This window comes from Yokenella regensburgei ATCC 49455 (genome assembly GCF_000735455.1).
Lineage (GTDB): Bacteria > Pseudomonadota > Gammaproteobacteria > Enterobacterales > Enterobacteriaceae > Yokenella > Yokenella regensburgei.
The window spans coordinates 1-56533 of the sequence record NZ_JMPS01000039.1 but is presented as its reverse complement, the minus strand read 5'-3'; the positions used below and the strand labels follow the sequence as shown (position 1 = coordinate 56533).

General features: G+C 50.9%; 60 protein-coding genes and 1 pseudogene. 27 read left to right on the top strand and 34 right to left on the bottom strand.

Annotated features, from left to right (window positions below):
• Positions 1–182 precede the first annotated feature (182 nt).
• On the top strand, positions 183–593 hold the full coding sequence (locus GYRE_RS11890; RefSeq protein WP_038255450.1) for a hypothetical protein: 411 nt from the start codon (positions 183–185) through the stop codon (positions 591–593).
• 6 nt (positions 594–599) lie between these two features.
• Here the strand turns inward: GYRE_RS11890 and GYRE_RS23235 are convergent, their stop codons facing one another.
• The 21 genes and pseudogenes from GYRE_RS23235 to GYRE_RS11790 form a co-directional block, all read right to left on the bottom strand.
• Positions 600–1754: a hypothetical protein gene (locus GYRE_RS23235; RefSeq protein WP_051860954.1), complete on the bottom strand. Its 1155-nt coding sequence runs from the start codon at positions 1752–1754 to the stop codon at positions 600–602.
• Between the two features lie 70 nt (positions 1755–1824).
• Positions 1825–2523, bottom strand: a complete 699-nt coding sequence (locus tag GYRE_RS23230) for an Imm52 family immunity protein (RefSeq protein WP_025203235.1) — start codon at positions 2521–2523, stop codon at positions 1825–1827.
• A gap of 13 nt (positions 2524–2536) precedes the next feature.
• The gene (locus GYRE_RS11875) at positions 2537–3148 is read right to left on the bottom strand and encodes a Tox-REase-5 domain-containing protein (protein ID WP_038255448.1); all 612 of its coding nucleotides are present in this window, start codon (positions 3146–3148) and stop codon (positions 2537–2539) included.
• 21 nt (positions 3149–3169) lie between these two features.
• A complete protein-coding gene (locus GYRE_RS23225) occupies positions 3170–3874 on the bottom strand; it encodes an Imm52 family immunity protein (protein ID WP_051860953.1) in 705 nt (234 codons plus the stop codon).
• 115 nt (positions 3875–3989) lie between these two features.
• Positions 3990–4145, bottom strand: a pseudogene (locus GYRE_RS25295) (Tox-REase-5 domain-containing protein); the annotation flags it as partial.
• Between the two features lie 92 nt (positions 4146–4237).
• A complete protein-coding gene (locus GYRE_RS11865; protein WP_038255446.1) occupies positions 4238–4645 on the bottom strand; it encodes a hypothetical protein in 408 nt (135 codons plus the stop codon).
• The gene (locus GYRE_RS11860) at positions 4638–6029 is read right to left on the bottom strand and encodes a PAAR domain-containing protein (protein WP_038255444.1); all 1392 of its coding nucleotides are present in this window, start codon (positions 6027–6029) and stop codon (positions 4638–4640) included. Before GYRE_RS11860 ends, GYRE_RS11865 begins: the two co-directional genes overlap by 8 nt.
• A gap of 70 nt (positions 6030–6099) precedes the next feature.
• Positions 6100–6801, bottom strand: a complete 702-nt coding sequence (locus GYRE_RS11855; protein ID WP_081874651.1) for an Imm52 family immunity protein — start codon at positions 6799–6801, stop codon at positions 6100–6102.
• 8 nt (positions 6802–6809) lie between these two features.
• Positions 6810–7415, bottom strand: a complete 606-nt coding sequence (locus GYRE_RS23220) for a Tox-REase-5 domain-containing protein (protein ID WP_051860952.1) — start codon at positions 7413–7415, stop codon at positions 6810–6812.
• A gap of 21 nt (positions 7416–7436) precedes the next feature.
• Entirely contained in the window at positions 7437–8138 is a 702-nt protein-coding gene (locus GYRE_RS11845) for an Imm52 family immunity protein (RefSeq protein WP_038255440.1), read from the bottom strand.
• A gap of 12 nt (positions 8139–8150) precedes the next feature.
• Positions 8151–8762, bottom strand: coding sequence for a Tox-REase-5 domain-containing protein (locus GYRE_RS23215; RefSeq protein WP_051860951.1), 612 nt, complete (start codon positions 8760–8762; stop codon positions 8151–8153).
• 3 nt (positions 8763–8765) lie between these two features.
• Complete coding sequence (locus tag GYRE_RS11835; protein ID WP_025203231.1) at positions 8766–9101, bottom strand: hypothetical protein; 336 nt, start codon at positions 9099–9101, stop codon at positions 8766–8768.
• The gene (locus GYRE_RS11830; protein WP_131631868.1) at positions 9098–9664 is read right to left on the bottom strand and encodes a DUF4123 domain-containing protein; all 567 of its coding nucleotides are present in this window, start codon (positions 9662–9664) and stop codon (positions 9098–9100) included. Before GYRE_RS11830 ends, GYRE_RS11835 begins: the two co-directional genes overlap by 4 nt.
• Complete coding sequence (locus GYRE_RS11825; RefSeq protein ID WP_025203229.1) at positions 9598–11613, bottom strand: type VI secretion system Vgr family protein; 2016 nt, start codon at positions 11611–11613, stop codon at positions 9598–9600. The genes GYRE_RS11830 and GYRE_RS11825 overlap by 67 nt, the downstream gene beginning before the upstream one ends.
• Before the next feature lie 68 nt (positions 11614–11681).
• Positions 11682–15131, bottom strand: a complete 3450-nt coding sequence (tssM, locus tag GYRE_RS11820) for a type VI secretion system membrane subunit TssM (protein WP_038255465.1) — start codon at positions 15129–15131, stop codon at positions 11682–11684.
• A 29-nt stretch (positions 15132–15160) separates the two neighbouring features.
• Entirely contained in the window at positions 15161–16042 is an 882-nt protein-coding gene (icmH, locus tag GYRE_RS11815; protein ID WP_025203227.1) for a type IVB secretion system protein IcmH/DotU, read from the bottom strand.
• Between the two features lie 906 nt (positions 16043–16948).
• Positions 16949–17500 carry a hypothetical protein gene (locus tag GYRE_RS11810; RefSeq protein WP_025203226.1) on the bottom strand — a complete coding sequence of 184 codons (552 nt, stop codon included), beginning with the start codon at positions 17498–17500 and terminating at the stop codon, positions 16949–16951.
• Between the two features lie 68 nt (positions 17501–17568).
• Positions 17569–17988 carry a putative zinc ribbon protein gene (locus tag GYRE_RS11805; RefSeq protein ID WP_025203225.1) on the bottom strand — a complete coding sequence of 140 codons (420 nt, stop codon included), beginning with the start codon at positions 17986–17988 and terminating at the stop codon, positions 17569–17571.
• Positions 17976–18398 carry a putative zinc ribbon protein gene (locus GYRE_RS11800; RefSeq protein ID WP_025203224.1) on the bottom strand — a complete coding sequence of 141 codons (423 nt, stop codon included), beginning with the start codon at positions 18396–18398 and terminating at the stop codon, positions 17976–17978. The genes GYRE_RS11805 and GYRE_RS11800 overlap by 13 nt, the downstream gene beginning before the upstream one ends.
• 289 nt (positions 18399–18687) lie before the next feature.
• The gene (locus GYRE_RS11795; protein ID WP_025203223.1) at positions 18688–18906 is read right to left on the bottom strand and encodes a helix-turn-helix transcriptional regulator; all 219 of its coding nucleotides are present in this window, start codon (positions 18904–18906) and stop codon (positions 18688–18690) included.
• A gap of 138 nt (positions 18907–19044) precedes the next feature.
• The gene (locus GYRE_RS11790; protein WP_038255438.1) at positions 19045–19674 is read right to left on the bottom strand and encodes an inovirus Gp2 family protein; all 630 of its coding nucleotides are present in this window, start codon (positions 19672–19674) and stop codon (positions 19045–19047) included.
• 1186 nt (positions 19675–20860) lie between these two features.
• Between GYRE_RS11790 and GYRE_RS11785 the strand changes: the two genes are divergently transcribed.
• From GYRE_RS11785 to GYRE_RS11720, 14 genes are all read left to right on the top strand, one after another.
• Positions 20861–21787 carry a hypothetical protein gene (locus GYRE_RS11785; RefSeq protein WP_025203221.1) on the top strand — a complete coding sequence of 309 codons (927 nt, stop codon included), beginning with the start codon at positions 20861–20863 and terminating at the stop codon, positions 21785–21787.
• Positions 21788–22204: 417 nt separating this feature from the next.
• Complete coding sequence (locus GYRE_RS11780) at positions 22205–22669, top strand: hypothetical protein (protein ID WP_025203220.1); 465 nt, start codon at positions 22205–22207, stop codon at positions 22667–22669.
• An 85-nt stretch (positions 22670–22754) separates the two neighbouring features.
• Entirely contained in the window at positions 22755–23117 is a 363-nt protein-coding gene (locus GYRE_RS11775) for a hypothetical protein (protein WP_025203219.1), read from the top strand.
• Between the two features lie 71 nt (positions 23118–23188).
• A complete protein-coding gene (locus GYRE_RS11770; RefSeq protein WP_025203218.1) occupies positions 23189–23410 on the top strand; it encodes a hypothetical protein in 222 nt (73 codons plus the stop codon).
• Positions 23411–23465: 55 nt separating this feature from the next.
• The gene (locus GYRE_RS11765) at positions 23466–23699 is read left to right on the top strand and encodes a DUF905 domain-containing protein (RefSeq protein WP_025203217.1); all 234 of its coding nucleotides are present in this window, start codon (positions 23466–23468) and stop codon (positions 23697–23699) included.
• Between the two features lie 105 nt (positions 23700–23804).
• A complete protein-coding gene (locus GYRE_RS11760) occupies positions 23805–24623 on the top strand; it encodes a DUF932 domain-containing protein (RefSeq protein ID WP_038255436.1) in 819 nt (272 codons plus the stop codon).
• Positions 24624–24892: 269 nt separating this feature from the next.
• On the top strand, positions 24893–25378 hold the full coding sequence (locus tag GYRE_RS11755; protein ID WP_038255434.1) for an antirestriction protein: 486 nt from the start codon (positions 24893–24895) through the stop codon (positions 25376–25378).
• An 11-nt stretch (positions 25379–25389) separates the two neighbouring features.
• On the top strand, positions 25390–25869 hold the full coding sequence (radC, locus tag GYRE_RS11750) for a RadC family protein (RefSeq protein WP_038255432.1): 480 nt from the start codon (positions 25390–25392) through the stop codon (positions 25867–25869).
• A 20-nt stretch (positions 25870–25889) separates the two neighbouring features.
• Positions 25890–26111: a DUF987 domain-containing protein gene (locus GYRE_RS11745; RefSeq protein ID WP_025203213.1), complete on the top strand. Its 222-nt coding sequence runs from the start codon at positions 25890–25892 to the stop codon at positions 26109–26111.
• A 23-nt stretch (positions 26112–26134) separates the two neighbouring features.
• Complete coding sequence (locus GYRE_RS11740; RefSeq protein WP_038255427.1) at positions 26135–26494, top strand: type IV toxin-antitoxin system YeeU family antitoxin; 360 nt, start codon at positions 26135–26137, stop codon at positions 26492–26494.
• A 51-nt stretch (positions 26495–26545) separates the two neighbouring features.
• Positions 26546–26908 (top strand): TA system toxin CbtA family protein, encoded by a 363-nt coding sequence (locus GYRE_RS11735; protein ID WP_038255425.1) that lies wholly within the window; start codon positions 26546–26548, stop codon positions 26906–26908.
• Between the two features lie 112 nt (positions 26909–27020).
• A complete protein-coding gene (locus GYRE_RS11730) occupies positions 27021–27398 on the top strand; it encodes a TA system toxin CbtA family protein (RefSeq protein WP_038255424.1) in 378 nt (125 codons plus the stop codon).
• The gene (locus GYRE_RS11725; RefSeq protein WP_038255422.1) at positions 27395–27886 is read left to right on the top strand and encodes a DUF5983 family protein; all 492 of its coding nucleotides are present in this window, start codon (positions 27395–27397) and stop codon (positions 27884–27886) included. Before GYRE_RS11730 ends, GYRE_RS11725 begins: the two co-directional genes overlap by 4 nt.
• A 29-nt stretch (positions 27887–27915) precedes the next feature.
• The gene (locus GYRE_RS11720; RefSeq protein WP_038255419.1) at positions 27916–28119 is read left to right on the top strand and encodes a DUF957 domain-containing protein; all 204 of its coding nucleotides are present in this window, start codon (positions 27916–27918) and stop codon (positions 28117–28119) included.
• A 152-nt stretch (positions 28120–28271) separates the two neighbouring features.
• Here GYRE_RS11720 and GYRE_RS11715 read toward each other — a convergent pair whose 3' ends face one another.
• Positions 28272–29243, bottom strand: coding sequence for a glycosyltransferase (locus GYRE_RS11715; RefSeq protein WP_038255418.1), 972 nt, complete (start codon positions 29241–29243; stop codon positions 28272–28274).
• Positions 29244–29709: 466 nt separating this feature from the next.
• Between GYRE_RS11715 and GYRE_RS11710 the strand changes: the two genes are divergently transcribed.
• Positions 29710–30543 carry a DUF4942 domain-containing protein gene (locus tag GYRE_RS11710; RefSeq protein WP_038255417.1) on the top strand — a complete coding sequence of 278 codons (834 nt, stop codon included), beginning with the start codon at positions 29710–29712 and terminating at the stop codon, positions 30541–30543.
• Between the two features lie 189 nt (positions 30544–30732).
• On the opposite strand, the gene GYRE_RS11705 is transcribed toward GYRE_RS11710, so the two are convergent.
• The 4 genes from GYRE_RS11705 to GYRE_RS11690 all read right to left on the bottom strand — a co-directional run bounded on the left by GYRE_RS11705 (position 30733) and on the right by GYRE_RS11690 (position 33201).
• Positions 30733–31116, bottom strand: a complete 384-nt coding sequence (locus tag GYRE_RS11705) for a DUF4354 family protein (RefSeq protein WP_038255415.1) — start codon at positions 31114–31116, stop codon at positions 30733–30735.
• 60 nt (positions 31117–31176) lie between these two features.
• On the bottom strand, positions 31177–31830 hold the full coding sequence (locus tag GYRE_RS11700) for a deoxynucleoside kinase (protein WP_006818421.1): 654 nt from the start codon (positions 31828–31830) through the stop codon (positions 31177–31179).
• Between the two features lie 203 nt (positions 31831–32033).
• Positions 32034–32549, bottom strand: coding sequence for a ClbS/DfsB family four-helix bundle protein (locus GYRE_RS11695; protein ID WP_038255413.1), 516 nt, complete (start codon positions 32547–32549; stop codon positions 32034–32036).
• A gap of 115 nt (positions 32550–32664) precedes the next feature.
• Positions 32665–33201 (bottom strand): tetratricopeptide repeat protein, encoded by a 537-nt coding sequence (locus GYRE_RS11690; protein ID WP_038255411.1) that lies wholly within the window; start codon positions 33199–33201, stop codon positions 32665–32667.
• Positions 33202–33365: 164 nt separating this feature from the next.
• On the opposite strand from GYRE_RS11690, the gene GYRE_RS11685 reads away from it, so the two are divergent.
• The 5 genes from GYRE_RS11685 (at position 33366) to dtpD (ending at position 41193) form a co-directional block, all read left to right on the top strand.
• Positions 33366–33992 (top strand): CatB-related O-acetyltransferase, encoded by a 627-nt coding sequence (locus tag GYRE_RS11685; RefSeq protein WP_038255410.1) that lies wholly within the window; start codon positions 33366–33368, stop codon positions 33990–33992.
• A gap of 176 nt (positions 33993–34168) precedes the next feature.
• Positions 34169–35716 carry a lysine decarboxylation/transport transcriptional activator CadC gene (gene cadC / locus GYRE_RS11680; RefSeq protein WP_038255408.1) on the top strand — a complete coding sequence of 516 codons (1548 nt, stop codon included), beginning with the start codon at positions 34169–34171 and terminating at the stop codon, positions 35714–35716.
• Between the two features lie 365 nt (positions 35717–36081).
• Positions 36082–37419 (top strand): cadaverine/lysine antiporter, encoded by a 1338-nt coding sequence (cadB, locus tag GYRE_RS11675; RefSeq protein WP_006818426.1) that lies wholly within the window; start codon positions 36082–36084, stop codon positions 37417–37419.
• Positions 37420–37504: 85 nt separating this feature from the next.
• Positions 37505–39649, top strand: a complete 2145-nt coding sequence (cadA, locus tag GYRE_RS11670) for a lysine decarboxylase CadA (protein ID WP_006818427.1) — start codon at positions 37505–37507, stop codon at positions 39647–39649.
• Positions 39650–39711: 62 nt separating this feature from the next.
• A complete protein-coding gene (dtpD, locus tag GYRE_RS11665; protein ID WP_006818428.1) occupies positions 39712–41193 on the top strand; it encodes a dipeptide permease DtpD in 1482 nt (493 codons plus the stop codon).
• Positions 41194–41234: 41 nt separating this feature from the next.
• Here the strand turns inward: dtpD and GYRE_RS11660 are convergent, their stop codons facing one another.
• The 5 genes from GYRE_RS11660 to GYRE_RS11640 all read right to left on the bottom strand — a co-directional run bounded on the left by GYRE_RS11660 (position 41235) and on the right by GYRE_RS11640 (position 46945).
• Positions 41235–41969: an EAL domain-containing protein gene (locus GYRE_RS11660; RefSeq protein ID WP_006818429.1), complete on the bottom strand. Its 735-nt coding sequence runs from the start codon at positions 41967–41969 to the stop codon at positions 41235–41237.
• A 22-nt stretch (positions 41970–41991) separates the two neighbouring features.
• Entirely contained in the window at positions 41992–43032 is a 1041-nt protein-coding gene (locus GYRE_RS11655) for a fimbrial protein (RefSeq protein WP_006818430.1), read from the bottom strand.
• A 12-nt stretch (positions 43033–43044) separates the two neighbouring features.
• Positions 43045–45570, bottom strand: coding sequence for a fimbria/pilus outer membrane usher protein (locus tag GYRE_RS11650; RefSeq protein WP_081874653.1), 2526 nt, complete (start codon positions 45568–45570; stop codon positions 43045–43047).
• Positions 45571–45669: 99 nt separating this feature from the next.
• Complete coding sequence (locus GYRE_RS11645; RefSeq protein WP_006818432.1) at positions 45670–46356, bottom strand: fimbrial biogenesis chaperone; 687 nt, start codon at positions 46354–46356, stop codon at positions 45670–45672.
• A gap of 58 nt (positions 46357–46414) precedes the next feature.
• Positions 46415–46945: a fimbrial protein gene (locus GYRE_RS11640; protein WP_006818433.1), complete on the bottom strand. Its 531-nt coding sequence runs from the start codon at positions 46943–46945 to the stop codon at positions 46415–46417.
• An 815-nt stretch (positions 46946–47760) separates the two neighbouring features.
• On the opposite strand from GYRE_RS11640, the gene GYRE_RS11635 reads away from it, so the two are divergent.
• Both GYRE_RS11635 and GYRE_RS11630 read left to right on the top strand, forming a co-directional pair.
• Positions 47761–48462, top strand: a complete 702-nt coding sequence (locus tag GYRE_RS11635) for a flagellar brake protein (protein ID WP_006818435.1) — start codon at positions 47761–47763, stop codon at positions 48460–48462.
• Between the two features lie 41 nt (positions 48463–48503).
• Entirely contained in the window at positions 48504–49109 is a 606-nt protein-coding gene (locus GYRE_RS11630; RefSeq protein WP_038255405.1) for a helix-turn-helix transcriptional regulator, read from the top strand.
• A gap of 1 nt (position 49110) precedes the next feature.
• Here the strand turns inward: GYRE_RS11630 and GYRE_RS11625 are convergent, their stop codons facing one another.
• From GYRE_RS11625 to GYRE_RS11615, 3 genes are all read right to left on the bottom strand, one after another.
• Entirely contained in the window at positions 49111–49977 is an 867-nt protein-coding gene (locus GYRE_RS11625; protein ID WP_038255403.1) for an aldo/keto reductase family oxidoreductase, read from the bottom strand.
• 109 nt (positions 49978–50086) lie between these two features.
• A complete protein-coding gene (locus GYRE_RS11620; RefSeq protein WP_006818438.1) occupies positions 50087–51316 on the bottom strand; it encodes an amino acid permease in 1230 nt (409 codons plus the stop codon).
• A gap of 144 nt (positions 51317–51460) precedes the next feature.
• Positions 51461–51922, bottom strand: a complete 462-nt coding sequence (locus GYRE_RS11615; protein ID WP_038255401.1) for a multidrug/biocide efflux PACE transporter — start codon at positions 51920–51922, stop codon at positions 51461–51463.
• A gap of 106 nt (positions 51923–52028) precedes the next feature.
• On the opposite strand from GYRE_RS11615, the gene GYRE_RS11610 reads away from it, so the two are divergent.
• From GYRE_RS11610 to kduD, 4 genes are all read left to right on the top strand, one after another.
• Positions 52029–52913 carry a LysR family transcriptional regulator gene (locus GYRE_RS11610; protein WP_006818440.1) on the top strand — a complete coding sequence of 295 codons (885 nt, stop codon included), beginning with the start codon at positions 52029–52031 and terminating at the stop codon, positions 52911–52913.
• Positions 52914–53012: 99 nt separating this feature from the next.
• Positions 53013–54182, top strand: a complete 1170-nt coding sequence (locus GYRE_RS11605; RefSeq protein ID WP_038255399.1) for an acetyl-CoA C-acetyltransferase — start codon at positions 53013–53015, stop codon at positions 54180–54182.
• Positions 54183–54404: 222 nt separating this feature from the next.
• Positions 54405–55241, top strand: a complete 837-nt coding sequence (kduI, locus tag GYRE_RS11600; RefSeq protein WP_038255397.1) for a 5-dehydro-4-deoxy-D-glucuronate isomerase — start codon at positions 54405–54407, stop codon at positions 55239–55241.
• Positions 55242–55303: 62 nt separating this feature from the next.
• Complete coding sequence (gene kduD, locus GYRE_RS11595; RefSeq protein WP_006818443.1) at positions 55304–56065, top strand: 2-dehydro-3-deoxy-D-gluconate 5-dehydrogenase KduD; 762 nt, start codon at positions 55304–55306, stop codon at positions 56063–56065.
• Positions 56066–56533 lie beyond the last annotated feature (468 nt).

Sequence of the window (56533 nt, the reverse complement as noted above, 5' to 3'; positions counted from 1 at the left end):
TATAAACATGTAATGCATCCTGTACACAGATCTTTCTTCGATGTATCACTTTTTATCTATTGTGTGTTAGTTTACTATGAATGCTACAACATGAACGCATTGACTGTGTCCGTTATTATAATTAGTCATTGTTTGTTTCACTTTCAAACTGTTGATAATTTTACTTGAAAAGAGAGGATGTAATGAAATATTTATTTTTTTATTTGAGTTTCTTGATGGTTTCAACATCTGCCATGGCTAAGCAAGATAATGAACTTTTCGCATGCACGGCAAAAACAGGAGAGAAAATACGCCTCTATATTGATGATAATTACTTCGTTATCAGTGTAAATGAAAGTAAAATAAAATCACGGAACACAGCTGAAGAAATTAAAGATGAGTTTAAACCCATTTCAGAATATGATGATGAGTATCTGGAGTTTAATGCATCAGATAAATATGTATCAGTAGGTAATTTTAATCAGAATGATGATTCGGATGATAACCCACAAAATAAATTAAATGTATCATACTTAAATGGTAGCAAGAAATCAGAAAATTATGTTTGTACTGATGACTATCATAACAACATATCAAGCCTTCTGTTGAATTAACAGCCCCTACCGGGGCTTTAACCGGGAAATCATCTTCTTTCTTTGTCTTTTTTTGTTTCTTTCATCTCTTAAATATTTAGCTCTGGCATAGCCTTTTTTAGCTTCTTCTTCATTTTTATCCGTTCCTGTGCACTTGGTTACTTTGGGGTCATGCCACTTCCCCCATAAAAATGATTGTATTGGATTTTTATAAATCTCACTTTTCTCAAAAGAGAATTTATTCTCTTCCTCCAATAAAGAGAGATGTTCAGACTCCAATATCTTGGCTATTGCATTAAATCTGGATAATCTTTGATTATAGCCATTGAAGCCACCATTAATGACGGCAACAACTTTATTAAAATCATCTGCATCAGCATAAATCTGGCATTTTGTTTTAGTGCAGTAATACCAAAATCCAGAAAGAAATGCATAAGGCAAGGTTGATACTAACTCATATCCCTTATTTTTCTCATCGGTGAGGTTTTTTCCGGTTTCTACCTCGTATGATTGGTAATTAGCTTTACCTGTTAACTGCATTATTCCTCTTCCGAAATAAGGAGCATAAGATCTTTTGCTTCCTCCTGACTCAATCATCGTACTGAAATTACCGGTTTCACAACATGCCTGAGCCAGAAAATGAGTTTTAGCTCGACAAGTGGAAATTCCATTCCAGGGCATCCAGAGGTTCAGCAAGTCAAGATAATTTTGTAAATCAGTTTCATTTGTGCAGCCTGTTGCGATCTTTTTGAATTCAGACAAAGTGATATCTCGATCACAGGCGCATGTAGAAGGTAATTTTTCATCTGGACGCTTAACGGGTTTATGTGCGGCTTGCGCATGCTGTGGCGTACCTAAATTAAATACTGAAGCACGCATGGCGGAAGGACTCAACACTATGTGATCGGTGCTGTACTTTGCCTTTTCGCAGGAAGGAAGCAGTTCCGCCATGCAGGGGCAGGTGCTCTTACTGTGGATGGAGCCAGCCAGACCTATGCCTTTGTAAGCCATTTTAGGAACGGATCCCATTATCTGATAAACCTTACCATCCTTGCCGCATGTCACGGAGTCACCTGCCCTCACGACAGGCAGACCGAGTATGTTAAACTTGTCCTGGCTGGGGTACATTACCCCGCCGCAGGTTGTCCTGTCGTACTTTCTCAAAAAATAGCCGGTTGACATTCAGACTTCCTTTTTCACTTGTTACACGAACAGCCTGTATCAATGACAAGCTGTTTATGTCCATTACCCATCAGAATATTTTTTTGTACGTTGGCAGAATGTCATGCGCCACCAGTGCGATCTCAAGATCGTTGGATAACGTGATATCTGCTTTGTTTGAACCATCGAAAAAATCTCGTTTGGTTACGAACAATGTACCGACAGGTTGGCCCTCTCGATTGATGGAATGCATCTGTTTAGGAAGATTCAGTACCTTTTCATCGTAGCTTTTATCTATGTAGAACATCCAGCCTACAGGGAGACGGTCCGGGAATACCTGAGATTCATGCAAACTGTATCCATTCGTTTCCAGCTGAAATATATGTGGTTCAATTTTATCAATGATTTTTAAAGCGATTTGAGATGTAAAGCTTAAGGCGTTTTTTTCATTTGTAGCGTAATGAACCATTCTGTATTGAAAGCACGCTATATCACTTTGGATGTAGTTTTCGAATTCAATGGAATCATCGTTTCCACTCCAAATCCGTGTTCCGGCAAGTGGGAAGTCAGGTAGTTTTTTTGTTAACAGCTGCATTGCATTACTGGTAATTTCACTGCCATGAAAAATAAGTTTTGTCATGGCATCCTCTTTGTTTTTTCCTGTTAAAAACCAATCAGTAGAGCCATTTTCTTCAGTGTATAACTGAACGAGTTGATGTAATCTTTTAAGAATTCCATCAAGACTGTTCATCTTTTCTTTGATAAATAGGGTTATCTCAATTTTATACATGAGGTGATTTGTCCTATAGCGTGTGGAGCACAGTGAATCGGGGATATTTTCGGAATATTTTGCTGTAGTAGGCAAAGCTCACCGGCTCCATAAAATGCCAGTGACATTCAGGAATTTCATCACACAAGATCAGCGCGTTTTGTTGTCTTCTGGCCTCATCTTTCATATCCTGGTCACCCTCGAACCAACTATAGGGTTCTCCTTTTTTATCAAAAAACTGATCATATTTCCCCTTTGCCTCCAAAAACAGGCACTCCGCCGGTTTCCAGCCATCAAACTTCACTTGTTTCGACGGGTTAGCCAGTCCCGGATGACGGAAGGCATACTCTTCAACACTGGTTGTACCATTGCTGTTATGCATGCTGTAGGTACCGCAGATCTGCATCTGATAGTTCAGGCTGGTCTCGCTACCGTTGAAAGGCTCCTGAATCGACGAAACCCAGGGGATAGCCGGGCATTTCTCGCAGGGTTTAGTGGATTCAGCCGCTGTGACTTTTCCGGCTGCATCCTCTTTCTCACCTTCATTCACCATCTGGCTTGCCACGCCAGCGCCAATGGTGATGCCAAGCGCAGCGGCCAGCGCTTCAGCGGCTTCTGCTAATGCCGGAATTGCAGCAAATATCATTCGCTCTACATCCTTGAACTATTAGAATATTTTTTTGTACGTTGGCAGAACTTCATGCGCCACCAGGGCGATCTCAAGATCGTTGGATAACGTGATATCTGCTTTGTTAGAACCATCAAAGAAATCTCGTTTGGTTACGAACAACGTACCGACAGGTTGACCCTCTCGTTTGATAGAATGCATCTGTTTAGGAAGATTCAGTGTCTTTTCATCGTAGCTTTTATCTATGTAGAACATCCAGCCGACAGGGAGACGGTCCGGGAATACCTGAGATTCATGCAAACTGTATCCATTCGTTTCCAGCCGTAGGATGTGCGGTGAAATTTTATCGATTATCTTCAATACAAATTGAGAAGCGAAATTCATTGCTTCTGCTTCATTTTTATAACAATGATTTATTTCGTATGAAAATTTATTTACATCACCTTGTATATAGTTCCCAAACTTAATTGAGTTTTCATTCAAACTCCAGATTGCAGATGTAACAAACGGAAGATCATCTTTCAGATAATTTGTCATAAGTAGCATTGCATCATCTGACAACTCCCCGTCATGAAAAATTTTGCATTTCATGGCATCTTCTTTTGATTCTCCGGGCAGGAACCAGTTTTCTTTACCGCATATTCCATTATACAATTCAACTATCTGATTCAATCTGTTAAGAATGTCGCCAGGGTTGTTAGTAACTTCTTGTATAAAGAAAGTCAGCTCCATTACTTGCATCATTTAGCGCTCCTATGGCGTGTAGAATACAGTGATATTAGGTAGCATATTTAATGATTTTTTATAGTAGGCGTAGCTGACTGGCTGCATACAGTGCCAGTGGCATTCGGGAATACCATCACACAGATTCAGTGCCCCTTGCTGCCTTTTGGCCTGATTCTCTGTATCGCCCCCCCCCCTTGTACCAGGGTTTACCATTCTTATCAAAAAACTGGTCCAGCTTTCCCTTTGCCTCTAAAAACAGGCACTCCACCGGTTTCCAGCCATCAAACTTGAGTTGCTTTGTCGAGTTTGTAAGCCTTGGATGTCGTGATCAAATGGTATTCCGATCGTTGCTTATACGATAACCTAGATAGTTGTGTTGAATTACAACCAGTGGTGTTTTATCGCCAACATCAACACCCCACTAATGATGAAGAATACCAAGCTGACGACACCTAAATAGAGTTCAACGTAAAACGGAACGATCAGTCGTTTGGGTAACTCACGAATAAAATCTTTGTCATCATTTTTTGTCATGTTAGAACTTTTATTCCAGAGTAACGGTCTAAAAATAAACTGCATTTTTACGCTGTAGGCAAAGTCAACATATAGAGTATTAACATTATCAAATACCTGAACCATTGGAGGTAACTCGCCAAATTTAGCCTTGTACAACTCACAAATTTCTTTGTACCGCTTTTTATTGAACGCACCTGCGATTAGACTCGCAATAGCAAATACGAAACCTGAGCTGCCTGAGACTATAAATATTTTATCAATTGTGTTAATCATCACTGGTAACCTCATACAATTTTTCGCCCAAAAAGTCACCGATGGCGCTCAGGGTTTTGTCACTGCCATATGAAACGCTACCAGCTACGCCAAGTGTACAAAGTAGAGCTCCTGCACCACCTGCTTCAAAAGTTGCAGCACCCAAAATAACAGAGCATATTGTATCAGTTGCACTACCAGCCAATATCTTTGAGGATACTTTTCCAGCAAATATGCTACCAGAAAATCCTCCAACAGAAGTAAACGCTGTTTTGGCGCAATCTCTACCTACAGTACAAGCCTCGGTGATCTTCGATGCGGTATCCAGTGCCGACAAGCCAAGTCCAATCTTCCCGGCGGTTTCCATCAGCTTCACATATCTCGCTGCTTTCTCAATGTGGGTGGCGTAGCCCTCGATATCGCTGACTCCTGTCTCGTTCCACTTATGGGTAATAGAACGACTTGAGAGGCCAAGAGCACTTTTCAGGTCTGCATATTCGTTGAACATAAAACGATGTTTCATGAACATCTTCAGTACGTTATCCAGTTGAGAAAACAACTGACGGCGCTCAATGAAAAATTGCTCACCAATCAATGTACCACTGGTGATGTATTGGTTTTTGTAAGTTTTTTCGATCTCAATGAGTATTTTTTCAACCCGTTCAAAGTATCCCTTTGCGGCTTCGGTCACCTGTCCCGAATACCCGTAAGTATCACTCGCCGTGCTGGCTGCTGCTGCGAACATCTCGATCGCTGCTTTATGCTTATAAAGGAAGTCGGCTTGCTGATGTGAGAGGGGGGCCAGAGCAGTATCAACTCTGGCTTTCGCCGCCTGCATATGGGCTATCTGTTCGCTGTTCTGCTTGTCAGGATCAACCACTAGCAGGATAGACCCCGCCTTGTATTCTTTACCCGCGCCGTTTAGAGAGCGATAAAGTTCACGTGTACCGTCTGGTTGCCTCCCTGCAAAGAGAATGTCTTCGAAAGATTCGGTAGTAGATTGTTGAGGAATAATACAAAACCCTGCATCCACACCAATTCTGTTTTTCTTCACGGCTTGCGCATGCTGTGGCGGACCTAAATCAAATACTGAAGCACGCATGGCGGAAGGACTCAGTACCATGTGATCGGTGCTGTATTTGGCCTTTACGCAGGAGGGAAGCAATTCCGCCATGCAGGGGCAGGTACTCTTACTGTGGATGGAGCCAGCCAGACCGATGCCTTTGTAAGCCATTTTAGGAACGGATCCCATTATCTGATAAACCTTACCATCCTTGCCGCATGTCACGGAGTCACCTGCTCTCACGACAGGCAGACCGAGTATGTTAAACTTATCCTGGCTTGGAAAAATCGCCCCGCCGCACGTTGTCCTGTCGTACTTTCTCAAAAAATAACCGGTTGACATTCAGACTTCCTTTTTCACTTGTTACAGGAACAGCCTGCATCTATGACAAGCTGTTTATGTCCATTACCCATCAGAATATTTTTTTGTACGTTGGCAGAACTTCATGCGCCACCAGCGCGATCTCAAGATCGTTGGATAACGTGATGTCGGCCTTGCTGGAGCCATCAAAGAAATCTCGTTTGGTTACGAACAACGTGCCGACAGGCTGACCATCTCGTTTTATGGTGTGCATCTGTTTAGGAAGATTCAGTACTTTTTCATCGTAGTTTTTATCGATGTAGAACATCCAGCCGACAGGGAGACGATCAGGGAAGACCATTGATTCATGCAGGCTATAATCGTTCGTTTCTAGGTGGATGATGTGCGGTTCAATTTTATCGATTATTTTTAATACAATCTGAGAGGCAAAATTCATTGCCTCAGCTTCAGTATTCGTATTACAAGTTAATTCATAGCAGAAATTATTGATATCGGCCTGAATATTATTCGTTGCAGTAATAATATCGCCACTTTCATTCCATACCCAAGCAACGACTAAAGGAAAACCATCTTTTAAATCTTTATCTAACAACTCCCGTGCATTTGAGGTCTTTTTTCCTGCACTAAAAACTTCTTTTTTCATGGCATCTTCCTTTGACTCTCCAGTAAGATACCAACTTACATCTCCGCGTAATGTAGAATAACATTCCACCATAAACCCCATGGTATTGAGAATGGAATTAATTGTTGATTCTTTCTCTTTAAAAAATACTGTTAATTGGATTTTTGGCATATGCTCACCTATGGAGTATAAAAAACTGTGATATTAGGATGTTTACGCAATGCCCTTTTGTAGTAAGAGCAACTAACAGGCTGCATACAGTGCCAGTGGCACTCGGGGATACGATCACATAAATTCAGTGCGTCTTGTTGCCTGCTTGCTTGATCTAAAGCGTCTTTAGCTCCCTTGTACCAAGGATTACCACTTTTATCAAAAAACTGGTCCAGCTTTCCCTTAGCCTCTAAAAACAGGCACTCGGCCGGTTTCCAGCCATCAAACTTCACTTGCTTTGTGGAGTTTTTTAGACCCGGATGACGGAAGGCATACTCTTCAACACTGGTTGTACCATTGCTGTTATGCATACTGTAGGTACCGCAGACCTGCATCTGATAGTTCAGGCTGGTCTCGCTACCGTTGAAAGGCTCCTGAATCGACGAAACCCAGGGGATAGCCGGGCATTTCTCGCAGGGTTTAGTGGATTCAGCCGCTGTGACTTTTCCGGCTGCATCCTCTTTCTCACCTTCATTCACCATCTGGCTTGCCACGCCAGCGCCAATGGTGATGCCAAGCGCAGCGGCCAGCGCTTCAGCGGCTTCTGCTAATGCCGGAATTGCAGCAAATATCATTCGCTCTACATCCTTGAACTATTAGAATATTTTTTTGTACGTTGGCAGAACTTCATGCGCCACCAGCGCGATCTCAAGATCGTTGGATAACGTGATGTCGGCCTTGCTGGAGCCATCAAAGAAATCTCGTTTGGTTACGAACAACGTGCCGACAGGCTGACCATCTCGTTTTATGGTGTGCATCTGTTTAGGAAGATTCAGTGTCTTTTCATCGTAGCTTTTATCGATGTAGAACATCCAGCCTACAGGGAGACGGTCCGGGAATACCTTAGACTGATGCAAACTGTAGTCATTGGTTTCTAATTGCACGATGTGGGGATTTATTGAATCGATCAGTTTTATCATGACCTTGGACGAAAAATTCATTGCCTCATGTTCACTAACATATTGATATTCAATAGTGTAAACATATAAATCCAGATTCCCCTGTATATAGTTTTGGATGAGGATCGAGTCATCACGCTCATTCCATATACGCACTATAACTCCGGGAAAGTCTTCTTTAACATGCTCAGTCAGAAGTTGTTTAGCCTCAGTAGTCAGCATTCCGTTGCTGATTACTTTTTTCTTCATGGCATCTTCCTTCGAGTCACCAGGTAAATACCAGTCCACATTACCATTTGTTAAGGAAATAATAGTGGTTAACTCCTGAAGTCGATTGAGAATAGTATCTATGCTGTTTTCGGCTTCTTTTGTATACATCATGATTTCAATGTTATTCATCTTGATGGTTTCCTACGGTGTTAGCATGATGGTTAGCGCGGGATAGTTTTGGAGGGCTTTTGAATAATATGCGTAGCTGATAGGCTGCATAAAATGCCAGTGGCATTGAGGTACATTTTCACAAAGCTCTATTGCATTTTGCTGCCTAAAGGCTTCATTAATCGGTTCATCTACTTTAGACCACCATTTTTTCGGTTTACCACTCTTCTCAAAAAACTGGTCATATTGCCCCTTAGCCTCTAAAAACAGGCACTCGGCCGGTTTCCAGCCATCAAACTTCACCTGCTTTGTCGAATTTGTCAGTGCCGGGTGACGAAATGCGTATTCTTCTACGGTAGTTGTACCATCGCTGTTATGCATGCTGTAGGTGCCGCAGATACGCATCTGATAATTCAGACTGACTTCTTGTTTTTCACTAAACGGTGCCTGAATGGGCGAGACCAGGGGAATAGCAGGACATTTCTCGCAGGGTTTAGTGGATTCTGCCGCTGTGACTTTTCCGGCGGTTTCTTCTTTCTCACCTTCATTCACCATCTGGCTTGCCACGCCAGCGCCAATGGTGATGCCAAGCGCAGCGGCCAGCGCTTCAGCCCCTTCCACCAGGGCAGGTATAACAATAAGCATACGCTATGATTTCCTTTTGGCTAAATTGACAGCGGCGTTCATCATGTCCCGCCAGCGCTGATTCGGGTCGTCCGTTTCTTCCAGCGCTTTGCGTATTGCCGGTGAGGCCGTCAGCCCCGGCTGGCAGGCCTCCATATACAAAAAGGAATGCAGAAGGTTCGGGTCGTCGAGATGTATCTGTCGGGCATACTGAAGCGCCTCCGTCAAACGCGTCTTCAGCGTGGCCGGGTCTTTCAGTTCGAAACGGGGGTCCGCTTCGGCCTCTCGAACGATACCGTCGATATATTTTTCATCTTCCCTGGCAGACACCGCCTGCAGCTGCTTTGCACTAAATTTCATCGTTTCTCCTGCACGGTATCAAAAGGCGTCAGCGTAAAATGCTCGCCGTTATGCCGGTAATGCCACTGCTCAATCCCCATTAAAAAATGCGCCCGTTGTTCCTCTGAGAGGATAGTGTTTATCGAATGGAGTACGCCGGGGTCGTAATAACGAAAGAGCGCCACCTGACCGTCATCCAGCAGGATATTGAGCAGGGAGGCCAGGTGAGCGGCCAGCACGGTAAAATCCGTCCGGGTTTCCAGCCACGACACGGCGGGAAACTGCTGTTCCAGCTGAATCAGCTCATCCTCCCGTTCAGGCATGTCTGCAATATTGATAAGCCACGGTCCGGCCCAGGCAATCTGCGTATCGGGAAAGGTATTGAACAACGGTAAGACGGTTTCTTTGTCATAGCTGAGTTCACGCCCGAAAGCGCGCTCGTACTGCAGACCGCACACCAGCGCGTACAGGCGCTTTGCCGGAATATCTGCGAGTTGTTCTGTCGTGAGATGGTGCATCAGCTCTGCCCCCTGATGACCAGCGTCTGCCCGCTGCTGGCCGCCTTCATCATGCAGCTCAGGCACAGCGGTTTCAGTTCACCGGTGACCGGCAACAGCGCAGCCGGTGTCGGCGGGGGTGGCTCAGCGGGTATTCCCGGCACATCCGGTAATTTTCCGTTCCAGTCGCCCACCTGTCCCGGCGCACCACTTCCCAGGCCAATGGCATCGCTGCTGGTGATCCCCGTAGGGTCAATGGTGATATAGTGCCCGCCAACTATCAGCGTCAGCGACTCACCACATTCAATCACCGCCTTTTTGCCTGCCATCAGGCGCATGTCATGCTGGCTCTGCGCATAGAGGCTGTTTTTTGCCTGCAGATGAATATCCGCACCGCCATTCAGTGAGATATCCTGCTTACCCAGCAGGCGATATTCATTATCGACGGTGGTAAACAGGTTGTTTTTGATATGTTCGGTTTTATCATTTCCCGTGATTTCATTGATATTATTCAGAATATCAACGTTCATATCCCGCTGTCCGTGCAGGTAGATTTGCTCCATCCCTGCCTTGTCTTCAAAGGAGAGTTCGTTATAGCCTTTCCCCTGAACCGTGTCTGAACGCAGCACCATGCGGGTTTTATTCACCGGCAGGGGATAGGGGGCAAGGTTGGTGGCGTGATACGTGCGCCCGGTGATAATCGGCTGATCGGGGTCCCCTTCCAGAAAACTCACCACCACCTCATGCCCCACGCGGGGAAGGGCGACCATGCCATAACGGCCACCCGCCCAGGCCTGGGTGACACGCACCCAGCAGGAACTCAGATCGTCATTGTTGCCGTAGCGGTCCCACGGAAACTTTACCTTCACGCGCCCGTATTCGTCGCAGTAGATTTCTTCGGTCGCCGGGCCGGTGACGGTCGCTATCTGCGGGCCGTCCACCATCGGACGTGCCGTCATTTCAGTACGCCAGACGCTGCCGCTTTTCATCACGTCAAAGACGTTGGTCAGGGTGGTGGCCTGGTCACCGGCTTCCTCTTCCAGCGCCTGCGGCTGTTTACCCTCATGCTTCGCATACACCACCTGCCACCAGGCGTTAAACGCGTCGTTCAGGTGCTCTGATAACAAAAACTGCAGACCCGGACGCAGATCCGCGCAGTTTGACTTCCCCTGACCGATCATGGCTCCGGCCCGTCGTGCATCCAGCCGGTATGCGCTAAACGCCTTACCGCTTTCCCCGCTCTTGTAACGCCCCGGATAGTCGTAGTGCTCATAGGTCTGGCGCTGATGCGCCAGATCGTTACTGATTTTCTGGTTCGACTGGCTGTAGGCCGGATTTTTAAAGCTGTAGTCCCGCAGCTCCACGGATGAGGTTTTTACCGCTTCACGGTAGCTGAACTGGCGGACATACGCCCCCTGTTCAAGCCCCTGATTTGCCAGATTAAAGAACAACGGATCGGTTTTCTTCACCACGGCACCCGCATGATCGGCAAACACCACCCGGTGCTTACCCGCTTCAAATTCGTGGAAGAAATACATCCCTTCTTCGGCTACCAGACGGGTGATAAAATCCAGATCGCTTTCCCGGTACTGCACGCAGTATTCGCGGGCGGCATGGTTCTGACGCAGCGAGAAGGCATAGTCCAGAATGCCCGCCTCTTCAAGAATTTCCCCGATGATATCCTCCGGCTTTTTCACCTGGAAAATCCGGCAGTTGGTGCGTAGTCCCGTGCGCCACAGCGCCGGTCGCACGACAGCCTCATAGCGGGTACGCTGAAACCCGGTATCGCCCTGCGCAAAATCGCTGACAATGCCGCTCACCCGCCGCTGCAGTTCGCCGTTGTACCAGACCATCAGCTCGCACGACTGGTCCAGCACCTCCCCGAAATCAATCCCGGTCTGCGGGCTTGCCAGACTCAGCTTCAGTGCAAAGGGTTCACTCATCCGCTCTTCCAGCGTGAAATCCACCACGCCAAAGGTGCTTTCCAGTAACGTACCCACATTAACGGTAAAGCGTAATCCGTTGCTCTCTGTCACATAACGCTCCTTTTCTGTCTGTTGTGTTGTTTATCCGCCGGGTATGATCGTCTCAGCGTGGCCCGGTACTAATAAAGTGTTTCCGGTAAACGGAACTGGCTGAACAGACCCGTGGAAAACGGGCTGTGGTCAGCGTCGCTCCAGACCCGCCAGGTCATGGCACCGTCATCCACGCCAAAGCGCACATCAAACGAACCGCGACTGACCTGCGTCCGGCTGGCCGCATCCAGCAGGCGGAACATCGCCCACGGTCCGGTAAAGCCCAGGCTCCGCGGTGAGCGGGTGCCATCATCCGGTATCAGCGTCAGCTTGCTTTCTGCCCCGTCACGCAGGGCGTTCGGCCAGACCAGCGGCACTTTCTGCCGCAGCCCGTGGCTGTACTCCACCCGCTGACCATCAAGGTTCAGCACGCCACGGCGTTTATTCGCGGTCAGCTCAATGGGTTCCACCACAAAGTGCACTTCCGGCTGGCCCTGAGCGTTGAACAGCGCATCCCGGATCAACTGCGCCTGTGCAAGCTGGCGTATCAGTTCCTGCAGACTGGCGTTGCCCGTTTCCTGTTTCAGGACGCCGCTGTCCAGCAGCGGTTTGAGTTGCGTCTGGTAAAAACCGTCCAGCGTGCCGCCGGGGGCCAGGAAACGGGTCACTTCAGACAGGGACGCATCCTGCGAAGAGGTCGGGTTGAAGGGATAGCGATCGGCCAGGGTGTCGTTAAACGGGGTCAGGACCTGCTCACTCCAGGCCTGGTTCAGGGATGACATGGCAAGCGACGTCGTCACATCAGCGACCTGTGTCGCAATCTGGCTGACCCAGCGATCCAGTGGCGAAGGCAACCCTCGCGCATACTGTTGCAGGCTGAAAGCCGGATCCTTATACGGATCGCTCTGGCGCAACTGCAGGGCCTTAAAGGCAGCGGCCCCCGGATCGCCTGCGCTGTTGATCTGCTCCAGCCACTGCGCCAGGGCAATGAGCTGCTGGTTTACGCCCTGGATAAGCGGCGCACTGTCCCCGTGGCCTTTCAGGGTGTCGTCCAGTTGGGTAAACGGACGCGCTATCCGGCTGAGGGTGTCACGCTGTTGTGCTTCCCCTTTTCCGGTCAGTGGGCGAACGGCGGTGTTATCGCTCAGCAGGGAGACAATATGCCGGAAAGGCTGTTCATCGCCGGTAATGGTATTCAGTACCGACAGCGCCTGCTCAGGTGAATCAAACGGCTGAATATCCAGCGCGGATAACAGTTTCTGCCAGTGACCGGTATAGTCGCTGATGTAGCGATCACTCACCTGACGCTGAATCTCACTGCGATCGGCCTCGCTGAGCTGAACCTGTTCATGTTGCCCCAGCACCCACGCATCCAGCCCGGTCAAATCAAACAGCGTGCTATTCTGGCCCCGGAAAAAATCACGGTAGCCGGACCAGGTAAACAGACGAGGCACCGTACCGGCATGCGCATCCCGCAGCACAAACACGCTGTCAAAACTCTGGCCGGTTTCATCCTGTACCCGTAAATCCGGTGGCAACGTCGCGGTGGCCCGCACCATCAGCCCCTGATACATCCGCTGATACAATGGCTGGCGGCTCAGCTCCTGCTGTGCGTCGGCAACAGGTTGTGCAAACGGCTTCCAGGCAGAAACAGCAGCAGGTACTTTTTGTGACCGGGCCTGATGCCAGTCGGTATGCCTGAGGGCATAATCCAGATGCTGCATCAGCTGTTGCTGGACCTGCCCCTGTTCCGGAAACGCCTTTTGCCAGCGCCAGGCCATATACTGCTCCACCAGCGGAATGCTGCGCCCGGAGGCATCTTCCGTCATGCGCATGACGCGCAGTACCGACATTTTTTCTTCGCTGGCCGCTGGTGCCTGCTGCAGATCCTGCACCAGCCCCGCCAGCACAGCAGGAAGAAACTGCTGCTGCAGTAATGCCAGGTAGGATGTTTCCACGCAGGGGCCGATACGCGCTCCCTGATACAGCCCCATATCGGCAAACAGGGGATTTCTGCTGCGATAATCACCGTAAGAGAGGGCGGCTTCACGAATAAGATTCAGGCGCGGTAGCTGACTGACGGGCGACGTTTGCGGTGTGGCCCGTTCGTCTGTTGCGCTGAATCGTTGTACGCGGGTCAGCACCTGATGGCCTGCCGTCGCGTTCAGCCGGTAGAAATGGTGCAGAGTCATAAGCGACAGCACAACCGCCAGCAGGGTTACCCCGGACAGCATCGCCATACGGCGACGTCGCGTACGCTGATACTGCCGGTTCTCCCCGGTCAGGTTTGCCCCCGGAAATACTATCCGGGTAAAGAAATCGCGAACAAAAAAGGTGGTGGAGTCACCCTGCGTGGCGGCATGAAGGGGGACAGGAAGAGAATAACGGCGGGATACCGCATCCGCAAAGGCATCAGACGTCACGCCCTGCTGATAAACCGAACTCAGCCACAGCCCCTGCAGCGGAAACAAGGCTGCACTGTCGTCCGGCACAATCTCTTCGAGTAGCGTCTGAATAAATGGTTTCAGCCCCGCCAGTTGTCGGATAAACAGAAAGGCACTGACCGCTGAGTCATTGCCGGTATGTGCCAGTGACGTGGCGCGCAGAAATCCGGTCAGGTCGTTCAGCCAGAGATCAATAAAGGCGGCAATATCATCCGGGTAGCCTCTGTCCTGCAGGGCTTCCGTGCTGAAACGAACGCCCAGTAGTGACTGTCGGGCGGCAGGATCCAGTTGCTGACTGAATGCGCTGAAGCCGTCCAGGTTATCCACATGAGTAATCACCACATACACTGGCAGCCGGGTATGCGTGGTCGATGCGATGTCCTGCAGGCGCTCACGCAGCAGCTGCGCACAGTGGCGTCGACGGGTGGCACCGGCGGTTGACAGCCACGCCACATCCAGCATCAGGACCAGTCCGTTGAGCGGCTGTCGGCTGCAGCGGTTCGTCAGCCAGCCCAGCAGATGGTGCCAGAGTCGGGCATCCGGGCTGGCGTCGTCTTCGCCACTCATCTGAGGCTGAAACAGCAAATCCCCGTCAGGATCGACAACCACTGCCTCATCCCCCAGCCAGCAATCGACCTTCTGGCCTTTATGCAACGTCGCTAACTCATGGTTCAGACGGGCGTTGAGTTTGCTTGCCGGGCAGGCTCGCTGCAGCAGGCTACTTTTACCGCTGCGGGGCAGCCCCAGCATCAGAAACCACGGTCGGTTGTTATGGGAAGCAGACTGTTGGTTCAGAGCCAGCAGCCAGGCATTCAGGAAACGCTGCTGCTTTTCAATGGCCTGTGGTCTGGCTCCCGGCTTCCGTTGCCGACGGATCCGATACCAGAAGCGCCCAAGGATAGCCACACAGAGCAGCCACAACCAGAACAGGGTGAAGATCATGCGGGGCCAGAGGCCCGCAAAGGGAAATGCCCCCTGTATGACCAGATACGGCCCCGTCCACCAGATTGTCAGCAGAACAACAATCCAGAGCACCATTGCGGCAAGCCACCATGACGGCCTGATGCGTATAGCTCCCCAGGAGACAGGGGACACTGTTTTTTTCAGGATGGAGCTCATGCGGCTCACTTCAGTAACTCCCCTAACTGATGGAGCACATCAAGCGTCTGTTGATGAAGAAGGTGGTGAGAGATGCCGAACACGACCGCCATCAGCAACAGACCTGCGCAAGGGATGACCCACAGCGACGTTTGTCGCGGCAGAGGCCAGGCACCAGGAGGCGGTTGCGTATCGTCAACAAAGCGTACAGGGTGATGGGACGTGGGTTGTGGGTACAGAAGATGGTGAAGACGCTGTGTGATAGCCCGTAGTTCGCTGTCGCCCTGCGGGATGACGGCATACCGGCCTTTAAAGCCCAGCATCAGGCACTGCAGCATAAATTCCAAGATGTCACGGTAACGCTGTGGTTCGGTCTGCAATTTATCGAGAACGGTAAACACCTTATCGCCGCCCCAGGTCTCACCATGAAACTGCGACAACAGCGAGTTTTTCGACCACTCGCTCTGGCTCCCCCACTCATGCGCCATCACCGCTTCGTCGATATACGTGCACAGCATGTAACGGAACGGCAGCAGCACGCTATGCCCGTACCCCTGATGCTTCAGTTCCTGCTCAATGGCTTCAATCTCATTCGAAACCTGTTGATAAAGTCGGGTGACATCTTCATACAGGGTCAGCGCCCGGATACGGATAACCATGCCAAACAGGGGCGTGGCGGCATCAATAATGGGGTTCAGGCTGTTGCCACGCAACGTAAAGCGGTAATCAGGGTCATTGTCATCGGGGGGCGCGGAATGGCTGAAGAAACCGCCATATTTGTCTTCTGGCGCGGAGGCGATGGCCTCGCTACCCGGCGCATTCTCTTTGACGCGCTGTTCTGCAGGTGATGGCGTGGCATTAAGGATAGCGCCGGGGCTCTCCGTGGCCTGTGATAAGTCGATTTCCATCAATGCTCCTGAAGCCTGTCCCTGAAAATGCCCCGTCTCTGTTGGCTAAAATGAAGTGTTGCGGTGCTGAGTGCCTCTCAGTAAGCCTTTGGTCAGCCCCCGTGGCTTGCGCACTTTTTTAAACTCAACCACCTGACAGGGTGTCATGCTGTTTGCGCCCCACGCAGAGTGGGATCCACCGCAACAGATAAGCACACGTACAGCCCGACGGGCTTACCGGAAGAATGCACTTATCTGTTAAGGTATCTGCATTCGGCTGAGCGCTGCCCTCCATTGTCATTTACCCTGCGTCAGGCAGAAGGATATTCAGCGCTCATGCGAATGTGTTCTCTGGTTATTGCAGTCTGGTTATTGCAGAAAGAAAACTCATTGCAGCCATATATTCAGAGAGCCGACGCGTATACTAAACACCCGACAATAACCACACAATTACTAAAAGTTAAAATTTCGTGTCGTTATCATTCAATATGTTAATAGTGTTACATTCTGTCAGGCACTGAATGCTGATGCTTCTGATGGTCAGATACAAAAAAGCAAAAAATCCCCGCGCCACACACAGGGATGAGGCGGGGTTAACAGAAGCGATATCGTTCTTACTCACAAGGTTGGTTTTGCTGGAATGACACACTTACCTTACCGCCCCTCCCTGAATCGGCGTTAAATATTGCTGAGTTTTTCAATGACCTGCCGCAGCAATGTTCCCCTGTTCCCTCCTGGACTCCAGGCGATAACGTCATCCCGGGCAGCAGTGCAACCGTACTGAATGCGTCCCCCACTCAGGACGAACCGGGGCTGACCAAAACGCGATCGGGGTGGGATGCCAGACCATGAGCGATTCAGACATCATCCTGCAACTGAAGCAGCGGAACGATGCCGGAAACGTCCCCGGCCAGTCTCATACGGTATTCAGGTATTGACAGCGCCCGTTCGCGCCGTGGTCAATGGAGTCCTCATTTCCTGTACTTTCGCTTTCAGCTGGTTAAATGGAGTTGCGAAAGCACCCCGGCATGAACGGTTGAGAATAACCGGCGTTATATTCGTTACGCCATTGCGTTCCGCGCCAGTTACCGTCAGGCATGCGTCGCTGAACATTTCGCTTATCGCCTGCTGAGCGCTTTCATCGTGGGCTTTCCCCAGCGTATCGAGATTGAGCAGAAGCACCATCCTGCACTGTGGAGCACTGGCCGACTCCCACACCCAGCGTAACAGCGTCGGCGGTGAATTCTTACGCGCCTGTTGGCGTTGCCACGAATATTCGCCTATCCGCTGCCAGACCTCAGTGTGAAAACGCAGAATTAAAGAGCGATAATCGGCCACGCTCTCGCGGTAGGGTAATCCCAGTGTAAAGCTGAACGCCGCCAGTCGTGGGTAATGGTCAATGGCCTGTTGTAAAAACATACGAATGGTGGTCGGTGTGCTACTGTCAGCACCAGCAATCTCAGAACAAGAATGATTCACGATGAAGGTTCTCTTTTGTTGATTCAGGTCACACGGTAAATATCTGATACAGAAGGTGAGTACAGGACTTATCCGGGGAGTGTGTTGCAGCAGTAATTCATCCGCCAGTTCGCTTCTTCGATGCTGTAAATGCCGGTCAGGCAGCGTGCGCAATACTTCACGCCCTGATAATGGTTACCACACCACGCGCAGTACCAGGCAAGCGATACCACCGGTGCATCCAGCCCACCAATGAGGCGGCGCAATCTCCGGCGTCGGGCTTCGGCTTTGACCTCCGGATCCAGATGCGCACAGTTCATCAGCACATGTTCGGCCACCGTCTGCTGGTCGTGCTCAAACCAGGGCTTCTCACCAAAGCCCGTCAGCAGGTACAGCACACAACCACAGGACGCACAGGTCCATACGCCGCCCGGCGCTCTCGCGGCATCATCTGCCGTGACGAAGCGGCCTGAAGCATCGTTCGCGAGATAACATTTCAGTATGCGCATACCGTCATCTCCGTTGCTTTGGTTACAGGGTCAACTTGCTCCTGGCTGTATTCGCCGGTACGACAGCTCAGGCAGTACCGTTCACCGTGGTAACAGATGCCGCAGCCAGAACAGTGCCAGTCGGCGCGCTGAACCAGCGGACGGGCCTCTGGTACATACCATTGCAGTTGCCGGATATGGCGGGTTTCTTTCGCCTCCGGTTTGACATACGGGCAGTGCTGTCGCCCGTTCTCCGTCAGAGTGTCGTACCGGTGTTCAAACCACGGGCGTTCGGTCTGGTATTCAGGGTGATACTGCAGGGCGCTGCCGCAGAGATGGCAGCAATAGCGGTCGTATGGGGCGGTCTGCGCGGTTCTGGCACCGGCCAGCAGACCATTGCCGTCGAGGCCGATAAAAGATTTTGCGTACATCGTTCAGGTCCTTACCGCCAGACGACACGCAGGCGTTAGCCGTCCCGGTACGGGCAGCATGGCAGGGTGCGAAGGGCGGTTGAGTTATGCGTTAGCGGGTCGGTAGCGGCGATGACCGGGACCGGGCTACAGACAGGTTACGGTTGTGCAGGTGTGCCGGAGGGACGAAAACACACGGGACAGGGTCCGGCACCACAGTAACGTCGCTGGCAACGGGCACACGTCCAGCGTGGGGGTATTTTCCATGGCTGAGTACGACGTCGTTTTTCCATTCAGCTTTCTCCTCTGCTCAGGCTCCACGGGAATCAGCAATGCGCTGGCGCAGCCAGGATTCCACTTCACTTTTGTACCAGCGGGAGCTGCGCCCTAACTTAATGGGCTTAGGAAATTTGCCGTCACTAATCAGCTGGTAGAACCATTTGTCAGTCATGCCGGTGTACGTCGTGATGAAGGCCATATCGATGAGCGGGTCTTCTGCGCAAAGAATGGGGTTAGTGGCTGTGGTCATGGAATCTCTCCCTCTGAAAATGAATGACGGGAGGAGTTCGGTGTGGTTGAGTTCTATTGCACGCCGGTACTCCTTCAGAGGATTGGGAATGCCTGTAAAAAAATACCGTATTACAGCCAGAACGACTGTGCAGCCAGCCTACCCCTGACTGGCGCCCATGGAACGTGTATCAGCGGAGTAATGTTTAGTCCGCTCTTTTGCCAGGTAACTCGCACGGAAGACCAGGTCTTCGTACTGCTGACGAAATACGGGTTTGTCACGCTCAAGAATGTAAGAGCCACTTTGAGGGAAATGGACTAGCGAGCGGTATTCAGGGTAATCCGTTAACCCCAGTGCACTCAGCCAGGCTTCCTGTATCATGTTCCACAGGCTGTTGTGTCCCGCCGCCCCCAGAGACCGGAATAAGTCTTTGTTGAAGAACAGTAGCGCGTGGTAGTGGCTGTGTTGTGATGAATCTGTTTCCCTGACCCAGAAATAACGTAACCTGCAAGAATAATCCCGCAGGCCCTGCTGGCAACGTTGTTGACGATAATGGTCGATCTTTGCTATCAGAGAACGCGTAAAACGCGCCATGACGTTAGATGAGGTATCAGGGTGACAACAGATACTGTCGTCTGCTGCCCATTCAGGGGAGAATCGTAAATCTACCCTGAGGCCAAAGGTTCGGGGATACTCAGTCAGAGCGGAAGCTATGACATTCTCCAGTCGTTCTAAATAGCGTGAATTAAACGGGGCATGACGATGGTCCAGTAATGCGTTATTAAACATAGCGGAACTCCTGGTATTATTTGGCAACAGGTGGGCTAGCAACGAAAGCGAATGGGGATTTTCACAGTCAGTCAGCGAAGGCAGTCTGCACGTAGCACATACAAACCGCGAGCCAGGTAATTAATTACATTGCTTAACAGGACAGTTATAGAAATAAACCTGAGTGGTCATTAAAGATCCTACATTTGGTTACTAATTACATTGTTCATGACTTGATTTCTTATTGGGTTTTTAGATATTGAGATACACAATCATAATTACAATGAGGAATCATTTAACATACCCGGCGATATCATTCAACTGGCAATCAAGAGAACTGATGAACAGTAATTCGCATCAACTGCTAGGTATACGGGAGCATGCTTACTGGAAATAGAGCAATGGAATTTAATGTTGTGAGAGGTTATGTTATAAATAGATTATAATTGAACATGTATTAGTCACTATAATGTAATTTAATCTTACCTAAGAGTGGTAATGATGCATGCTTTAATCAGAAAAGATAAATACAATCAGAGAAGACATATAATACTATTACCAACACAAGAAGCTAAACTCTCAAAGGTAAAAACAGGTCTTACACGATAGCTTTTGTATTTTTAACAGAACCATATCACTCTCAAGTTAGTCAGTCAGCAATACAGCATTTTTTGTCACTTCAGAACAGTAATCTATTGAGTTTCACCAGGAGTGCTTACGACCAGTCTAAGACGATGACAGGTTCATGGCGGGAGTAACAACTGAGGGCGGTTTCACGTCAATGCCCTGGTATTTTTGTCACATATTTGTTTGTCAGTCTGGTAAAAAATAACTTATCAATCTCCACGCCCTGTACCATGTAACAATCGCTGTCCTTTACTGCCGGGTCCTCAATGAACCGGTATAAACCACCTTGCACCTCTGCTCTTAATACCAGTCCGGGTTCTCCTGTGACAGCCTTTTATCTGGTATAGTACTTTACCAGTCAGAATCCGAAACTGCCTGCGGGCACGAACAATCCCCACGATACACAGCAGATAAGCCGCATAAACCCGGTATGCAGCTATAGTACACCTCACCCCTTATTCTCATTGGTTTTCCCTACAAGTCATGCCATTTTTTACCACAACAAATGTTACTTATGGCGCGGTTATGTTATAAGGTCATAGTGACTTACGCACCTGCTGCCTGTTGAAAAGGAAACCAGATGAAGGCTTACAACATGATGGACGATTTCAGGTTCCTCTACCCCAGGAAATCTGACATGCATAAGAACATAAGGCGAGACAGAGGACACCTGAACATGCTGGTAAATACCTGGTGCCTTTTTTACAATGACAGCGTTAGAGAAAAACCCGTAGATCTCATTGCTGAATTATATGACTACTATGAGGGAATGACGGATGGTAAGATCATATTCTCAGGTGGCTGGTTCTCAGAATACAAAGAAGAATTTATTGCTGCAACAAGGCAGTGTATCTATAAAAAAATGTCGGCATATCAAAGTCTGAAAGACTATCATTACGAAGTGCTAAGATTTCATCCTAAAGCAGGGTATATTTGCTTTTCTCTGGATGTTGATAAAAACACGCATAAACACCACTCGTCCGATACCCATAATAAAGACATTAAGGATTTAGCAACAAAATTCATTAATAACTTTAAATCCTTAGCATTATACTCACATATAACTGCATATTTCTGGGTTCTCCTTCGGCGTCGTGATGGATACCCCTATCTTCATTTCACTCTCTACTTCAAAGAAAGAGATTTCAACCATGTGGCTGGATTATCGATAAACAAAACATGGTTCAATGTTTTGAAAAAACAAGGGATCAAAGGAAGTGTTCGTTACTTTATAATAACAGAAGATTTTATTGGTCCTCGTTTATCAAAAGGAGGTGTTGCCGGAGACAGGTGCCTCTATGAGGTCAGCCCATACCACGATGACAAAAAAAATGAGTTATTCATTTATGATGATTATAATGGAGCGGACATACTTCAGGGACTATCCTCAGATATAAATAAAATTAATAACAAAGTGTTTGTTTTACACCTGTACACGCTGTCAAAGCTGATTTTTGTTATGCCAGGAAAAAGCAAAAGTCAGGGGTTCTCGAAAATAAAGAAATAAGCCAGATTTTGATTCATCATCCTAAGAGTATGCTGGCGCATATTCAGCCCTGCAGTTCACATTACCGGTAGCATTCCACCAGCTATCGTCTGTTGGTACACATTTCAACGGATAATGCCCGCCAGAAACGAAAACCTACATAATCTGTCTCATCCTGCTTTTCAGCAAATTTTGAGATACATACCATCCTCCAGAAGCAAAGCCAGACTGTCGATAAGCCCTGTGGGGCTTTTCGATAAATATCACTGTTTAAACGACGATCGATTTTGTCGATCGATTCGATCGAATTTCATCGTTATCCCCCGCACTTTTGTGGCTATAAAATCCGCACGGGATACTTATGGCTGTCAGTGTTCCATTTAAAATCATACAGATACCACCTGATAACAGGGGGCGACAACCAACGGAGTTTTAAAAATGAAAAGAAAAATGATGCTCGCTTTACTGCTGACTTGCGCGCTGATGCCCGTAATGGCACAGGCCTTCGGAAATAAGGACACCTGGTCCAGTGGTTGGGGCCAGGGAGTCTCCGAATTTGTCATTAAGGGCCCGGGTCAGTCTCAGCTGTCCCTGACCTGTGATGATTCAGGCACCGCGCCTGCCACCATCCAGTTTACCGATGCCACCGGGCATGACGTCAGCATGGACAATGAGAAAACGCTTCAGGTCCGGATTGACGGTGGCGAAGCCATTGATATCAGTGAGTCAGACAGTCGGGTCGGAGAAAACAATCTCACGCTGGCCTGGAACGCACTGCGCACCGGTAAGCAGGCGCTGGTCACCGGTGATGGCGTCCGGCCCGCACTGTTCACACTCAACGGTGCCGGTAAAGTACTGCCTGCATTCGGCACACACGGCTGCGTCTCCAGAGCCAGCCTGTAATACCCATGGTGGGCTGTTTCTCTGCAGGTATTCAACCGGCGGTGCTGCTCTCCCCAACTCCCGAATTTAATAAGGAATTATTCCGATGAAAATTAAACAATGGCTTTTGCCTGTTCTGCTGGCCGTGTCAGCTCCCTTACTGGCAGCACAGCCTCAGCCAGACATCAAAGTGGAAACCTTTAACAAGGTCCATCCTGCCGGGACGCGTTATGTCACGGTGGTTGTGACCGCACGCGATGACGGCGTAATGGTGAAAAATATCGTGGTTAACCGGGGAAATTGTCGTATCGCCAACCAGAAATATCTGTACTCCAGCAATAAGGAAACCATTCTGCCCGCCACATTACGCTACGGGCAGTCAGTTGAGGTGAGTTTTTATAATAACTGCGTGGCTTCAGAAGTTGATGTCACCACCAGTAAAGGCGGGTGGCAATATACCTATCACTGAGCATACCCTGCCTGATTTACATATCCCCCCCTTCACGGGCTGCCCTCCCCGGCAGTCCGGAGACCCTACCCATGACATTACTGAAAATACTGGTCTCTGCGCTGGGCCAGGTGCTGACGTGGTGTGCCAGCAACAGGGCACAACAGTTTGTGGAAGACCACTTTCGCGCAGAAGGTTATGACGAAGACAGCATTTATATCGCCAGACAGGCCGCAACCCTGCTCGCTGGTGCCTTAATTGCGGCGCTGATGGAGCAGATACTGCAGATTATCGCCACACACTTAACCCACTGATGCCCTACTCACTGAGCGGGGCATTTTGTTTTATGACGCCAGTCAGGAGATGGCAATGCACAACACTGACGATATCCCAATACCGACCGGTCCCTTTACCCGCAGGCAGGCTGAGGTCATCGTGTCGGCGTATCAGAACGTGGCTATTGAAGACGACCAGGGGACGCATTTTCGGCTGGTCATCCGCGACAGCGAGGGGCAGTTGATCTGGCGGGCGTGGAATTTTGAAGCCAGCGCCGGGTATTGGCTTAACCGCTACCTGCTCAGCCACGGCATCCCCGGAGACTGACTCACCACGGGCCTCGCCCAAATACCCGCCACACCAACAGGCCATGTTCCCACAGGAGCATGGCTTTTTTGTTTATGCCGTTTTATCCACCATAAGGAATTAACCATGCGTTTAGCCAGCCGCTTCGGGCGGACAAACCAAATCCGCCGCGACCGCCCCTTAACCCGTGACGAACTGATGCAGTTCGTTCCCAGCGTCTTCAGTGAAGACAAACACACATCACGCTCAGACCGTTACAGCTATATACCGACTATTACTCTGCTGGAGAACCTGCAGCGTGAAGGTTTCGAACCCTTCTTCGCCTGCCAGTCGCGCGTTCGCGATCCTGAACGTCGGGAACACACCAAACACCTGCTGCGCCTGCGCCGGGCGGGTCAGATAAATGGCCAGCATGTGCCTGAAATCATTATTTTAAACAGCCACAATGGGGCGTCGAGTTTTCAGTTACTTCCAGGAATATTCAGAAGCGTATGCACCAACAGCCTCGTCTGCGGACAGTCCTTTGGCGAAATCAGAGTTCCGCACCGGGGCGATATTGTCGGGAAAGTGATTGAGGGGGCCTATGAAGTGCTCAGCGTCTTTGACAGGGTGGAAGAGAAGCGCGACGCCATGCAGTCGCTGCGGTTACCCCCACCGGCACAACACGCCCTGGCCGAAGCGGCGCTGACATATCGTTTTGGGGAAGAACACCAGCCGGTGACCGCTACGCAGATACTGACGCCACGACGGTATGAGGACCGCCAGGACGACCTGTGGACCATTTATAACCGCATTCAGGAATCGTTGTTGAAAGGCGGGATGAGCGGACGTACCGCACAGGGAAAACGTACCCACACCCGCGCGATTAACGGCATCGACGGCGACGTTAAGTTAAACAGGGCGTTGTGGGTGATGGCGGAAAGTCTGCTGGAGAGCATGAAGTAATGCCGCACATTCCCGATGGCGTGATTCAGGTGCCGCCATATCCGCTTTCACTGACCCACCGGACAGGCTGCCGCTCCGTCTCTGACGACGACCTGTGCGCCTGGTGCTCACATCTTCTCTACCGACCCGGTGAGCTCAGCCTGTGCAGCTTAAGTCTTCCCGAAGGCCTCTGGCCATCAAGTTGTGATGAGGATGGCTATGCGCACTCCTGCCCGTCATACCTGCTGAACCAGAACCCCCAACCCGATAAATAAACAAGGAAAACCACTATGACCGACATTATCAACCTGAACGATCCCCTCCCGCTACAGACACAACCTGCCGGTACCGGCTCTGCACCCGCGCTGACCGCCGCCCTCGTCCCGGACGAGCAGCGCGTGGCGTTCTGGCCTGAGCACTTCGGGCGCATACCGCAGTGGATAATCCTCGAACCGACCGTGTTCGCCTGGATGGACCGCTTCTGCGCTGACTACAGCGGCGGCATCTGGCAGTTTTTCACGCTGAGCAACGGCGGTGCGTTTATGGCCCCGGAAACTGACGACAATACCGATGAAAAATGGTCGCTGTTTAATACCATGAACGGCAACGGTGGTGAACTCAGCGCTGAAGCCGCAGGGATTGCCGTCTGTCTGATGACTTACAGCCACCACGCCATGCGCACCGAATGCGACGCCATGACGGAACACTATTACCGCCTTCGGGACTACGCGCTCGGTCACCCCGAATGCAGCGCCATCATGCACATCATCGACTGAGGTCAGCCGCTATGAAACAACAGTTACCGCTGTTTGCACGTGAATTAGCCCCTGCCGACCAGCAGACGGTCAGGGCAGCATTAACCCTGCTGGAATGCCAGCTACGCGAACCCGGCGCGTCATTTACGTCCAGCAATGCCGTCCGCGACTGGCTGCGCCTGCAGCTCGCCTCACTGGAGCGCGAAGAATTTACCGCACTCTTTCTCGATAACCAGCACCGCCTGATAGCCCACGAAACGCTCTTCACCGGCACCATCAACCATACGCAGGTCCATCCCCGGGAGGTGGTGAAAGCGGGGCTGAAGCATAACTGTGCCGCGGTCATTGTGGCGCACTGCCACCCGTCAGGGGTTGCCGAACCCAGCAATGCTGACCGTCAGGTCACTACGCGTCTTCAGCAGGCACTGGACCTGGTTGATATTCGTCTGCTGGACCATCTGGTGGTGGGCGGGATGGAGACCATCTCGTTTGCAGAGCGAGGCTGGCTGTAGCACAGGAGGAAAGTCACCCGATGAAAATTATCAGCAAGCGCCAGGCAATGGCGATATACCGCCAGCATCCGCAGTCCCGGTTGTTTCGCTTCTGCACAGGTAAGTACCAGTGGTCCGGCAGCGTCTGTCACTATGCCGGGCGGGAGGTGCAGGATATCCGGGGCGTGCTCGCGGTCTTCGCAGAACGCCGTCAGGACCGCAACGGCCCGTATGTCGTGTTGCGCAGCGTTACCCTGAATTAATTCACGTTTAAGGAAGGCTAAAATTGTCGAATAACATACCGGCAGTAAACCACAATATCGCCGAACCCTGGTGGGGGCTCAAACGCAATATCACACCCTGTTTTGGCGCTCGCCTGGTGCAGGAGGGTAACCATCTGCATTACCTCGCTGACCGCGCCAGCATCATCGGGACCTTCAGCGAGGCGGATTTACGCCATCTGGACCAGGCGTTTCCGCTGCTGTTGAAGCAAATGGAACTGATGCTCACCAGCGGTGAACTCACTCCCCGTCATCAGCACAGTGTGACCCTTTATGCAAAAGGACTGGTGTGTGAGGCCGATAGCCTCGGCTCGCACGGGTACATCTATCTCGCAATTTACCCGACACCTGCAACAACCGAATAAACCTTCTTACTGCTTACCTTCGTTTTTACCCATCAACAAAGAGATCCAATGATGAGAATTTATCCTGTCTCCGCAAAACGGGCCGCTGCAATTGAGCGGTTATCGCCTGTGCCACCGATTGCCGTGTGGCAGCGCCTCCTGACATATCTGCTGGACCGTCACTACGGTCTGACACTTAACGATACGCCGTTTGGCGATGACGGCGTTATCCAGGAATGCATTGACGCCGGTGATTCGCTGGTTGACGCCCTGAACGAGGTGGTTGAAGACGACGAGCTGGAGCGCATTGATAATCGGGGAAAATCGTTCCTGTCCGTCTCTCCGCCACTCACACCCGCAGATATCCTGAGCGCCCAAAACGCTGTTGGTCTGGCAGGCAACAGCGCCACCCTCATTATCAGCGGTCAGTCGTAAGCCAGAAGCTGACTCTCCGCCATCACACCTTCGCCTCGTACAGTCAGGCGATCCGCCGCACCAGTATCCGTTGTCGTAACGGTTGGCGTTTTTCTATTAACGGAGTAAACCAATGCAAACCCAACCACGATCCCAAACGCGGGAGGCACCGACACACCCGTCCCCCGTGGAGATCTGGCAACGGCTTCTGAGCCACCTGCTGGATCGTCACTATGGCCTTACGCTCAACGACACACCTTTCGGCAACGATGGCGTGATCCAGGAGCATATCGACGCAGGTATCTCACTGTGCGACGCGGTGAATTTTATCGTGGAAAAATATGGACTGGTTCGTACGGACCGCCATGGCTTCAGCGCAGAAACGCAGTCGCCGCTTCTCACCCGTATCGATATTCTCCGCGCCCGCAAAACCACCGGGCTGATGACCCGCAACGATTACAGAACGGTGACCGACATCACCACCGGTAAATACCGCGAGGTGCAGCCATGAAGCTGTCCCTCACCGTGGAAGCCGATACCATCAACGTTCTGGCCCTCAACATGGGCCGGGTCGTCGTTGATATTGATGGCATTGAATTATCTGAATTGATCGCCGCAGTAAACCAGAATGGCTGCACGCTGCGGATCGCAGATGAGCCGGGTACAGCAATCGTTGAATCACCATTGCCCCCCTATACGTCATTACCGGGGATCTGCTGCAGTACCGCGCACATCACGGCGGAAGACAATTCGCTGCTGTATGTACTGTCACATCAGGATCTGGATTTTGGCGAGTCAGAATGGATTCATTTTTCGGGATCAGGTTATCTGCTCCGCCTGGGCGCGTGGGCGTTTCCTGTGTTGCGGCTAAAAAGCCTCGGTTTGTCGAAAGCCTGTCGTAGCCTGGTGGTAACACTCATGCGTCGTTACTCCGTCAGCATTGTTCATCTGGATGCCTCTGGCGAACTGCTGCCTGGCTTCGCGACCTTTGACTGGTAGCTCAACCTCAATTGCCACAAGGCTTTCACATGCCGGAATTAACCACCGAAGCGGCGCTCATCATTCTGATTGAGTGGCTGCAGAACAACATCGATTGTAACAGCGAGATTGTCTTCGACAACGATGAAGACCGGACGGATTCGGCAGCGATGTTGCCATGGATTGAAAAGGCGCTTAAGGACGTTCGCGACCTCCGCCATCTTCAGCTTTTGCAACAGGCCAGTACAGATTAGCCACCGAACCGTACTCATCACTCGCATATAAGCACCAGCCCTCACCAGCTGGCGTTTTTTTAGCGATGTCGCTGCGACAGCGTCAGTGGGTTCCCGGTATGACGATTGGGGTGCGTCGTTTGTTACGGTGCAGAATTCGCGAGATCCACGGTTTAACCTTGCGCCTTCGACACCACGGCGGAGAAGTAAATTTTACGAACCAGCTTAAGGAGGAAGACGACATCACTCAGGCTGCTTATACCGGGCAGCAACTGGCGAAAGGCTATCCTTGTGCAAAAGCTGACACGCAGCGCTGGCTGGTGACTGACTTTGCGACGGTACAATCCGAGAAAATGGCGGCACTCCATCAGGGCATGCCTGACCAGTGCGCGTCGGGTTTCGTAGTGTTGCTGTTGTTCGCTCAGGGCGAGAATATCGGTAATCACGTCAATATAGCTGGCCGCACGGATATCGTAATAATCCGGGCGGTGGGTAATGGACGCAGGATTGCTGATGTAGGTGTAGTCCTGGCGGTCGGCGAAATAAAACCGACCATTTCCGGCAGCGAGGCGGATGGTCCAGAGAATATCTTTGTGGCTTTTGCCTTCCTGGAACCGCAGGTTATGCTCCCGGATATACGCCGAGCGGATTATCTGCAGCCACAGGTAATGCGGCCATTCGCGCTGCTTCACGCAGTGGCGTATCCACTCCTGACCGCTGAGCGTCTGGCCGTAAGGCTGTTTGTGGTGCTCGGGGGAGCGATGGTGACCGGCACTGTCGGCCCGCCAGCCACTGAACACGGCAACATCGGCCTGAGCTTCATGAGCCGTGTGCAATCGTTCCCGCAAAAATCCGTCTGCTATCTGGTCATCAGCATCCAGGAACACCACCCACTCGCCGCCGTGAACCGCCAGCGCGGCGTTACGTGCGGCATATACCCCCTGATTTTCCTGATGAATAAGCATCAGCCGCTCATCGGTGATGGCGCTGAGTATGGCCCACGTTTCGTCGGTGGAGCCGTCATCCACAACTATCACCTCCATGCTGAGCGTTTGCTCACTCAGCAGCTTATACACCAGGCGGCCGATGGTGGCCTGCGCATTGAAGGCCGGGATAATGACGCTGACATCAATTTCAGGCTGCATACAGGGCTACGCTTTCCCTTCGCTGTCATCTTTCCGACGCCTGACGGGGAGAATGTGTTTTTCCCTGATTTCCTGCTCAGCATCAAATAAACATTCGTCGCAGAATTCTTTATCGAGTCCGAAAAACCGGTCCAGAACACACCTTTTCTTATTACAGCGTGCGCATCTTTTCATTACTTCATCCGTTACGTTATTTCGCTGCCCTGTTCACAGGGTAAAAGGCGGTCGCCCCTCGTTAAGACAGGAAATGGATTGATAAACAATCAGTTAAACTCGTTTTCGGGATTGTGGCACAGGGATAACCAGGCTGAATAATTCATTTTTGCAGATCAATTTTCGAAAATCGATCGGTTACATCGATCGATGGTTGCGCCCCACTGTTTTACCCGCTACCCCGTTGAACCTGCTGACCCACAACACCTGGCCCACATTCGTTGCGGGCCTTTTCTATTTATGGAGATTAAATATGCAGACTGAAGCCGAAGTACTCACCGATCATACCGACGTGATTTGCTCGACCAGCATTGAGCGCATCGTCACCGGGCGTAACGCTGCACTGGCGCAGATTGAAGTGCTCATGCAACAGCTTGGTGATATTTCTGCACTAACTGACAGTATTGGCGGGGGCAAAGCGAATGAATGGGGAGTGCGGCAATACCGTTACGACTGCTGGCTGATGGAGGAACCCGAAACCGCGATGAAGGCGATCACCTGCAATATTGATCGTGGTATATGGCGAGAGCTGATGCAACAGTCCGGAATGCTTTCGCTTATGGACGCTCAGGCGCGTGACCAGTGGTACAACAGTCTGGAAAAGGACGACATTCCTGCCGTCAGTGAAAAGAATATTCTGAGTACGTTCGAGCAATTACATCTGAATAAAGGCGAGGTGTTTGAACGGGGCGTCATCAACGTATTTAAAGGGCTGAGCTGGGATTTCAAAACGAATAGCCCCTGCAAGTTTGAAACAAAAATTATCGTTAGCGGGCTGGTCAAATGCGACCGGTGGGGATTTGGGCTTAACTGGGGCTGGCAGCGTGACCGCCTGGCTGACCTTGAGCGCATGCTGATGCTTCTCGATGGAAAACCCGTCCCCGACAACCGCGCTGATGTTACCCGCCGCCTGGGCGATCATATCCATGATGACAGGCACAGCAATCGTTACGAGGATGAGATGTTTGCGATAAAATACTTTCAGAAGGGAACAGCCCATATCACCTTTAAACGACCTGAGCTGGTCGATAAACTGAATGACATCATCGCCCGGCACTATCCGGGGGCTTTGCCATCTCAATCTTGATGTAGAATAAGAAGGTAAGTCGTTGGCTTCCTTATTTAGTCATCCAACTTAAGTGGTTTGTCGCTGAAATGAAGCGAGGCGAATTTTGTATAGTAATGTGTATAGGCTTTGCTTTGTGCATTGTTAACAACTTGATTTAAAATGAATTATGTTCATTCATTCGATTCCCTTCGCCCGCTCCAGCTCTCTTCACGACGAGCAGTCAGCAGAAATTTTCACCAGCGTAGCCTGAAGTATCTCACTATCTTCTGATGCAAATACTGCAATACCTTTTGTGGGTCTGCCATATTTTAACATCCCGGTAGCTATTTCTTCATCGATGGTATCAAGCTTATATTCTTTATTTTTCGCCGAATAAGCCTTCAGGCATAGTTTTGACAGGTCAACGGTATCACCGGATAATTTTGCTAATTCAACCTCAAAAGTTTTGGTAAATACACTCTGGCCGCCAATCGAAATTGAGCCGTTAGACTTTTCTGTTGAATAGACGGCAATGTTATCCGTGGGTGAGGCATATGCTGAAAAGCAAAACCCGGAAAGAATAACTGACGCAGCGATGTGAGAAAGTTTCATATTTATCTCTCTGTAGTTAACTAAATTTTGCAGGTGATATAAATCTATTATAATGAAATTTTATAATCCCGGACTTAATTGTGGCCTTTTGAAATTTTTAATAATTGATTTAGCAAGCGTTAAAGGACACGCATATCCCGACTTTATTTTATGTGTTAATAACCTTGAGCCATACTGTCTGACTATCTGTGGCAGGCAAGCATCATGAAATGCCTTCAGATCCTTAAAGTACTCAATGGTGTAGTTCAGCTCCGCCTGGCGAGCCCGCTTCATGCAGTCGCTGAAGCAGGAGTTGACGTTCCGGTCCAGGTACACCACCAGATCAATCTTCGGGTATGAACGCATGTACTCCTTAATACGGTAGAAGTAGGTCATGTACTTTGCCGAGGGTTGTTCTGTCATTAAAAAACTCGCATGACAAAAAACGATATCACTATACAGCGAACGCTCAATCACGTAGTTCCCGTCAGGAAGGTTCTTTAATAACCCCTGGCGGCTATGAGTAATATACAGCTGGAACATAATGCGCGCATCGGCGTCTAATGGGTTGTCAACAAAAGCCTGGAGAAGTTCAAGGAATAGAGGATCTTTATCCACGGGTTCCTCGATGGCTTTCCATATATATCCTGACCTTTTTGACAGTATATTGACGAGCGGTTTAAGGAGCGTTGTTTTACCGGCAGCGATGTTTGCCTCAATAGCAACAATTTTCATCTTTCTTCCTTTTAAGTAAGAATGTTAAGTTCCACTGATTCAGAGAAGTTGAATAAATAACGGCAGTTAGTCATGACTCACTAAGTTGTATTAATAATACATGTTATAACGTAGGCGACAACCCTGAGATGATAGCAATTCTCATCACCATTTATGCTCTGTTTAGGCATTGTTGGTAAGTCGTTATGGTGGCTGGGTTTCTGCTACAGACTGACCTGATGTTCTTTAGCCCACTTCCTGAGTCGCCCACAGGCGTTGGTGTAGGGGGAAGAGGTGTTGAACGAAATCATCCTGCCCATCGTCCATTTGGTGTACCAGGTTTTCCCGTACAGCTCGTGATCGCTGCGCGCTTCGATCAGAACAATGATCTCTGTTTTCAACGAATGGAGTTCGGCTATCAAAGTGGAGAGGTCTTCACCTTCATGATCCTGATAGAACTTTTGCGCGAGAAGGCCAAGCTGGTTCCATTTGTAGCCGGTTTCCGGGAAATCGACGGGTTTCCCGGCGTCGCTGAGGGTAATCCACTTGATGACCAGGCTGTTCCAGCCAATCAGATAGGCGACGAGATCGCAGACGCTCATCTGCGTGTTTTTCGCGTGACCCTCCATTGTCCGGACCGGGGCACCGCGCTTTGGTACTGCACTGAGGTAGCGCATGAGTTTATCGAAGCTTGTGTCGATGGCTGTCAGCAGCTGCGCTTTGTTTCCGGGTACGCCCATAAAATCCCTTTCCGTATTGTGGGAATATCCTCGGTAGTCTGGCAGCTTAGTGGCTTTTTGGCGATGTCTGGCAGGCAGGAAGTGCGGACTTCATCACTTCCTGCCTGAGGCAAACTTATGATTCAGGGTGTCCGTCGATAGCTGCCTTCAAATCACGATACTCTTCACAGGAGGTACCACAGATTGTTTTGATGGTGGCCAGCTCCTGTTTCGCGAGATCGGGGCGTCCTTTCACCATCCAGGCTTCACCGAGATATTCGCGTACTTTGGCGTAGTGTGGATCGAGGGCGATAGAGCGCTGATAGTAGCTAATTCCTTCATCCGTGCGTCCGAGCTTACGTGTTGCATAGCCCCGGTAGTTCCAGGCTTCACGCGTGTTGGGCTGTTGTAGAGTATCAAGCAAATTGATAGCGTCCTGATAGTGCCCGGTTTTTGCCAGGTGATACGCGTACTGCGTTTTGTCCTGATCGTTTAGCATGCTGCTTTTTTCCGGCAAACAGTTTTTAGTTTTGCTGTCGTAGACCTGGCCCTTCGGACAGGTCGGGGTGGTAGTATCATTATTCCCCATCGCGTTCGCTGAAATGGAATAGAGAAGTCCGCCGGAGACCAGGCATAGCAATGGTAGTAGCTTAGTGACGAGTTGCATTTTCATGATCCAGTCCTGTCTTTGTACGATTGAAGGTCCCGGCATGGCGTAAACCGCCGGGCCAGAGGGCGGTAATCATCCCTGAAGTCAGAAAATTGACCTGCCGTTTATTTTTTATCCGTCATACTGACGGTGATAATAATTAAACTGATAAATCAAAGGACTACATTATGACCGAGAAACACTGGTCAAGAACCGAACGACTCCACCAGACGGTAACCAACCCCAATATCCTGATCAAAGGAACACACAGTTATTACAGCGACTGCTGGGATAACGGCTTCGAACGTTCTGTGGTGCGCTATCTGCACGGCGATTCGGTGAGCCAGCAGTGGGAGCCGTTGGGCCACCTCGATAAGCTAATTATCGGCAATTTTGTCTGTATTGGTGCGGAAACTGCCATTCTGATGGGGGGAAACAGCACCCACCGCATGGACTGGGCCAGCCTGTATCCTTTTATGGAGTCTATTCAGGCGTCTTACCAGCACCGGGGTGATACCGTGCTGAAGGATGGTTGCTGGATTGGTATGCGCGCAATGATTATGCCGGGTGTCACGATCGGTGAAGGGGCCGTTGTGGCTGCGGGTGCCGTAGTGACCAAAGACGTTGCGCCTTATGCGGTGGTTGGCGGGAATCCGGCTGCCTTTATCAAATACCGCTTTCCGCAGGCTGATGTCGAACGCCTGCTGACTCTCGATCTCTATTCACTTCCTGAAGAGACCATCGTCAGCCTGCAACCGTTACTTTCCAGTTCCAATTTTGCGGCTCTGGAGGAGGCGGTGAAAGCCCTGCGCTAACTCCGTGTATTTATTAGAAAGTCCTTAATTTCCTGTCAACATTTTGGGCCTGATCCCAGGAAGTAATAGGGCTTTCGGCAGAATTGCCTACGCAGAAGGTCGTAAGCCTCATAATTGTCAGGTGGTGAGATGTGCTATCATCCCGCCTTTCCCTTCTCGTTTTGGGGCTTTTTTTTATGCAACAGCCTGTTGTCCGCGTCGGAGAATGGCTGGTCACGCCTGCCGTAAATCAAATCAGTCGGCAGGGTCGCCAGTTAACACTTGAACCGCGCTTAATTGACCTTTTGGTATTTTTTGCTCGTCATCCTGATGAAGTATTAAGCAGGGATGAGCTTATTGACCATGTCTGGACCCGCAACGTTGTGACCAGCCACGTGGTCACTCAAAGTATCTCGGAGTTGCGCAAATCACTGAAAGATGGCGACGATAATAGCCCGGAGTATATTGTCACCGTGCCGAAGCGGGGTTACAAGCTGACGGCGTCGGTCATCTGGTGTACGGAAGAGGGGGAAGAACCGGGTCCGGTGATCGCCTCCGGGTTTGAGACCCGGACACCAGCAGAGCCTACTGCCTTCGCCGCCGCGCCGAATATCACGGTATCTGCTCCTCCGGTTAATCCTGAAGACCCGCCCCCCAAACGTCCGCAACGCCGTGTGGCTACCTTTTGGGTGTGGTGCCTGTTTATCCTGGCGCTCGGCTCCTGCGTAGCGCTGGTTGCGATGTCCACCTTCAGTTCGCGTCCGGCTATTACCAAAACACGGATGATGCTGAACCCGCGCGATATCGATATTCGTCTGGTGAACGGTAATTCCTGTAATAACTGGACGTCGCAGCGCTCCTATGCGGTAGGGTTGGGGAGCCTGGTCACCACTACGCTCAACACCTACTCAACGTTCATGGTGCATGACAAAACCAACTACAACTTCAATGAACCGAGTAGTTCGGGGAAAACGCTCACTATTGAGTTCGTCAACCAACGACACTACCGGGCGCAGCAGTGCTTTATGTCGGTGCAGCTTATCGACAACGCTGACGGTTCATCGATGCTTGATAAGCGCTACTTTATTACCCGCGATAATCAGATCAATATTCAGAATGATTTACTGACAAGCCTTGCGGATGCATTGAAGCAGCCGTGGGTAGAAGGTATGCAGGGCGTGCTGCAGCAATTCCAGCCATCACAAAACCAGTCATTAACGGATTTCTATGAAGCACACCAGTATTTAATGAACGGCGATGTTGCCTCTTTAAGTAAAGCCAGCGATCTGCTGGACCGTACTATTAAACGTACGCCAGAGTTTACTTATGCCTATGCAGAAAAAGCGTTGGTGGATGTACTACAACATTCACAGCAACCGCTTGATGGTAACAATCTTTCGGCGTTGTATGACGAAATTTCACAAGTCGAAAATATGCCGGGGTTAAAACAGACTGCGGTTATCTATCAAATTAAGACGATTGACCTGCTGGGCAAAGGCAATGTCAATGAGGCGTTCACGGCGATTAATACCGGTATCGACTTAGAAATGTCCTGGCTCAATTATGTACTGCTAGGTAAGGTCTATGAGATGAAAGGCGCCAATCGCCAGGCTGCCGATGCCTATCTCACGGCCTTCAATTTACGTCCTGGTGAGAACACCTTGTACTGGATTGAAAACGGTGTATTCCAGACTTCTATTACCCGCGTTGTTCCTTATCTGGACAATTTCCTCTCTGCAGAATAAGTAAATCCTCATCATGCTATTTTACGTAGCATGATGAGGTTAAATTTATGTTTCTCATGAGCATCCCAATTGTTATATCAAGACAACCATTGTAACCTCTGGTGCAACAGGTTTTTAACGCTGTTGTTCATGTGTAAGTTACTGTAATTATTGTATGTTTATCTTTTTATGATGTCAGCTTGTCATGTTTATGTGTTAACTCAGAATTCTCAAGATGTCATTTGTTTCAGGTTTGCCATTAATTCACCTAATCCTTAGGACTTACTCCATAAGAATCATTAATCTTGTTGCCAGTCGGTCGGATCAATAAACGGTATGCATCAAGATCCGCACCTCCAAAGTCAAAACTCAGGAGAAAACGCAACATGAGTTCAGCCAAAAAGATCGGGCTATTTGCCTGTACCGGCGTAGTGGCTGGTAATATGATGGGGAGTGGGATTGCTTTATTACCTGCGAACCTGGCAAGTATTGGTAGTATTGCCATCTGGGGTTGGGTGATTGCTATTATTGGTGCAATGTCTTTGGCTTATGTATATGCCCGACTGGCCACCAAAAACCCGCAAGAGGGTGGCCCAATTGCATATGCAGGGGAAATTTCTCCAGCGTTTGGTTTCCAGACCGGTGTCCTTTATTACCATGCAAACTGGATCGGTAACCTGGCAATCGGTATTACCGCAGTATCTTACCTCTCTACCTTCTTCCCTATTTTAAATAACCCAGTTCCAGCCGGTATCGCATGTATTGCTATCGTCTGGGTGTTTACCTTCGTGAATATGCTCGGTGGTACCTGGGTAAGCCGCCTGACCACTATTGGTCTGGTACTGGTACTTATTCCGGTAGTAATGACTGCCGTTGTCGGCTGGCACTGGTTTGATGTTGCCACTTATCAGGCAAACTGGAATACCTCTCAGACCACTGATGGTCACGCCATTATTAAAAGTATTCTGCTCTGCCTGTGGGCGTTCGTCGGTGTTGAATCTGCCGCAGTAAGTACCGGTATGGTGAAAAACCCGAAACGTACCGTACCGCTGGCAACCATGCTGGGCACCGCGATGGCTGGTATCGTGTATATCGCTGCAACTCAGGTTATCGCAGGTATGTACCCGGCCTCTCAGATGGCTGCTTCTGGTGCGCCGTTCGCCATCAGTGCTTCAACTATCCTCGGCGGCTGGGCTGCTCCGATGGTTTCTGCCTTCACCGCATTCGCTTGTCTGACCTCTCTGGGCTCCTGGATGATGCTGGTAGGCCAGGCCGGTAAACGTGCTGCCGACGACGGTAACTTCCCGAAAATCTACGGCGAAACTGACAACAATGGTATTCCGAAAAAAGGCCTGCTGCTGGCTGCGGTGAAAATGACCGTGCTGATGGTGCTGATTACCATGATGAACTCCAGCGGTGGTAAAGCCTCTGACCTGTTCGGCATGCTGACCGGTATCGCGGTACTGCTGACCATGCTGCCTTACTTCTACTCCTGTGTTGACCTGATTCGCTTCGAAGGCTTCAACATGCGCAACATCGTGAGCCTCGTGTGTTCCGTACTGGGTTGCGTGTTCTGCTTTATCGCCCTGATGGGTGCAAGCTCCTTCGAACTGGCCGGTACCTTTATCGTCAGCCTGATCATCCTGATGTTCTACGGCCGCAAAATGCACGAACGTCAGCACAAGAATGAATCCGCAGAAGCTAAAACAGCTGACGCTCACTAATTAGTTACTAAACCCATTTCTCGCTGCTCCTCCTGCACCTGTCACCACGTGACGGGAGGGGCACTCTACATCTGGAGATACGACTATGAACGTTATTGCAATAATGAATCACATGGGGGTTTACTTCAAAGAAGAACCCATTCGTGAACTGCATCGTGCACTGGAAGGTCTTAATTTCCGCATCGTGTACCCGAATGACCGCGAAGACCTGCTGAAACTTATCGAAAACAATGCGCAGCTGTGCGGTGTGATTTTCGACTGGGATAAATACAACCTCGAGCTGTGCGAAGAAATCAGCGAAATGAACGAATACATGCCGCTGTATGCGTTCGCTAACACTTACTCTACTCTGGACGTTAGCCTGAACGATCTGCGCATGCAGGTTCGCTTCTTCGAATATGCCCTGGGCGCCGCTGACGATATCGCAGCAAAAATCCGACAGAACACCGACGAGTACATCGACACCATTCTGCCGCCGCTGACCAAAGCGCTGTTCAAATATGTTCGTGAAGGTAAATATACTTTCTGTACCCCAGGCCACATGGGCGGTACTGCTTTCCAGAAAAGCCCGGTAGGTAGCCTGTTCTATGATTTCTTCGGTGCTAACACCATGAAATCTGACATCTCCATTTCTGTGTCTGAACTGGGTTCTCTGCTTGACCATAGCGGTCCGCATAAAGAAGCTGAAGAGTACATCGCTCGCGTGTTCAACGCTGAACGCAGCTACATGGTGACCAACGGGACCTCTACGGCAAACAAAATCGTCGGGATGTATTCTGCTCCGGCAGGCAGCACCGTGCTGATTGACCGTAACTGCCACAAATCGCTGACCCATCTGATGATGATGAGCGATATCACTCCGCTGTACTTCCGTCCGACCCGTAACGCTTACGGTATCCTCGGTGGTATCCCGCAGAGCGAATTCCAGCACGCAACTATCGCTAAACGCGTTAAAGAAACTCCGAACGCGACTTGGCCGGTACACGCCGTTATCACTAACTCCACCTATGATGGTCTGCTGTACAACACGGATTTCATCAAGAAAAACCTGGATGTGAAATCCATCCACTTTGACTCTGCATGGGTGCCTTACACCAACTTCTCTCCGATCTACGAAGGTAAGTGTGGTATGAGCGGTGGCCGTGTTGAAGGTAAAGTGATTTACGAAACTCAGTCTACGCACAAACTGCTGGCGGCGTTCTCCCAGGCTTCCATGATCCACGTGAAAGGTGACGTTAACGAAGAAACCTTCAACGAAGCGTTCATGATGCACACCACCACTTCTCCGCACTACGGTATCGTGGCTTCCACCGAAACCGCAGCGGCGATGATGAAGGGTAATGCCGGTAAGCGCATGATCAGCGGCTCTATCCAGCGCGCAATCAAGTTCCGTAAAGAAATCAAACGCCTGAAAGGTGAGTCTGACGGCTGGTTCTTCGACGTATGGCAGCCGGAGCACATCGATGAGCCGGAATGCTGGCCGCTGCGTTCTGACAGCGCATGGCACGGTTTCAAAAACATCGATAACGAACACATGTACCTTGACCCGATCAAAGTCACCATTCTGACTCCGGGGATGAAGAAAGACGGTACCATGGATGACTTCGGTATCCCGGCAAGCATCGTGGCGAAATACCTCGATGAGCACGGCATCATTGTTGAGAAAACCGGTCCGTACAACCTGCTGTTCCTGTTCAGCATCGGTATCGACAAAACCAAAGCACTGAGCCTGCTGCGTGCACTGACTGACTTCAAACGTGCGTTCGACCTGAACCTGCGTGTGAAAAACATGCTGCCGTCTCTGTACCGTGAAGATCCTGAGTTCTATGAAAACATGCGTATTCAGGACCTGGCACAGAACATCCACAAACTGGTTGAGCATCACAACCTGCCGGATCTGATGTTCCGCGCCTTCGAAGTGCTGCCGAAAATGATCGTCACTCCGTACACCGCGTTCCAGAAAGAACTGCACGGTGATGTGGAAGAGGTTTACCTCGAAGAGATGGTCGGTCGCGTCAACGCCAACATGATCCTGCCGTATCCTCCGGGAGTTCCGCTGGTGATGCCAGGTGAGATGATCACTGAAGAAAGCCGTCCGGTTCTGGAGTTCCTGCAGATGCTGTGCGAAATCGGTGCTCACTACCCGGGCTTCGAAACCGATATCCACGGTGCGTATCGCCAGGCTGATGGTCGTTACACCGTTAAAGTGCTGAAAGAAAACACTAAATAAGTTGTAGCACTAGAGGGAGGTGGCTTTGCCACTTCCCTTTTTTTCTGGCGCAAGGAGATGACATGAAAACACCCTCACAACCGCGCGCGATCTATTACATCGTGGCGATTCAAATCTGGGAATACTTCAGCTTTTACGGCATGCGTGCCTTACTTATCTTGTACCTCACTCATCAGCTTGGCTTCGACGACAGCCGTGCTATCAGTCTCTTCAGCGCCTACGCGTCTCTGGTTTACGTTACCCCTATTCTCGGCGGCTGGCTTGCCGACCGCTTACTCGGCAATCGCATGGCGGTGATTGTCGGTGCACTCTTGATGACGCTGGGTCATGTGGTGCTGGGCGTGGAATCTGATTCTCTGTGGAGCCTGTACCTGGCACTGGCCATCATCATCTGCGGCTACGGCCTGTTTAAATCGAACATCAGCTGCCTGCTGGGTGAACTGTACTCCCTTGATGACAAACGGCGCGATGGCGGTTTCTCCCTGCTGTACGCTGCGGGTAATGTCGGATCTATCGCGGCCCCTATTGTCTGCGGCCTGACGGCACACTGGTACGGCTGGCACGTCGGTTTCGCACTGGCCGGGATCGGCATGTTTATCGGCCTGATGATTTTCCTGAGCGGTCACAAACATTTCCGTGATACTCGCGGTGTCGATAAACCCGCGCTGTGTGCCACAAAGTTTGTGTTGCCGACCTGGGGCTGGCTGCTGGTGATGCTGTGCTTTGCGCCTGTGTTCTTCACGCTGCTGCTGGAAAACAACTGGTCGGGTTATCTGCTGGCGATCGTCTGCATTTTTGCCGCTCAGATAGTGGCGCGGATCATGATCAAATCTCCGCATCATCGCCGTGCGCTGTGGCAAATTGTCTTGCTGATGCTGACCGGGACGCTGTTCTGGGTGCTGGCGCAACAGGGCGGGAGTTCAATCAGCCTGTTTATCGATCGCTTTGTCGATCGCCGCTGGTTTAGCTTCGAAGTACCGACCGCGCTGTTCCAGTCGGTTAACGCGATGGCGGTGATGACCGCAGGCGTGGTACTGGCATGGGTGGTGACGTCTAAAAGTCGCGGTAATTCGCTACTCAGAGTGTGGCTGAAATTTGCCTTCGGTCTGACGCTAATGGGTTCTGGCTTTATGCTGCTGGCTCTCAATGCGCGTCAGGGGCAGGTCGACGGTCAGGCCTCAATGGGGATGATGATCGCAGGCCTCGCGCTGATGGGCTTTGCCGAGCTCTTTATCGATCCGGTGGCGATGGCACAGATAACCCGCCTCAATATGCCGGGTGTTAATGGCGTGCTGACCGGTATCTATATGCTGGCGACAGGTGCCGTTGCGAACTGGCTTGCCGGGGTTGTTGCTCAGGAAACCACTGAATCGCAGATTAGCGAATCTGCGATTACCGCCTACGGTCACTTCTTCTCACAGATGGGGGAGTGGACGCTTGCCTGCGTGGCGTTGATTGTGCTGGTGGTGCTGAGTGGACGTCTGCTGCTGAGTCTGCGGGCGAAAAATCGCGCGCCGTGCCTGCAGGAATTGCCTCGCGATTAAGTACCTGTGTTACAAATAAAAGCTGGCGACTGCCAGCTTTTTTATTGTCCGGAAACCAGGGGCAGGGGAACGAGCGGCGGCGTACTGGCCACCAGCGCCTCTATGCTGCTCTCCTGCCACAGCATCCCCTGAAGTGCAAACCAGGGCATATCGGCAAGCCATTGCCGGTGCGCCTCGGTCTCAACGCCTTCGACAATCACCAGATGATGATTTGCGCTGAAGTAGCGTAGCAGGGACGACATCAGCTCCTGACCGTTATTTTTCTCGAACAGGCTCCACAGCAGGCACTTGTCGGTTTTGATAAAGCGGAACGGTTGAACTGCCAGTGCGCTAAAGCCTGCAAACCCGGCGCCGAAATCATCGAGCCAGAAAGAGTACTTCTCGCTTAACGCCCTGGAGGTAGGGTGATGACGGGTGAGGGTGCGGGAAAATTCGTTAACTTCAAAATGCAGACAACCGATGGCGTTAACGCGCTCTGAGATGAATTCGTTATCCAGCGTCATCAGCGTCTGCTCGTCGATATTTAACGTTACCATGACGTTGTTATCGCAAAACCAGCTCTGATAGCGCGCCACCAGCGCTATCTGTTCCAGGAGAATATCCGTGCGTAACGCTTCGGAGGCATGAGCGAAGAAGTGCTCAACCTCCGTAGAATGGCCATACTTCAGCGGGTCGAGCCGCGACAGGCACTCAACAGCAATAAGTCTCCCTTCGCGATCGAACATCGGCTGAAAAACATAACGCATTCCGGTCGATTTAGTGGCCATCATCGTCATTTTGCGGCACTACCACGCTGGTCTATTTAAAGGTGACATCAATATTGGCGGAAGCGTTAAACGTACCTTCTTTCGGGGTGGCACTCAGCCATTTCAGGCTTGCCAGGAAATTGGTGCTGATAACGCTGCCGTTAACATAACCCAGCGTCTGCGGGGTATTCATTGGGATCCATGTGGTTGGGGTATCCGCTTTAGAGATAAGGATCCCGAAACCGCTGTTGTTGGTTGGCAGAATAGTATTGGTATCCTGCGTCGGATAAGTGGTGCTGAAGCTCGCCATCAACGTTTTACCCTGGCAATCCTGGCCGGCACCGGTGAGGTTGGCCTGAATCGAGAACGGCATCTGTTTTTCGATTTTGCCAACAACCGCGTTACGCGCTGGGATCTTGCCAAAGTTCACGGTGGTGCCATTGTTCGCGACAACCGTTATCTGCGGGTTGCAGGAGATAAAGCGGATGTTGCCAAGCCCGGTCAGATAAGAGCGGAAGTTGCTGTTCGGACGGGTGTTCAGGCCACCTACGCCATCCACCTGAAACAGAGCATACTGCTTATTATCGTTAATCTGTCCGCTTTGCGGCGGTGGGTTACCGGTGGCTTTGATATACACCGAATATTCCACTTTTACCGTCTGCGACGTTGCCGGGCTTTTACAACCACCGCGTCCGTCCGGGCGGCACACGGTACCTGGACCTACCAGAGTATTGCTCTGACCGGTCGGGTTATAGTCGATACTCTTGAAGGTAACGCCCACTTCCAGGGAGTTGTGGATGCTTTGTACTGTTTTGGTCGGGTCCCACCACAGATAGGCGTTCTCACCTTTTGGAAAGCCGTCAGTATCTTCACACTTGAAGGTGGATGAGAAGGTCTGGGAGCGCCACAGCAGCTGGCCCGGCTGCAGGTTAGCCGTCGATACGTTGATCGGCTGATCCAGTGAAATAATCTGCTGCGCGCTGCCGGTGAAGGCATCCTTACAGGAGAGCGCAAAGCTGCTGCTGGAGAACAGCGCTGCAAACAAGGAGAACAGGATCAATCCGGCCCGGGACAGTTTGTTGAAAAAGCACATCGTCAGGTTCCTTTATTTCGTGCTACAGGTCAGAGTTACTTCCTGATAACCACCCGGTTTATCAGTATCAATAGGCGGCAGCTGCGGCACGGTCATCATGCAGGAGTCAGCAGCGTCATCGCCCCATTTCATATTCAGTTTTTCGCCGCTCTCAACGCCGGAAACGTAGGCTTTACCTTGGGTACCGACCACGCCAATGCTGTTGCCCTGGCTGTTGAAAATGGTGGCGCCAATCATCGGCGTTTCACCGGTGCTGAGTTTGCTGTGGATAAGCAGGCTCTGACCGAGATGCGTTTCAAAGACCACTTTGCCGATAGCGCGGTTGGTCGGAACGATATCTTTCGACGCCAGCGGAATGTCCAGCCCGTTGCCAATATCGGAGGTACGCAGCGCCACGCGGTTGTGACGGTATGGCATGGCAGAGGTTTGTACCGCGTAGCCGAAGTGGTCTATCGCAGCCCCGGGCTGGTTTTCCAGACGGACACCCTGCGCGCCTTTGGCTTCAACCAGCACAAAGGTATTCTGCAACGGCTGCGACAGCGTGACGCCACCGGAGTGCATCACCACGCCGCCCGACACGTTCAGTGAAGTCTGCTGGTAGTTGGAGTTATAGCTGTGGCCCACTTCGACGTTGCCATAGCTGCCCTGATAACCGACGTTAGCCACGCTGGTGTTCCCGCCATTTTTGGTATGGCCGGTCTGCAGGTAGTAGTTCATGCGGTTGTCATCAAGCAGCGTACCGCTCAGGCCAGTGCTGTAGCCGTTGCCACTCTGCTTGCTGTGGTTGGCGTTAAAGCTGACGGTCATGTCGCGGTTGGTATCGAATACGCTGAACGGAATCGAAACGTTGAAGTTGACGCTGTTGTCGCTGTAACCGTAGTTACTGCGGCTGTTCTGATAGAACACCCCATAGTTGACGCGCTTCCATGTGGTGCTGACACCGGTTTGCACCGTGCGGTCGTAGGCGGAAGTCCCCCAGTAGTTCTGGCGCGACAATACGGCATACAGCGAGGCACCGGCGATATGCTGGTTTACCGATAGCTGCACACGCTGACGTTTGTTGTTATAGCGCAGCGTATCGTAGTACTTACGTTGATTGGTCGCCCAGTCCGGCACCCCGTTCGGGTTGTTATCCTGGTCGTAATACTGGGTGTGATAAATACCGTTATCCCAGCTGGCGCGCTCATTAATGGCGTCTGAGAAGTCATAGTAGCCAGAAGTGGAGTAACGATACCCGGCCAGCTGGAATTCAGTCCCCAGGCTGTTCAGAGATTTGGAATACAGGAAGCGGAAGCTGGCGCCACGCTTATTGTCGCCGGAGGCGAGGTCTGTGTCAGACCAGGCGGCATCCACGGAGGCTGCACCCCATTCGCCCATGTTGGTACCCACGCCCAGCACGCCGGAGCGGTAATGTTCCGCCATCAGCACGCCGCCGTATGGCGTCAGGTCAAAGCTTGTCCCGTGCGAGAAGGTCGCCTGCACAAATTTCGGCTGGTAGCTGGTTGAACCATCGTGATATTTACCGGCGGTAATCTGGTATTCCCACATCCCTTCGCGCAGCATATTGGGTACAGAAGAGTAGGGGATGCTAAAGCTGTGGCGCGAGCCATCGGCTTCAATTACGGTTACCGCAAGATCACCGCTCAGGTTGCTTGGATAGATATCGTTAAGCGCGAAAGGTCCCGGCGGCACGTTGGTGCTGTACACGGTATAACCGTTCTGACGCACTTCGACGCGGGCGTTGGTGTTGGCGACACCACGCACGACGGGTGCATATCCGCGCAGGCTGTCTGGCAGCATCTCCGGAATGCTGGAAAGCTGCATCCCGCGGAACTGGAAGCTATCAAAAACGTTGTTACTGGTATTGCTCTGGCCCACCTGCACACGGCTGCGCCATGGCACGATGTCGGTTTCCGCCCAGGTAGAGACGGGGGTCCAGTCCTCTTTTTGCCCCGGCTGTTTGGTGAGCGTGGAGTTGTTACGAAAACGCCACGAGCCGAGGTTGACGCCGTTGTTCAGCGACAGGAAGTAGTATTCGCCCTGGCGGGTATTTTCGCTGTCCTTGTAGCGGGTATGGTCGCCGCTGAAGGAGTAATTCACATAGGCGGCGTTGATACCGTCTTCGTAGACGCGAGGGGAGATAGCTCCCTGCGGACGCGGTTCCATATGCGTCTGCGGAACCGAGATGTCCAGCTCCTGCAATGCGGCGTTCCAGCTCATCGAGCTGCCCGGAATCGCTTTTACGATGTCATAGCAGGCGCTGCTGCCGGCGGTCTCCGCGACCATGATCCCGTATTCACGGTAATCCTCGGCAGACAAGCAGAAAGTCCCTGGGATATTCGGCTGTAACTTTTTAAATTCGATTTCACGGTGATCGACACGTTTTTTGTTCACGTAGATGTCGAACGGATAGCGTCCCGGCAGAATGTCATCGCCATTAGCCAGGTCTTTAACCAGCTCGACGTTATCTTCACCGTGAATGAATGAGGTATTGAACTGCTCTTCAGCATAAGACAGTGGAGCGACTAACAGCGGCATTGCTGATACGCACAGAGTCCAGCGAATGTGGTAAGCCAGACGCCGTGGTGACAGGTCCATTTTTTTATCGCGAGCCATGCTGTTCGTCCCTAAACTGAATTATTGAATGCGTGTATCTTTTACTTCGGTGTGGCCGCCGTAATCATTGATGAAGGTAAATGACAGGCTGTTAGCGGCGGACGCCCCGGCAGGTACCGGAATACGCAGCGAAGACATCGGTTTCACCATGTCAGCCTCGGTTTTCCAGGTTTTACCGCCGTTGCCTTTCAGGGTCAGTACCCCGAAGGTGACGTGCAGAGGGCCGTTATTGGTCACCACCAGTTCATTACCCTGCTTACGCCAGCTCAGTGCTTCAGCTTCTTTTTGCAGCGTGGTTTTCACGGTTGCCGGGCGATAGAAGAGTTTGACGCGGGTGCGCACAGCAATTTGTAAGACGTTGTCTTGTTTTGCCGAAGGTGGTATTTCCTGAACGTTAATCCAGTAAACCGATTCACGATCGCCAGGCAGGCCGTTACCGGAATAAATAAAACGCAGAATGGCGTCTTTATTTCCTGCCAGCTTCAGAATTGGCGGGATCACCTGCATGGGTAAATTATTAGGCGTTTTGCTGGCATCACCGGTATCAAGCCAGGTTTGCACCATCCAGGTTTCATCCGTGTCGTTATGAATCGACAGGGAAGCAGACTTTTGGTTACCGTTATAAATAACCCGGGTTTCATCAACCTGAATTCCCGCGGAAGCCTGTAAAGATACAAGAAGTAATAAAGATGCCAGTCGCTTTTTCATTTACTCAATCCAATTAATCGCGCAGACCATCCCTGGTCCAGATTCACTGATCCGTGGCTTATTTGTATTCGATGGTAAAGTTGGCGTTCGCGTTTGCGGAGCCAGCCTGTACGGTATCGAAAGATTTGTAGCGGGCTTTCAGGTTGAAAGTCGCGGTGCCATCGCTGGCTTCCGGAGCAGACGGAGTAATCGTGACCCACGGGGTATCGGTGCCAGCAGACTGGTTGATCGGGATGATTTTCTCGTTGTTATCGAGGATCTCAATACCCACGCCCTGAGCTTTATCAACGGAGAGCAGGTTGGAATGACCGGCAACGGTCTGGCCATCAAAACGCAGGGTGTAATCGCCAGCAGTACATTTTTCCAGCTGAATAGTGAAGGCTTTAGAAGCGGTTACGTCACCAACTTTGGTAAAGGCGCTGGTTGGATATTTACCGATGAAAACTTGTTTATCCTGATCGCCAGAGACTACGTTACAGGTGGATTTAATGATCTCACCGGTGAATTCAACCTTGCCATTTACTGCATAGGCATTCATCGCCGTTGCTGACAGGATCAGCGCAGCGGCAGGCAGCAAAATCTTTTTCATTATGACTCCATGTACTGTTTAGAAAATAACGATTAGCAGGCAAATAAATGCCCCGGGTTATCAAAGTGTTGCTCGATCGAATGCGTCCTGATGGACTGATTGGGCGGGGGAAATTTACATTAAGAATTTTCTTAGAGTGATTGTTTTCACGACTTAATTCACAGAAATTAATAGTTTGTTACAATCGCCGGAGGTGGAAATTTGTGATTAGTCAGGAAATATACTCAGGGAGGAGGGTGGGTAAACTTCTATTTACCTGTTGTTTTAACTAAATAATTTGAATGATGTTTTAGCATTCCGTGCGGTATTAACTGAATCACGAAATAAGCTTAATCACGATTAGCATTGTGCCTGTGACTCACTTTTCATATTTAGTTTTAAGTGTGTTTTGCAGGCGTGCATGAATAAATTACCGTTATCACTGTTAACCTATTGAAATCAATTGTTATGATGAGATCGATAGGTACAAGCAATCATTTTTGCTGAGCTTTTCTGCTAGTATGCTGACAAATTGAGATAATTACTGGTGCCAGAGCGCTGCCAACTAAAAAACGATAATCGCTCTTTGATGTTTTATCGAAATAATTATGGCGCCTCCGTTAAGAGTGCTATTACATTAAGGTGATGGCCGATTGTTTTCCCAATGGGAATTGTTTTATTTTTTATTGATGCTTGATGGCCTTTCTAAAACCCTACGGTGCATTCCAGGCACCAGAGGTACAGAATTTTGCCGGTTTCAGATAACATATCTGTTCCAGCTCTTAACAAACAGACTGGTAGTGCTTTGATACTCGTATCAGAAGGATAATTACAAAATGGAAGACGCCTACGTCAAGCAGGGTCTGTTTGAAATCATTGCGATTATGCGTGAAGCAGTAAAGAAGGGAAGCCGGGTAGACGTCCGTGCTAAAACACGCGTGTTGGCTAGCCGTATTCAGAAATTAGATTCCAGCGGATTCTTTATCCCATGGAGTGAGGAACTGGCAAAAGAGCGCAGCGCGCTGAGCTTTGCCATCCAGGATTACAACGCGAAATACGAATTTAAAACGACAAAAGCAAAATCCGTAACCGTTAATGGCATCAATTGTTTATATGTCAGTTTTCCAGAAAGTGTGAATGTTACACAGCGTAGAAAACATCTGCGTTTATTTCTGGCGAACAAACATAATTTCCAGTGTTACGGCAAGTTTAATGACGGCCGAAAATACCACTATAGAATTAAGGATATTTCGCACGGTGGCTGCGCACTCATTGTCGAAAATGACGAACGCGTCAGTTCACTGAGCGGTACAACATTACGTAATGTTGAATTAGATTTTAATGATGTAGGGACTTTAGTTTCCGATCTTCACGTGATTAACGTAAAGCGGATAAAAGAAACGGCCGACGATGAGAGCGATCGTGACTACTTTCATCTCTCCTGCCAGTTCAAGCGAATGACGGAAAGTACGCTGCGAAAACTGGACAATATCATCGTCAAATTACTCCTTGAAGAGAAGCGACTGCGTCGTTTGTAAAGCCGTCGCTGGCTTTTCGTTTGTAAAGAGAAATGACTCTGATGAAAAAGATTATTGTCTGGAGCGCCATGGATTTTATGGGTGCGGGTCTTCAGTCGGCGATTGCTGACTCCGGGCTTGAACCTATCTTTGTCAGTACCGTGGTAGAGCTGGAATTTGTGCTCGACACATACCCAAGCGCGCCGCTGGTTATCAGCCTGCTGGACAGTGATTATTCGCCAACAGAAAAGATCCTGTGGCTCAACAATCACGTTGAGGGCGTAGAGCGTAAGCAGATTGCCCTGCTCCTGAAGCGCCAGCATGAAACGCTGGTACCGGAACTGCTGTCGCTGCACCATTTTCAGGTGATCGCCGATGACGTGCGTCTGGTACAGCTGCACGAAACCCTGCTGCAGCTGGTCGTGAACCAGAGTCTTCCTGATTACAGCGAAAGCGTGTCGTCCGAGCGCGGCAAGTTGACGCAGATGGAAAAAAGTATTCTGCGCCTGCTGCTTCAGGGGTCAGACATTCGTCATGTCTCGCAGCAGCTGGCGATCAACTACAAAACGGCACAGGGTCATAAAATGAACGCTGTGCGTAAACTGGGTTTTCGCAACAGCGCTCAGCTCTATAAAAACCTTAACGGTTTCCGTTCTCTCGCCTGCTAAGTCAGGCGTTGATTTTCTTCAGCGCGTTAAGTGCCCATTCGGGAAGCGTCAGTGAGGCGGCCGCCAGGTTTTCCTGCAGATGGCCGAGCGACGACGTGCCTGGAATGAGCAGCAGGTTAGGCGAACGCTGTAAAAGCCAGGCAAGCGCCACCTGCATCGGTGTGGCGCTGAGCTTCTCAGCCACCTCGTTCAACTCTCCGGATTGCAGCGGTGTAAATCCGCCAAGCGGGAAGAAGGGGACGTACGGGATCTCCTGCGCCGCCAGGCTATCAATCAGCGCATCATCGGCCCGATTAGCCACGTTGTAGAAGTTCTGCACGCAGGCGACGGTCGTCATTTTCTGCGCATCCGCTACCTGCTTTGCCGTCACGTTGCTCAGGCCAATATGACGGATAAGCCCACGCTCTTTCAGCTTGATCAGCGTCTCCAGCGGCGCTTCCAGCGAGCCTTCTGCCGGGCCGTGCTCACTGAGCATACTGCGCAGATTCACCACCTCCAGCACGTCCAGCCCCAGATTACGCAGATTATCCTCAACCGCCTGGGTCAGCTCTGCAGGTGACATCGCGGGCAGCCAGTCGCCTTTCTCATTACGTCGTGCGCTGACTTTGGTGACGATGCACAGATCCCGGGAATAGGGATGGAGTGCCTTGCGAATGAGCTGATTGGTGACGTGTGGACCGTAGAAATCAGAGGTGTCGATGTGGTTCACCCCTGCTTCAACGGCGGCCTGTAAAACCTTCAGCGCCATCTCAGGATCTTTGGGAGGCCCAAACACCCCCGGACCTGCCAGCTGCATGGCGCCATACCCCAGGCGATAAACCTGATGTTGACCTAAGGAATATGTACCGGATTTTTTTACACTCGACATTATGCTTTCCTCAGAGAAATGACATAACCAGTGTAACGCCGCAGGAATGAACGTGGGAACCAGAGAGTGTAACGAAAGAAGGCGGCGACCGTGGGTCGCCGCAGAGGATTTAGCTCACAAACATGACCGACACGCAGAGGATCCCCACCACCAGCGTGATGAAGCTGCCCACTGAACGGTAGGGCTTCAGGGACGGGATCAGGTAGGTTGAGATGGTTGGCATGATGAACAGGATCATGGCGATAAGCGGCCCGCTTATCACGCTAATCATCGAGATGGCGTTCGGGTTGATGCAGCAAATCAGGAAGGTGATAGCTGACACCATAATGATCGACATTGCCCGGTTAAAGGCGCGGCTCTTATGTACCCCGACCACGTTAAGCGATGTGCGAACCACCTCGGTTGCCCCTTCAATCACCCCAAAGTAGGTGCCAAGGAAGGATTTCGACATTGCCACTACCGCGACAATAATCCCGGAAACCGCGAGCCATGCCGGAGAGTTTGGCATCATCGAGAGCGCGGAAAGGATGGTCACGCCCTCATGTTTCGCCGAGGAAATGTAGTTTGCCGGAATCGACAACAGGCAGCTAATCACAAAGAACATCACGCTTAAGCAGATGATTAAGTAAGCTACCTTCATGATCTTTTTGCATTTACCCATGGCCAGGTCGCCGTACTTCTCCCGCCGGTCAATGGCGAAGGTAGAAATAATGGGCGTATGGCTAAAAGCAAAAACCATCACGGGAATAGAGATCCAGACCTGGTGCAGGGTGTGTGTACTGAACTCCATCTGTCCGGCAAGCAGCGATGGATCCCAGCTTCTGGTCAGCCACAGCGACAGGAACAGGAAATAGGCAATCAGTGGGAAAACCAGGAAACCCATGACCTTCAGGGTGATATGACGCCCCATCAGGAAGATAAGGTTCAATACCAGTACAACACCGGCGCTCACCATCACTCGCACACCTGTCGTGAGCGGCATATGTTTTGCCAGCTGTTCGGTCAGGGAGTTGGTGATTGCCACGGCGTAAATCAGCACCACCACGAAAAAGGCGATGAAGTAGAGAGCGGTAATAATGTTGCCGATCTTACGTCCGTAGTAATGGCTCACGGCTCCGGTGATCCCGACACCTGCGGAGGTGTTCGAGGAGAGAATGAACTGACACAGTGCGCGATGCGGCCAGTAGGTTAAAGGCCAGGCAACCAGGGCAGTGATGAGCAGCACCAGGCTCCCGGCTGCACCAAGCTGGATGGGAAGAAATAGCGTTCCGGCACCTACGGCGGTGCCATAGAGAGCAAAACTCCAGAGAGTCTCCTCTTTAGACCAAATTTTAGACATTATTCGAATTTATCAACCATAAAGTCAGAAAAAAGGAGTGCAATTTACCATAATTCTGCCGCTGGCGGGGAGGATAGTTGATGGCAGTGCGCTGTGCACGGGGGGATGAAAAAAGGCAGCGGAGGCTGCCTTTTCGCTAAACTATTAATTCTGAACGGCTACTCTTTGCATCCGGCGCTTAATGATGCGTGCGCGCAGTGTGTCATAAACCCAGTTGTACACCACGGTGTAGGGCAGGAAGAACAGGAAGAAGCCAATCTCCAGCATAAACGCTTCCAGCAGAGTAACACCCAGCAGCGGTGCCAGAATGTTAACCCCGATGACGATAAAGCCCAGCTCAAAGCCCAGTGCGTGGGCGATACGGACTTTCGCAGTACGCGTGACACGGGTCACCGGCCAGAGTTTATCGAACCCGGCGTTATAGATAATGTTCCAGACCATCGCGAGCGTCGCCAGCAGAATGGCCACGCCGCCCATTTCTACCACTGAACGCTGCATCAACCAGGCGGCGGTCGGGGCGAGGACCAGGGTCGCGAGACCCTCAAACCCAATGGCATGGAAAATACGCTCCAGGATCGATCTGCGATGTAAGTTATTCTGTTGCATAAAAATAAACCTCAATTTCATTGTTCTAATAACGGTAACTGGAAAAATATTTTATAGATAATTAAGATGAGTGAAAGATAGATACCATCGAAAAAGTAGATACATCATGCGCTACTCTCCCGAAGCTCTGAATGCCTTTGTAGAAGCGGTGTCCTGCGGATCTTTCTCCGCAGCCGCGCGAAGATTACGTAAAAGCCAGTCGACCATCAGTACCGCCATCTCCAATCTCGAGGCGGATCTTGGCGTGACGCTATTCGATCGTACCTCCCGTCAGCCGGTACTGACCGAGCAGGGACGGCGGGTACTGAGCTATGTACAGGCGATACTGACCGCCAGCGACCGGCTGGACGAACTGGCGGCTGCGCTTTCGGGGACCACCGAAGCCCGGCTGACGTTTGTGCTTTCCGATACCATGCATCCTGATCTGCTGGCGGGACTTCTGAGCGAGTTTGATAAGCGTTTTCCGCAGACCGAGTTTGAGTGCCTGGTGGGTGAGGATGTCGATGTTATCGACCTGCTGGAGAAGGGGCGTGCGCAGATTGGTCTGATTGAAGCCCGTGGGCGCTACCCAACGGAAATCGGTATGACGCGCATGTCTTCGCACTCAAAGATGGCGATTTACGTCGCTCCGGAACACCCGCTGGCGGAGAAAACCGAAGTGGAGTGGGACGAGCTGCATACCTGGCGTGAACTGCGATTGAATACCTATCTGGAAGAAGACCCACAGCCGGCGCGCGGGCCAGTGTGGTCGGCGCCGAACTATTTACTGCTGTTGAGTATGGCTGAGCAGGGATTTGGCTGGTGTGCGCTACCGTGTCCGCTGGTGGAAGAGTTTGCTCACTCAAAATCGCTGGTGATGCTTAACATTATTGGCTGGCCCCGCTCGGTCTCCGTCGACCTGGTCTGGAATAAGAAATTTCCGCTGGGGGCGGCAGGCAGCTGGCTGCGGGATTACCTGCAAAACGCGGCGGTGCCGCATGTGGCAAAATGAGCGCTTCCCGTGTGATAAAACTCACCATTTTTAAACAATTACGATAACTGTTGATAACAATGTTCTACTATGGCGAAGGATTTTTGCGCAGAGGTAGAGATGAAAGATGTCGTTATCGTCGGTGCGCTCCGGACACCTATCGGCTGTTTTCAGGGGGCGCTGTCGGGCCACTCGGCAGTCGAACTGGGCAGCATGGTAGTCAAAGCGCTGATCGAGCGTACCGGTATTGCCGCACACACTATTGACGAAGTGATCCTCGGGCAGGTGTTAACGGCAGGAGCCGGGCAAAACCCTGCACGTCAGTCGGCCATCAAGGGCGGGCTGCCGAATACCGTATCTGCTATTACCATCAACGATGTCTGCGGCTCCGGGCTTAAGGCCCTCCATCTGGCTACTCAGGCTATCCAGTGTGGTGAAGCGGATGTCGTGATAGCCGGTGGGCAAGAAAATATGAGCCGGGCACCCCACGTGCTGACCGACAGCCGTACCGGCGCGCGTCTTGGCAATAGCCAGTTGATTGATAGCCTCGTGCACGACGGCCTGTGGGATGCGTTCAACGATTACCATATGGGGGTCACCGCGGAGAATCTGGCGCGCGAGTACGGCATCAGCCGCGAGCTTCAGGATGCGTGGGCGCTAAGCTCGCAGCATAAAGCGCGGCTGGCTATCGACTCCGGGCGTTTTCGTGAAGAAATCGTACCGGTGCTGAGCCCGCGTGGGCAGCTGGTGGATACCGACGAGCAGCCGCGTACGGATGCCAGCGCAGAAGGGCTGGCGCAGCTGCAGCCCACGTTTGACCGTCTGGGTTCGGTCACCGCAGGTAATGCATCCACGATTAACGACGGGGCAGCTGCGGTACTGATGATGAGTGAAAGCAAAGCGCAGGAGCTGAATCTGCCGATCCTGGCGCGGATCCGCGCCTTTGCCAGCGTCGGGGTCGATCCCGCACTGATGGGGATCGCGCCGGTCCACGCGACGCGCCGGTGCCTCGAGCGGGCGGGCTGGCAACTCAGTGATGTCGACCTTATTGAAGCCAATGAAGCCTTTGCCGCGCAGGCAATTTCGGTTGGCCGCGTGCTGGAATGGGACGAACGCCGGGTCAACGTCAACGGTGGGGCGATTGCCCTCGGTCACCCGATTGGTGCCTCCGGATGCCGCATTCTGGTTTCACTGGTTCATGAAATGTTAAAACGCGATGCCCGCAAAGGCCTTGCCACCTTATGTATCGGCGGTGGGCAGGGGGTGGCGCTGGCGGTAGAGCGCGACTAAATCCTTCCCCCGAAAGCCGCGATGCGCGGCCATTTTACCTTTGATAACGGCTCACCTCTGGTGGGCCGTTTTCTTTTATGTGAAACCAATCAATAAAAATTGAAACGATGTTTTATTTATAATTGAAAACCCATTTCAGGAGGGGTAGGATGGCCATATAACCAAAGCGGAACCCTGTTTTACTCCGCTTATCCTGGTCAGAACGCATATCCGGAGGTGAAGATGGACGTAAGACAAAGTATCCACAGCGCACACGCCAAAACGCTTGATACAGAGGGCCTGCGCAAGGAGTTTTTGGTCGAGACGGTATTCGTTGCAGACGAATACACCATGGTTTACAGCCATATCGATCGCATCATCGTTGGCGGCATTATGCCGGTGAAAAAAACGGTTTCAGTCGGTAGTGAAGTCGGCAAACAGCTCGGCGTGAGCTATTTCCTTGAGCGTCGTGAGCTGGGCGTTATCAACATCGGCGGTCCGGGCACCATCACCGTCGACGGCAAATGCTATGAGGTTGGTCATCGCGATGCGCTGTATGTGGGCAAAGGTGCAGAAGAAGTGGTCTTCGCGAGCGTTGATGCCGCCCATCCCGCGAAGTTTTACTACAACTGCGCACCGGCGCACACTGCTTACCCCACCAAAAAAGTGACGCCAGAAGAGGTCGCGCCGGTGACCCTCGGCGACAACGTCACCAGCAACCGCCGCACTATCAATAAATACTTTGTTCCCGACGTACTGGAAACCTGCCAGCTCAGCATGGGCCTGACCGAGCTCGCACCAGGCAACCTGTGGAACACCATGCCGTGCCACACCCATGAGCGCCGTATGGAGGTTTACTTCTACTTCAACATGGAGGAAGACGCCTGCGTCTTCCACATGATGGGCCAGCCGCAGGAAACGCGGCATATCGTGATGCACAACGAACAGGCAGTCATCTCCCCAAGCTGGTCCATCCATTCCGGCGTCGGAACCCGTGCTTATACCTTCATCTGGGGCATGGTTGGGGAAAACCAGGTCTTTGATGATATGGACCATGTGGCGGTTAAAGATCTGCGCTAAAAGCGGCAGGTAAAGCTAATCAATGCCTGTCACCGGCAGGCGCAGTATACGTGAGGAAAAACATGATTCTGGATACATTCTCCCTTGAAGGCAAAGTGGCTATCGTCACCGGTTGTGACACTGGCCTCGGCCAGGGTATGGCGCTGGGTCTGGCGCAGGCCGGTTGCGATATCGTGGGTATCAACGTTGTTGAACCGTCTGAGACGATTGAGCAGGTGACGGCGCTGGGTCGTCGTTTTCTGAGCCTGACGGCCGACCTCCGCTCAATCGATGGTATTCCTGGGCTGCTGGAGCGCGCAGTCGCCGAGTTTGGCCACATTGATATTCTTGTTAACAACGCGGGCCTGATTCGCCGCCAGGACGCTATCGATTTCAGCGAAAAGGACTGGGACGATGTGATGAACCTGAACATCAAAACGGTGTTCTTTATGTCCCAGGCCGTGGCAAAACAGTTTATTGCTCAGGGGAACGGCGGCAAGATTATCAATATTGCCTCTATGCTCTCCTTCCAGGGCGGGATCCGCGTACCGTCGTACACGGCATCGAAGAGCGCTGTGATGGGTGTAACCCGTCTGCTGGCTAACGAGTGGGCAAAACACAATATCAACGTTAACGCTATTGCTCCGGGCTATATGGCGACCAACAACACCCAGCAGTTGCGTGCTGATGAGCAGCGTAGCGCTGAGATCCTTGACCGTATTCCGGCTGGGCGCTGGGGACTGCCGAGCGATCTGCAGGGGCCAATCGTCTTCCTGGCTTCTGGGGCATCGGACTACATCAACGGTTATACCATTGCGGTGGATGGCGGCTGGCTGGCACGTTAACTTTCACTCGGAAGTATTCTAAACCCTCGCAGAAGTGCGAGGGTTTTTTTATGTCTGGATTCGGACTTGAGTAATGATTAATAACCATATGTAATTATTTTCGTTGTAAATATCAGGGATTAACGAGCATCAGTTAATTCTTATCTTTTAAATTTACTGGGTCTCTACAAGGTATTACTGAAAACAGGATGAGATAATTACTTATTTAAAATTAGATGGTTAGAGAGGGTTTGTGAGAGGTGAATTTAAGTAAAGGCAAGCAATTGTTTTTTCGGAAATTCCTACTATTTTTTGTAGCTTGAACCAAAAGTTCCCAAAAAAGTGATTAGGAATATTCTGCATTTACGGTATTATCGCGCCCCTAAGGGAATAATATTGAGTTATTTAAGGCTATGTCATCACTGGAAATCAAACCCAAAAACAACCTTGACCTGTCTCGTTTTCCGAAGCACGAAATGCACGCGGGGG

What these genes read in the sequence shown, in the direction of transcription:
- GYRE_RS11795 (WP_025203223.1), bottom strand. Translation starts at nt 18,906, where the DNA reads ATGACCACAGCCACTAACCCCATTCTTTGCGCAGAAGACCCGCTCATC.
- GYRE_RS11605 (WP_038255399.1), top strand. Translation starts at nt 53,013, where the DNA reads ATGAAAGATGTCGTTATCGTCGGTGCGCTCCGGACACCTATCGGCTGT.
- cadB (WP_006818426.1), top strand. Translation starts at nt 36,082, where the DNA reads ATGAGTTCAGCCAAAAAGATCGGGCTATTTGCCTGTACCGGCGTAGTG.
- GYRE_RS23230 (WP_025203235.1), bottom strand. Translation starts at nt 2,523, where the DNA reads ATGTATAAAATTGAGATAACCCTATTTATCAAAGAAAAGATGAACAGT.
- GYRE_RS11685 (WP_038255410.1), top strand. Translation starts at nt 33,366, where the DNA reads ATGACCGAGAAACACTGGTCAAGAACCGAACGACTCCACCAGACGGTA.
- kduD (WP_006818443.1), top strand. Translation starts at nt 55,304, where the DNA reads ATGATTCTGGATACATTCTCCCTTGAAGGCAAAGTGGCTATCGTCACC.
- cadC (WP_038255408.1), top strand. Translation starts at nt 34,169, where the DNA reads ATGCAACAGCCTGTTGTCCGCGTCGGAGAATGGCTGGTCACGCCTGCC.
- GYRE_RS11640 (WP_006818433.1), bottom strand. Translation starts at nt 46,945, where the DNA reads ATGAAAAAGATTTTGCTGCCTGCCGCTGCGCTGATCCTGTCAGCAACG.
- GYRE_RS11855 (WP_081874651.1), bottom strand. Translation starts at nt 6,801, where the DNA reads ATGCCAAAAATCCAATTAACAGTATTTTTTAAAGAGAAAGAATCAACA.
- icmH (WP_025203227.1), bottom strand. Translation starts at nt 16,042, where the DNA reads ATGGAAATCGACTTATCACAGGCCACGGAGAGCCCCGGCGCTATCCTT.
- GYRE_RS11785 (WP_025203221.1), top strand. Translation starts at nt 20,861, where the DNA reads ATGAAGGCTTACAACATGATGGACGATTTCAGGTTCCTCTACCCCAGG.
- GYRE_RS11695 (WP_038255413.1), bottom strand. Translation starts at nt 32,549, where the DNA reads ATGGGCGTACCCGGAAACAAAGCGCAGCTGCTGACAGCCATCGACACA.
- GYRE_RS11660 (WP_006818429.1), bottom strand. Translation starts at nt 41,969, where the DNA reads ATGACGATGATGGCCACTAAATCGACCGGAATGCGTTATGTTTTTCAG.
- GYRE_RS11860 (WP_038255444.1), bottom strand. Translation starts at nt 6,029, where the DNA reads ATGTCAACCGGTTATTTTTTGAGAAAGTACGACAGGACAACGTGCGGC.
- GYRE_RS23215 (WP_051860951.1), bottom strand. Translation starts at nt 8,762, where the DNA reads ATGCTTATTGTTATACCTGCCCTGGTGGAAGGGGCTGAAGCGCTGGCC.
- GYRE_RS11775 (WP_025203219.1), top strand. Translation starts at nt 22,755, where the DNA reads ATGAAAATTAAACAATGGCTTTTGCCTGTTCTGCTGGCCGTGTCAGCT.
- GYRE_RS11865 (WP_038255446.1), bottom strand. Translation starts at nt 4,645, where the DNA reads ATGATTAACACAATTGATAAAATATTTATAGTCTCAGGCAGCTCAGGT.
- GYRE_RS11745 (WP_025203213.1), top strand. Translation starts at nt 25,890, where the DNA reads ATGAAAATTATCAGCAAGCGCCAGGCAATGGCGATATACCGCCAGCAT.
- GYRE_RS23225 (WP_051860953.1), bottom strand. Translation starts at nt 3,874, where the DNA reads ATGATGCAAGTAATGGAGCTGACTTTCTTTATACAAGAAGTTACTAAC.
- GYRE_RS11730 (WP_038255424.1), top strand. Translation starts at nt 27,021, where the DNA reads ATGCAAACCCAACCACGATCCCAAACGCGGGAGGCACCGACACACCCG.
- GYRE_RS11845 (WP_038255440.1), bottom strand. Translation starts at nt 8,138, where the DNA reads ATGAATAACATTGAAATCATGATGTATACAAAAGAAGCCGAAAACAGC.
- GYRE_RS11835 (WP_025203231.1), bottom strand. Translation starts at nt 9,101, where the DNA reads ATGAAATTTAGTGCAAAGCAGCTGCAGGCGGTGTCTGCCAGGGAAGAT.
- GYRE_RS11620 (WP_006818438.1), bottom strand. Translation starts at nt 51,316, where the DNA reads ATGTCTAAAATTTGGTCTAAAGAGGAGACTCTCTGGAGTTTTGCTCTC.
- GYRE_RS11615 (WP_038255401.1), bottom strand. Translation starts at nt 51,922, where the DNA reads ATGCAACAGAATAACTTACATCGCAGATCGATCCTGGAGCGTATTTTC.
- GYRE_RS11645 (WP_006818432.1), bottom strand. Translation starts at nt 46,356, where the DNA reads ATGAAAAAGCGACTGGCATCTTTATTACTTCTTGTATCTTTACAGGCT.
- GYRE_RS11710 (WP_038255417.1), top strand. Translation starts at nt 29,710, where the DNA reads ATGCAGACTGAAGCCGAAGTACTCACCGATCATACCGACGTGATTTGC.
- GYRE_RS23220 (WP_051860952.1), bottom strand. Translation starts at nt 7,415, where the DNA reads ATGATATTTGCTGCAATTCCGGCATTAGCAGAAGCCGCTGAAGCGCTG.
- GYRE_RS11755 (WP_038255434.1), top strand. Translation starts at nt 24,893, where the DNA reads ATGACCGACATTATCAACCTGAACGATCCCCTCCCGCTACAGACACAA.
- GYRE_RS23235 (WP_051860954.1), bottom strand. Translation starts at nt 1,754, where the DNA reads ATGTCAACCGGCTATTTTTTGAGAAAGTACGACAGGACAACCTGCGGC.
- GYRE_RS11635 (WP_006818435.1), top strand. Translation starts at nt 47,761, where the DNA reads ATGGAAGACGCCTACGTCAAGCAGGGTCTGTTTGAAATCATTGCGATT.
- GYRE_RS11700 (WP_006818421.1), bottom strand. Translation starts at nt 31,830, where the DNA reads ATGAAAATTGTTGCTATTGAGGCAAACATCGCTGCCGGTAAAACAACG.
- GYRE_RS11705 (WP_038255415.1), bottom strand. Translation starts at nt 31,116, where the DNA reads ATGAAACTTTCTCACATCGCTGCGTCAGTTATTCTTTCCGGGTTTTGC.
- GYRE_RS11800 (WP_025203224.1), bottom strand. Translation starts at nt 18,398, where the DNA reads ATGTACGCAAAATCTTTTATCGGCCTCGACGGCAATGGTCTGCTGGCC.
- cadA (WP_006818427.1), top strand. Translation starts at nt 37,505, where the DNA reads ATGAACGTTATTGCAATAATGAATCACATGGGGGTTTACTTCAAAGAA.
- dtpD (WP_006818428.1), top strand. Translation starts at nt 39,712, where the DNA reads ATGAAAACACCCTCACAACCGCGCGCGATCTATTACATCGTGGCGATT.
- GYRE_RS11690 (WP_038255411.1), bottom strand. Translation starts at nt 33,201, where the DNA reads ATGAAAATGCAACTCGTCACTAAGCTACTACCATTGCTATGCCTGGTC.
- GYRE_RS11725 (WP_038255422.1), top strand. Translation starts at nt 27,395, where the DNA reads ATGAAGCTGTCCCTCACCGTGGAAGCCGATACCATCAACGTTCTGGCC.
- kduI (WP_038255397.1), top strand. Translation starts at nt 54,405, where the DNA reads ATGGACGTAAGACAAAGTATCCACAGCGCACACGCCAAAACGCTTGAT.
- GYRE_RS11875 (WP_038255448.1), bottom strand. Translation starts at nt 3,148, where the DNA reads ATGATATTTGCTGCAATTCCGGCATTAGCAGAAGCCGCTGAAGCGCTG.
- GYRE_RS11805 (WP_025203225.1), bottom strand. Translation starts at nt 17,988, where the DNA reads ATGCGCATACTGAAATGTTATCTCGCGAACGATGCTTCAGGCCGCTTC.
- GYRE_RS11780 (WP_025203220.1), top strand. Translation starts at nt 22,205, where the DNA reads ATGAAAAGAAAAATGATGCTCGCTTTACTGCTGACTTGCGCGCTGATG.
- GYRE_RS11650 (WP_081874653.1), bottom strand. Translation starts at nt 45,570, where the DNA reads ATGCCGCTGTTAGTCGCTCCACTGTCTTATGCTGAAGAGCAGTTCAAT.
- radC (WP_038255432.1), top strand. Translation starts at nt 25,390, where the DNA reads ATGAAACAACAGTTACCGCTGTTTGCACGTGAATTAGCCCCTGCCGAC.
- GYRE_RS11890 (WP_038255450.1), top strand. Translation starts at nt 183, where the DNA reads ATGAAATATTTATTTTTTTATTTGAGTTTCTTGATGGTTTCAACATCT.
- GYRE_RS11625 (WP_038255403.1), bottom strand. Translation starts at nt 49,977, where the DNA reads ATGTCGAGTGTAAAAAAATCCGGTACATATTCCTTAGGTCAACATCAG.
- GYRE_RS11630 (WP_038255405.1), top strand. Translation starts at nt 48,504, where the DNA reads ATGAAAAAGATTATTGTCTGGAGCGCCATGGATTTTATGGGTGCGGGT.
- GYRE_RS11790 (WP_038255438.1), bottom strand. Translation starts at nt 19,674, where the DNA reads ATGTTTAATAACGCATTACTGGACCATCGTCATGCCCCGTTTAATTCA.
- GYRE_RS11720 (WP_038255419.1), top strand. Translation starts at nt 27,916, where the DNA reads ATGCCGGAATTAACCACCGAAGCGGCGCTCATCATTCTGATTGAGTGG.
- GYRE_RS11735 (WP_038255425.1), top strand. Translation starts at nt 26,546, where the DNA reads ATGAGAATTTATCCTGTCTCCGCAAAACGGGCCGCTGCAATTGAGCGG.
- GYRE_RS11770 (WP_025203218.1), top strand. Translation starts at nt 23,189, where the DNA reads ATGACATTACTGAAAATACTGGTCTCTGCGCTGGGCCAGGTGCTGACG.
- GYRE_RS11655 (WP_006818430.1), bottom strand. Translation starts at nt 43,032, where the DNA reads ATGTGCTTTTTCAACAAACTGTCCCGGGCCGGATTGATCCTGTTCTCC.
- GYRE_RS11760 (WP_038255436.1), top strand. Translation starts at nt 23,805, where the DNA reads ATGCGTTTAGCCAGCCGCTTCGGGCGGACAAACCAAATCCGCCGCGAC.
- GYRE_RS11715 (WP_038255418.1), bottom strand. Translation starts at nt 29,243, where the DNA reads ATGCAGCCTGAAATTGATGTCAGCGTCATTATCCCGGCCTTCAATGCG.
- GYRE_RS11610 (WP_006818440.1), top strand. Translation starts at nt 52,029, where the DNA reads ATGCGCTACTCTCCCGAAGCTCTGAATGCCTTTGTAGAAGCGGTGTCC.
- GYRE_RS11765 (WP_025203217.1), top strand. Translation starts at nt 23,466, where the DNA reads ATGCACAACACTGACGATATCCCAATACCGACCGGTCCCTTTACCCGC.